The organism is Cytophagales bacterium (assembly GCA_033344775.1).
Taxonomy (GTDB): domain Bacteria; phylum Bacteroidota; class Bacteroidia; order Cytophagales; family Cyclobacteriaceae; genus JAWPMT01.
This window is the reverse complement of record JAWPMT010000007.1, coordinates 519,041-576,711: the sequence shown is the minus strand read 5'-3', so window position 1 is coordinate 576,711 and position 57,671 is coordinate 519,041. Positions and strand designations below refer to the sequence as shown.

The 57,671-nt window shown below is 42.6% G+C and carries 49 protein-coding genes and 12 tRNA genes (2 of these 61 running past the window's edge); 29 read left to right on the top strand and 32 right to left on the bottom strand.

Going from position 1 to position 57,671, the window contains the following annotated elements; translation table 11 throughout:
* Positions 1-235, top strand: the final stretch of a protein-coding gene (locus tag R8G66_34500; GenBank protein ID MDW3197528.1) for a C25 family cysteine peptidase. Its footprint begins 4,745 nt before the window's first position; the window shows 235 of its 4,980 coding nt (coding positions 4,746-4,980); the start codon falls outside the window, past its left edge; the stop codon is at positions 233-235.
* Positions 232-837 carry a phosphatase PAP2 family protein gene (locus R8G66_34495; GenBank protein MDW3197527.1) on the top strand — a complete coding sequence of 202 codons (606 nt, stop codon included), beginning with the start codon at positions 232-234 and terminating at the stop codon, positions 835-837. The genes R8G66_34500 and R8G66_34495 overlap by 4 nt, the downstream gene beginning before the upstream one ends.
* A 231-nt stretch (positions 838-1,068) precedes the next feature.
* On the opposite strand, the gene R8G66_34490 is transcribed toward R8G66_34495, so the two are convergent.
* The gene (locus tag R8G66_34490) at positions 1,069-1,848 is read right to left on the bottom strand and encodes a hypothetical protein (protein MDW3197526.1); all 780 of its coding nucleotides are present in this window, start codon (positions 1,846-1,848) and stop codon (positions 1,069-1,071) included.
* 273 nt (positions 1,849-2,121) lie between these two features.
* On the opposite strand from R8G66_34490, the gene R8G66_34485 reads away from it, so the two are divergent.
* Positions 2,122-2,379, top strand: coding sequence for a hypothetical protein (locus R8G66_34485; GenBank protein ID MDW3197525.1), 258 nt, complete (start codon positions 2,122-2,124; stop codon positions 2,377-2,379).
* Between the two features lie 7 nt (positions 2,380-2,386).
* Entirely contained in the window at positions 2,387-2,569 is a 183-nt protein-coding gene (locus R8G66_34480; GenBank protein ID MDW3197524.1) for a PspC domain-containing protein, read from the top strand.
* Positions 2,570-2,717: 148 nt separating this feature from the next.
* Here the strand turns inward: R8G66_34480 and R8G66_34475 are convergent, their stop codons facing one another.
* The 4 genes from R8G66_34475 to accD all read right to left on the bottom strand — a co-directional run bounded on the left by R8G66_34475 (position 2,718) and on the right by accD (position 8,147).
* Positions 2,718-4,310 (bottom strand): S8 family peptidase, encoded by a 1,593-nt coding sequence (locus R8G66_34475; GenBank protein ID MDW3197523.1) that lies wholly within the window; start codon positions 4,308-4,310, stop codon positions 2,718-2,720.
* A 93-nt stretch (positions 4,311-4,403) separates the two neighbouring features.
* Positions 4,404-5,564 (bottom strand): formimidoylglutamase, encoded by a 1,161-nt coding sequence (locus tag R8G66_34470; GenBank protein ID MDW3197522.1) that lies wholly within the window; start codon positions 5,562-5,564, stop codon positions 4,404-4,406.
* A gap of 328 nt (positions 5,565-5,892) precedes the next feature.
* Positions 5,893-7,191, bottom strand: a complete 1,299-nt coding sequence (nqrF, locus tag R8G66_34465; protein ID MDW3197521.1) for an NADH:ubiquinone reductase (Na(+)-transporting) subunit F — start codon at positions 7,189-7,191, stop codon at positions 5,893-5,895.
* A gap of 116 nt (positions 7,192-7,307) precedes the next feature.
* Positions 7,308-8,147, bottom strand: coding sequence for an acetyl-CoA carboxylase, carboxyltransferase subunit beta (accD, locus tag R8G66_34460; protein ID MDW3197520.1), 840 nt, complete (start codon positions 8,145-8,147; stop codon positions 7,308-7,310).
* A 200-nt stretch (positions 8,148-8,347) separates the two neighbouring features.
* On the opposite strand from accD, the gene R8G66_34455 reads away from it, so the two are divergent.
* From R8G66_34455 to R8G66_34425, 7 genes are all read left to right on the top strand, one after another.
* On the top strand, positions 8,348-8,674 hold the full coding sequence (locus R8G66_34455) for a metalloregulator ArsR/SmtB family transcription factor (GenBank protein MDW3197519.1): 327 nt from the start codon (positions 8,348-8,350) through the stop codon (positions 8,672-8,674).
* Positions 8,671-9,120, top strand: a complete 450-nt coding sequence (locus R8G66_34450) for an SRPBCC domain-containing protein (protein MDW3197518.1) — start codon at positions 8,671-8,673, stop codon at positions 9,118-9,120. The genes R8G66_34455 and R8G66_34450 overlap by 4 nt, the downstream gene beginning before the upstream one ends.
* Before the next feature lie 60 nt (positions 9,121-9,180).
* A complete protein-coding gene (locus R8G66_34445; protein MDW3197517.1) occupies positions 9,181-9,492 on the top strand; it encodes a hypothetical protein in 312 nt (103 codons plus the stop codon).
* A gap of 249 nt (positions 9,493-9,741) precedes the next feature.
* Positions 9,742-12,117, top strand: a complete 2,376-nt coding sequence (locus R8G66_34440) for an MMPL family transporter (GenBank protein MDW3197516.1) — start codon at positions 9,742-9,744, stop codon at positions 12,115-12,117.
* A gap of 24 nt (positions 12,118-12,141) precedes the next feature.
* The gene (gene ileS, locus R8G66_34435) at positions 12,142-15,501 is read left to right on the top strand and encodes an isoleucine--tRNA ligase (protein ID MDW3197515.1); all 3,360 of its coding nucleotides are present in this window, start codon (positions 12,142-12,144) and stop codon (positions 15,499-15,501) included.
* Between the two features lie 21 nt (positions 15,502-15,522).
* On the top strand, positions 15,523-16,188 hold the full coding sequence (locus tag R8G66_34430; protein ID MDW3197514.1) for a lipoprotein signal peptidase: 666 nt from the start codon (positions 15,523-15,525) through the stop codon (positions 16,186-16,188).
* On the top strand, positions 16,181-17,083 hold the full coding sequence (locus tag R8G66_34425; GenBank protein ID MDW3197513.1) for a DMT family transporter: 903 nt from the start codon (positions 16,181-16,183) through the stop codon (positions 17,081-17,083). The genes R8G66_34430 and R8G66_34425 overlap by 8 nt, the downstream gene beginning before the upstream one ends.
* Positions 17,084-17,467: 384 nt before the next feature.
* Here R8G66_34425 and R8G66_34420 read toward each other — a convergent pair whose 3' ends face one another.
* From R8G66_34420 to R8G66_34390, 7 genes are all read right to left on the bottom strand, one after another.
* Positions 17,468-19,594 (bottom strand): carboxypeptidase-like regulatory domain-containing protein, encoded by a 2,127-nt coding sequence (locus tag R8G66_34420; protein ID MDW3197512.1) that lies wholly within the window; start codon positions 19,592-19,594, stop codon positions 17,468-17,470.
* Positions 19,594-20,322, bottom strand: a complete 729-nt coding sequence (locus tag R8G66_34415; GenBank protein ID MDW3197511.1) for a tetratricopeptide repeat protein — start codon at positions 20,320-20,322, stop codon at positions 19,594-19,596. The genes R8G66_34420 and R8G66_34415 overlap by 1 nt, the downstream gene beginning before the upstream one ends.
* Positions 20,323-20,365: 43 nt before the next feature.
* Positions 20,366-20,653 (bottom strand): transcriptional regulator, encoded by a 288-nt coding sequence (locus R8G66_34410; GenBank protein ID MDW3197510.1) that lies wholly within the window; start codon positions 20,651-20,653, stop codon positions 20,366-20,368.
* A gap of 1 nt (position 20,654) precedes the next feature.
* The gene (locus R8G66_34405; GenBank protein MDW3197509.1) at positions 20,655-21,227 is read right to left on the bottom strand and encodes a hypothetical protein; all 573 of its coding nucleotides are present in this window, start codon (positions 21,225-21,227) and stop codon (positions 20,655-20,657) included.
* Between the two features lie 102 nt (positions 21,228-21,329).
* Positions 21,330-23,888, bottom strand: a complete 2,559-nt coding sequence (locus R8G66_34400; GenBank protein MDW3197508.1) for an ATP-dependent Clp protease ATP-binding subunit — start codon at positions 23,886-23,888, stop codon at positions 21,330-21,332.
* A 110-nt stretch (positions 23,889-23,998) separates the two neighbouring features.
* Complete coding sequence (locus R8G66_34395) at positions 23,999-24,628, bottom strand: WbqC family protein (GenBank protein MDW3197507.1); 630 nt, start codon at positions 24,626-24,628, stop codon at positions 23,999-24,001.
* Entirely contained in the window at positions 24,628-25,254 is a 627-nt protein-coding gene (locus tag R8G66_34390; GenBank protein ID MDW3197506.1) for an L-threonylcarbamoyladenylate synthase, read from the bottom strand. The genes R8G66_34395 and R8G66_34390 overlap by 1 nt, the downstream gene beginning before the upstream one ends.
* Before the next feature lie 72 nt (positions 25,255-25,326).
* Between R8G66_34390 and mltG the strand changes: the two genes are divergently transcribed.
* Genes mltG through R8G66_34370 form a run of 4 tightly spaced genes read left to right on the top strand, consistent with a single transcriptional unit; the run spans position 25,327 to position 27,889 of the window.
* Complete coding sequence (mltG, locus tag R8G66_34385; protein MDW3197505.1) at positions 25,327-26,361, top strand: endolytic transglycosylase MltG; 1,035 nt, start codon at positions 25,327-25,329, stop codon at positions 26,359-26,361.
* On the top strand, positions 26,361-26,768 hold the full coding sequence (locus tag R8G66_34380) for a thioesterase family protein (GenBank protein ID MDW3197504.1): 408 nt from the start codon (positions 26,361-26,363) through the stop codon (positions 26,766-26,768). Before mltG ends, R8G66_34380 begins: the two co-directional genes overlap by 1 nt.
* A complete protein-coding gene (locus R8G66_34375) occupies positions 26,761-27,393 on the top strand; it encodes an acetoacetate decarboxylase family protein (GenBank protein MDW3197503.1) in 633 nt (210 codons plus the stop codon). The genes R8G66_34380 and R8G66_34375 overlap by 8 nt, the downstream gene beginning before the upstream one ends.
* 10 nt (positions 27,394-27,403) lie before the next feature.
* Positions 27,404-27,889 carry a phosphoglycerate mutase family protein gene (locus tag R8G66_34370; GenBank protein MDW3197502.1) on the top strand — a complete coding sequence of 162 codons (486 nt, stop codon included), beginning with the start codon at positions 27,404-27,406 and terminating at the stop codon, positions 27,887-27,889.
* A 107-nt stretch (positions 27,890-27,996) separates the two neighbouring features.
* Here R8G66_34370 and R8G66_34365 read toward each other — a convergent pair whose 3' ends face one another.
* Both R8G66_34365 and R8G66_34360 read right to left on the bottom strand, forming a co-directional pair.
* Positions 27,997-28,287 carry a YciI family protein gene (locus R8G66_34365; protein ID MDW3197501.1) on the bottom strand — a complete coding sequence of 97 codons (291 nt, stop codon included), beginning with the start codon at positions 28,285-28,287 and terminating at the stop codon, positions 27,997-27,999.
* Between the two features lie 249 nt (positions 28,288-28,536).
* Positions 28,537-30,348 carry an acyl-CoA dehydrogenase gene (locus R8G66_34360; protein ID MDW3197500.1) on the bottom strand — a complete coding sequence of 604 codons (1,812 nt, stop codon included), beginning with the start codon at positions 30,346-30,348 and terminating at the stop codon, positions 28,537-28,539.
* 262 nt (positions 30,349-30,610) lie between these two features.
* On the opposite strand from R8G66_34360, the gene R8G66_34355 reads away from it, so the two are divergent.
* From R8G66_34355 to R8G66_34345, 3 genes are all read left to right on the top strand, one after another.
* The gene (locus R8G66_34355; GenBank protein MDW3197499.1) at positions 30,611-31,420 is read left to right on the top strand and encodes a patatin-like phospholipase family protein; all 810 of its coding nucleotides are present in this window, start codon (positions 30,611-30,613) and stop codon (positions 31,418-31,420) included.
* An 86-nt stretch (positions 31,421-31,506) separates the two neighbouring features.
* A complete protein-coding gene (locus R8G66_34350) occupies positions 31,507-32,649 on the top strand; it encodes a hypothetical protein (protein ID MDW3197498.1) in 1,143 nt (380 codons plus the stop codon).
* 223 nt (positions 32,650-32,872) lie between these two features.
* Entirely contained in the window at positions 32,873-33,391 is a 519-nt protein-coding gene (locus R8G66_34345) for an RNA polymerase sigma factor (GenBank protein MDW3197497.1), read from the top strand.
* A gap of 181 nt (positions 33,392-33,572) precedes the next feature.
* Here the strand turns inward: R8G66_34345 and R8G66_34340 are convergent, their stop codons facing one another.
* From R8G66_34340 to R8G66_34330, 3 genes are all read right to left on the bottom strand, one after another.
* Entirely contained in the window at positions 33,573-34,397 is an 825-nt protein-coding gene (locus R8G66_34340) for a hypothetical protein (GenBank protein ID MDW3197496.1), read from the bottom strand.
* A gap of 179 nt (positions 34,398-34,576) precedes the next feature.
* Entirely contained in the window at positions 34,577-35,581 is a 1,005-nt protein-coding gene (locus R8G66_34335; protein MDW3197495.1) for a VCBS repeat-containing protein, read from the bottom strand.
* Positions 35,582-35,861: 280 nt separating this feature from the next.
* Positions 35,862-36,998 carry a putative porin gene (locus R8G66_34330; GenBank protein ID MDW3197494.1) on the bottom strand — a complete coding sequence of 379 codons (1,137 nt, stop codon included), beginning with the start codon at positions 36,996-36,998 and terminating at the stop codon, positions 35,862-35,864.
* A 220-nt stretch (positions 36,999-37,218) separates the two neighbouring features.
* Here R8G66_34330 and R8G66_34325 point away from each other — a divergent pair, with 220 nt between their 5' ends.
* The 5 genes from R8G66_34325 (at position 37,219) to R8G66_34305 (ending at position 42,623) form a co-directional block, all read left to right on the top strand.
* Positions 37,219-38,547 carry a phosphatidylserine decarboxylase gene (locus tag R8G66_34325; protein MDW3197493.1) on the top strand — a complete coding sequence of 443 codons (1,329 nt, stop codon included), beginning with the start codon at positions 37,219-37,221 and terminating at the stop codon, positions 38,545-38,547.
* 348 nt (positions 38,548-38,895) lie between these two features.
* Positions 38,896-39,267: a response regulator gene (locus R8G66_34320; GenBank protein MDW3197492.1), complete on the top strand. Its 372-nt coding sequence runs from the start codon at positions 38,896-38,898 to the stop codon at positions 39,265-39,267.
* Positions 39,268-39,272: 5 nt separating this feature from the next.
* Positions 39,273-40,016: a SpoIIE family protein phosphatase gene (locus tag R8G66_34315; protein MDW3197491.1), complete on the top strand. Its 744-nt coding sequence runs from the start codon at positions 39,273-39,275 to the stop codon at positions 40,014-40,016.
* 109 nt (positions 40,017-40,125) lie between these two features.
* Positions 40,126-40,731, top strand: a complete 606-nt coding sequence (locus R8G66_34310; GenBank protein ID MDW3197490.1) for an NAD(P)H-dependent oxidoreductase — start codon at positions 40,126-40,128, stop codon at positions 40,729-40,731.
* A complete protein-coding gene (locus tag R8G66_34305) occupies positions 40,728-42,623 on the top strand; it encodes a monovalent cation:proton antiporter-2 (CPA2) family protein (GenBank protein ID MDW3197489.1) in 1,896 nt (631 codons plus the stop codon). The genes R8G66_34310 and R8G66_34305 overlap by 4 nt, the downstream gene beginning before the upstream one ends.
* A gap of 70 nt (positions 42,624-42,693) precedes the next feature.
* On the opposite strand, the gene R8G66_34300 is transcribed toward R8G66_34305, so the two are convergent.
* A complete protein-coding gene (locus tag R8G66_34300; protein ID MDW3197488.1) occupies positions 42,694-45,561 on the bottom strand; it encodes a triple tyrosine motif-containing protein in 2,868 nt (955 codons plus the stop codon).
* Positions 45,562-46,047: 486 nt separating this feature from the next.
* On the opposite strand from R8G66_34300, the gene R8G66_34295 reads away from it, so the two are divergent.
* Positions 46,048-48,852, top strand: coding sequence for a carbohydrate-binding protein (locus tag R8G66_34295; protein MDW3197487.1), 2,805 nt, complete (start codon positions 46,048-46,050; stop codon positions 48,850-48,852).
* Positions 48,853-49,217: 365 nt separating this feature from the next.
* Here the strand turns inward: R8G66_34295 and R8G66_34290 are convergent, their stop codons facing one another.
* A complete protein-coding gene (locus R8G66_34290) occupies positions 49,218-51,779 on the bottom strand; it encodes a DEAD/DEAH box helicase (GenBank protein ID MDW3197486.1) in 2,562 nt (853 codons plus the stop codon).
* A 2-nt stretch (positions 51,780-51,781) separates the two neighbouring features.
* Entirely contained in the window at positions 51,782-52,699 is a 918-nt protein-coding gene (locus R8G66_34285) for a DUF1837 domain-containing protein (GenBank protein ID MDW3197485.1), read from the bottom strand.
* Between the two features lie 251 nt (positions 52,700-52,950).
* Here R8G66_34285 and R8G66_34280 point away from each other — a divergent pair, with 251 nt between their 5' ends.
* On the top strand, positions 52,951-53,829 hold the full coding sequence (locus R8G66_34280) for a DUF3883 domain-containing protein (GenBank protein ID MDW3197484.1): 879 nt from the start codon (positions 52,951-52,953) through the stop codon (positions 53,827-53,829).
* A gap of 37 nt (positions 53,830-53,866) precedes the next feature.
* Here the strand turns inward: R8G66_34280 and R8G66_34275 are convergent.
* The 12 genes from R8G66_34275 to R8G66_34220 form a co-directional block, all read right to left on the bottom strand.
* A tRNA-Cys gene (locus tag R8G66_34275) sits at positions 53,867-53,938 on the bottom strand.
* A 4-nt stretch (positions 53,939-53,942) separates the two neighbouring features.
* Positions 53,943-54,015, bottom strand: a tRNA-Ile gene (locus R8G66_34270).
* Between the two features lie 11 nt (positions 54,016-54,026).
* Positions 54,027-54,100 (bottom strand) — tRNA-Leu (locus R8G66_34265).
* Between the two features lie 5 nt (positions 54,101-54,105).
* Positions 54,106-54,180, bottom strand: a tRNA-Leu gene (locus tag R8G66_34260).
* A gap of 3 nt (positions 54,181-54,183) precedes the next feature.
* Positions 54,184-54,257: transfer RNA gene (locus tag R8G66_34255), tRNA-Leu, on the bottom strand.
* A gap of 10 nt (positions 54,258-54,267) precedes the next feature.
* Positions 54,268-54,340 (bottom strand) — tRNA-Gln (locus R8G66_34250).
* 16 nt (positions 54,341-54,356) lie between these two features.
* Positions 54,357-54,429, bottom strand: a tRNA-Arg gene (locus R8G66_34245).
* A 4-nt stretch (positions 54,430-54,433) separates the two neighbouring features.
* A tRNA-His gene (locus R8G66_34240) sits at positions 54,434-54,506 on the bottom strand.
* 6 nt (positions 54,507-54,512) lie between these two features.
* Positions 54,513-54,586: transfer RNA gene (locus tag R8G66_34235), tRNA-Glu, on the bottom strand.
* A gap of 10 nt (positions 54,587-54,596) precedes the next feature.
* Positions 54,597-54,669: transfer RNA gene (locus tag R8G66_34230), tRNA-Pro, on the bottom strand.
* 6 nt (positions 54,670-54,675) lie between these two features.
* Positions 54,676-54,750 (bottom strand) — tRNA-Asp (locus tag R8G66_34225).
* 6 nt (positions 54,751-54,756) lie between these two features.
* A tRNA-Phe gene (locus tag R8G66_34220) sits at positions 54,757-54,829 on the bottom strand.
* Positions 54,830-55,781: 952 nt separating this feature from the next.
* On the opposite strand from R8G66_34220, the gene R8G66_34215 reads away from it, so the two are divergent.
* The 4 genes from R8G66_34215 to R8G66_34200 form a co-directional block, all read left to right on the top strand.
* Positions 55,782-56,606: an RteC domain-containing protein gene (locus R8G66_34215; protein ID MDW3197483.1), complete on the top strand. Its 825-nt coding sequence runs from the start codon at positions 55,782-55,784 to the stop codon at positions 56,604-56,606.
* An 87-nt stretch (positions 56,607-56,693) separates the two neighbouring features.
* Positions 56,694-56,969 (top strand): helix-turn-helix domain-containing protein, encoded by a 276-nt coding sequence (locus tag R8G66_34210; GenBank protein ID MDW3197482.1) that lies wholly within the window; start codon positions 56,694-56,696, stop codon positions 56,967-56,969.
* Positions 56,970-56,999: 30 nt separating this feature from the next.
* Entirely contained in the window at positions 57,000-57,389 is a 390-nt protein-coding gene (locus R8G66_34205; GenBank protein MDW3197481.1) for a hypothetical protein, read from the top strand.
* Positions 57,358-57,671 carry the 5' end (the start) of an ATPase gene (locus R8G66_34200; protein MDW3197480.1) on the top strand. The gene runs 334 nt beyond the window's last position, so the window shows 314 of its 648 coding nt (coding positions 1-314); the start codon lies at positions 57,358-57,360; its stop codon lies beyond the right edge, outside the window. The genes R8G66_34205 and R8G66_34200 overlap by 32 nt, the downstream gene beginning before the upstream one ends.

Below are 57,671 nucleotides of genomic sequence, written 5' to 3'. Positions count from 1 at the left end.
GACAGGCCGAGTGGTACGGGAAATCTTGCAGGATGAGATTGGGCCCATCCGTGTAGGGAATAATATCACACAATATGCCTGGGATGGTCGTGACGAGTATGGCAATCTATTGGCTAATGGCGTGTATTTCTATCGAGTGATCACCAATGCGAATGGTCAGGCCATCGAAAGGAGAAGCACTATCGCAGACCGGGCTTTCAAGGATGGCTATGGAAAGCTCTACATTCTGAGATGAGTTTTAAAAAAGATCCATTCTTTCTTATTTACGGCCTGTTGTTGGTCGTGGGTACAATCATCTATTTTTTCGGAGACCATGGTGATACGGTTCTATGGGCCAATCGGCTACACACCCCAGCCACAGATGTCCTATTTAAATGGCTTACCTACCTCGGAGACGGTATCTTTTTCGGTATTGCGACTTTACTCCTATTGATTCGTAATTGGAGAACAGGCTTGGTCGTATTGGGCATGGGACTGACGCAAACACTGGTTTCGGCCATTTTTAAAAGGGTCATTTTCAGAGGGGAACCAAGACCCAAGACTTTTTTTTCCGAATTTGAAGGTATCAATCTGCATTTCGTCGAAGGAGTGAAAGTACACGCGTATAATTCCTTCCCATCAGGGCATACATTAACTGCTTTTGCCTTGGCCACCTTCATGGCAGGTTACCTGAAGGATACGAAAATGACCATGCTCTTTCTAGTGCTCGCTACTTTGGCTGGTTTTTCCAGAGTTTACCTGGCCCAGCATTTTCTCATTGATGTGTGTGTGGGTTCGTTTCTTGGAGTAGTGATAGGGTATGTCTTCCATAGGTTGAATGAGAGCATATCAACCTAAAACAATGGAAAAGATTTTACTCACTCAAAAGGTCAATTAGATACATCAAATCACCGTCAACAAATAAAAAAATATCCGTCATTCCTGGCTTAGACCAGGAATCTCAAATTCATTTAGTACTTCTAAGCATGAGATTCCCGCCTGCGCGGGAATGACGTTGACGGTTAACGAATGAAATATTCAGAATAATGGACTCTCTGAGAGAACTTCAAAGAATTGCAAGTGTTAAGATCACCTCACCTCATAGTTATCGTACCAAAACTGCGCGCGTAAGTATTCAATGTTTCTGGAGCTATCTGTTCGGTAACTCTTCCGATGCTTGTGGAATTTGATCGATGTGGACTGGTCAAACTCCAGATTTCTGATCAAGGCATAAGTAGGTGCATGATACACCATCGCTCCAAGAAAATTGGTATTCTCTGCATCGAAGTAGTACCACCATAGATCATCGGTAGAATGATTTTCATTTTCATCCGAGCTGTAGCGTGCTTCTATGGCATGTGCCTGAAACCCCTCAAAGTTCGTAGTGCCTTCATAGGTAAGCTTTACCCCCTCGTCAAGTAATTTGAAAGGCATGCCCAAAACATAGATAGCACTCATAACCGATTGGCTTAATGCTTCCTCATTGGCTTCCTGCAAGGTATCGTTCACAAATTTCTTAGTGGCCTGACTCGTGTATTGTAGGAAATGTCGATCCCCATCCCTCTCCCAGGAAATATCCGCTTCAAATTCCGGAGACATTCGATAGATATGCTGTTGAATAACATTGCTTTCTTCCGAACCATCGCTTAGATATAAAACAGAATGCTTTTGATACCTGATCTCTTTTAAATCCCTCCACACATCAATGGTCCCCGAAACATCGATCGCCTCCTTTAAGATCGCTCTTATTTTTTCATCAGCGATATGTGCATAGGGATCTGTTTTGGGAGGATTAGCAGGAGCTTCCTGCTTTGCTTGCGTGCAGGCTGCCAAAATCGATAGGAATAATATTCGGAAGACATTCTTCATAGGTCAGGGATTTGCGATCACGAATGTAACGATTCATCGGCATTGCATCACCTTGTTAAAAACCTTCCATCAATTTTCACGTATATGACTGTATTCATTCCCCGATACAACCTGGTTTTTCCTACAACTGGGTATGAAAATCGGACAATTCAGCTTGATTTATTGTTCGATAAACGGACAAACATCTCATCTTCACTTCAGAAACTGATTGATTTCAGGCCAAAAAAGCATATTTCAGTGTTTTGGCACGATGATTGCAGTACCCTATACGGAATGAACACCGAGAAACCTAACATAAACGTAAACCTGAGAAGAACACTGCTCATTATCCTGGGCATTGTTGTTGCTTTTTTGCTCAGCTTTGGTTCTCGTGTGATCGCCCTGAACCCACAGGACATCAATACTCCTGACAGATTAGTCACTGATAAGGGGGCCTCCAACGAGCCTGCCATCTCCTGGAACTTGACCGAGAAGGTTTCCGATGATCTTACTTCATTATTTTTGAGTAAGTTATCTCAGATCAAAAAATAATTCTTTTATGAGCAGAAGACTTACCAGATCACGTGAAAAGGTGATCGCGGGTGTTTGTGGTGGTATTGCTGAATACCTTGACCTTGATCCTACATTGGTTCGAATTGCCTATTTGGTGCTGTCCGTTGCCGGGTTTGGTTCAGGGCTGCTTGTTTACCTGGTGCTGTGGTTCATCATGCCACAATCGTAGGCATAAGGAGCATAGAATTCTTCACTATTAGTAATTATCGAGCTAATGAATCAATTCCATTTTACTGGAGCGCGCCTCCCCTAAAGGGTATAAAATTGATTCTCGCCCTGCTCGTCAAGACATGTCTTTTGGGAATTTTAATGTAGCATTAATCCTTGCGAGCGATATACTCTTGGGATTGTGACTTTTCACTGGCCAGTTTCATGGCCTGATATAGACTGACAATTCCTCCCGTCCCTGAAAGCTTACGGAATTTGGTCTTCTTACTTCGCTTGTCTTGTCCTGGGTAACGTACCTTCAATTTACCATACGGCTGCACGGACTCCATGATAATTGCTCTAACCTGCACAGCCGTTAATTCTGGAAAGTAAGCCCGTAGTGTAGCTGCAACGCCAGCAACCACAGGTGCCGCCATGCTCGTACCACTATTGACTTCATATTGATCATCAGGAACCGTAGAATAAATATCTACGCCAGGAGCAAATACCTCTACTTCCATTTTACCGTAATTGCTAAAATCTGCTAACAAAAGATCATTAGGGATTTGATCCGAAGCACCTACTTCTATCCAGTTGGCAGCCTTCTCTCCTGAATTATAAGTACGGATTGGAAAATGCGTCGCTTCATCGATATTGACACTGGCATTTCCGGCCGCATGCACAATCAGTACATCGTTCTCAGCAGCAAACTGGATCGCTTTATCTACGGCTTCTTTATGAGGTGAGTAACCTTTCCCGAAGCTCATATTGATCACTTGAGCACGATTCTCAACCGCGTAAAGAATGGCATTCGCTACATCCTTATCGTATTCATCACCATCAGGCACGGCCCGCAAGGCCATCAATGCAACGTCATTGGCAACACCATCGATACCAATCCCATTGTCACGTACCGCACCAATGATCCCCGCCACATGAGTGCCATGATCCGCATGTCCTCCAAAAACATCGTTATTTCCATATCCCTTTTCGTAAGGATCTTTAGGGTCATCACCGATAATATCTCTAGGATCATAATCGATATTGAAGTGATAATGGTGTCGAGTATAGAAGTACTCACGATATTCCTGATATTCTTCATCCACAAATCCATTATCCAATAATTTGATCATCAAATCTCGGGCACTTACCACGTGTTCTTCTCCGCTTTCCAACGATTCCAGCATTTCTTTGGTCCAGGGGCCTTTGCCAATGGCCTGCCCCAGGATCATTTTGATCTGAGTCAGTGTCTGATCAAATCCTGAAATGGCATCCAGTTCCTCTTTGGCTTTATTTGATTTTTTTAGAATAGAAGCTTTCATCTTCTTCATCTTGGCAAATTCCTCCTCATCTGCACCTGTCAATTGCGTGGTGTCCTTCGAAGCAAATTTTTCGCGTAAAGCGCGGAAGTGACGCACTTCTCCATAAGTCTCAGCAATCACATTGGCGCCATTGGGTCCTCCAAGAAAATTCCACCCGTGGATATCATCGATGTATCCATTGTTATCATCGTCTATGCCATTTCCAGGAATCTCATCTTCATTCACCCAAATGTTGTCTTTGAGATCCGGATGCTCAATATCTATCCCTGAGTCAATGACCGCAACAATGACCTTTTTTCTAGCATTATCACCAAAAGTTTCATAAGCGCGATTTACACTCACACCAAGTGCACCATCTGCTTTTAGATCTTTATTGTACCAATCGGAATTTTGGCCAAAGGAGGAAACGGCCAGGATCAAGCCCAGGAGGGAAATTTGCAATCTCTTTGAAAACACTTCTTCTACTATTCTAAATGCAACTAGCCTTCTAAAATAAGGCAATTACCTGTTCTCAACGTGGGAATAGTGATTTTATTAGCTAAGTCTTGCATAAGCGGCTAACCAGCGTGACGGAATCTCTCCATTCATCGCACTTTGGTAATCCGAATAGCTACACGGGATCATTTTGTTCTTCAGAAAAACGGATTTTTCCTGTGCCGAATCTGGCACTTCCATCCACCATTTCTCGCTCCGCTTACTCTTGAAAAAACGAATAGTTGAAGGCTCTCCACCAAGATCTACTTCATAGATCATGTAATTGTCCAGCTGGAACAGCTTGTCTTCCACACGGTTGTAATAGCCTTCGATGAAATACCAAATCATGGTTGCCAGAACAAAGGCTGTAGTGCCTCGTTCATCATCGCGATCCACGTCATATTCATGAAACCCTATTGACGTCAATTTATCATTGAGGCCTGCATACCAACAAAGCTGACATGCATCCTCTCCACTCAAGCCATATGGTCCTGAGTTCGTGGCTCCGGAAGCAAACTGTTGATTGATGGCTGAAATATCAAAGGAAAGCAGGTCGGCATCCCGAATCAAGGGTTCCATCTCTTCGAGTTTTTCTTTCACCATACCGATACGAATGGCTTCAAAGTACAATGATTCCATCAAAGCAAACTTGTCTTCTCCGACCAGAAAGCTTTGATGACCTAAGTGAAGTAACTGAAACAAATAGTTGGGGTCGTGCTTGATGATGGTGTCCAGGTGCTGTCCTGATGCATCATTGGCTTCTCCAATATTGATGGCATTGTCCACCACCATCAAATTGACCATTCGCTCCATGTTTTCATAAGCCTGGTACTGCCCGATCAACATGTCATGAGTTCCACCAATCAGGACAGGAACAATTTCTTGTTCCATCAACATGAAACAAACTTCCTTCAATCGCAAATAAGTATCCTCCAGTGTAGGACCATTACGCACATTACCCAGGTCGGCAATGCGATAACCGCCAGCCCCCTTTTGTAAGGTGTACAGCTTTTTTCGAATGGCATCTGCCGCTTCTCCGAGTCCGGAAGCATTGCGTTCACTCCCTCGGGTTTCCATGATCCCAATCAAAGCAATGTTGATACCTTCCAGGTCTGGTATTTGCTCGAAATAGGTATAAATGGACTGCCCAAAATTTGGTTCTTCTATCGTCAGGCGATGAATGTCATTGGAGATGGGATCAAGGAATAAAGACAGGTCCATGTGTTAATTTATTGAAACGCTATTACGTAGATCAACAAGATATCGAAGATACTCTTTAGAGTATCTCCTGTCCAGGACATATGACTAGGATTTCCTATGACATTAAATTAAGATTCGTCACTGCGAAGAATTGAAGCAATCTGCTATTCGAATTTACTTCGAAAGTCCATTTGAGATTGCCGCTTCGGCGGTCCGATCACAGGGCTCGCAATGACGGTCCCTTCCCTTAATTTAATGACATAGGCAGGAATTATGTCTTGGAATTCTCTAGAACACAAAAAAAGGGAAAACTTTCATTTTCCCTTTATGCTTTAAGCGAAGGTTTTAATTAGCCTCCGAAATCGTCAAATCTGATATTCTCATCCGGGATACCGTAATCTTCTCCCATCTTCTGCACCGCTTTGTTCATCAAAGGAGGTCCGCAGAAGTAAAGCTCGATATCTTCAGGAGCATCATGCTTCTCCAGGTACTCGTCAATTACAGCCTGGTGTACGAATCCTAAGAAGCCATCACCTTCGGCATCATCAACATCTTTCTTTACTTTCCAGTTGTCTTCTTCCAAAGGCTCTGAAAGTACGATGAAGAATTTGAAGTTCGGAAAGTTTCTTTCCAATTCGTAGAAGTGCTCCAAATAGAACAACTCTCTTCTCGAACGACCACCATACCAGTAAGTTACTTTTCTACCGGTCTTCAACGTCTTGAACAGATGATAAAGATGAGAACGCATTGGCGCCATACCTGCTCCACCACCTACATACAGCATTTCTGCTTCGGAAGGATTGATAAAGAATTCACCGTAAGGTCCTGAAATAGTTACTTTATCGCCAGGCTTCAGTCCGAAGATATAAGAAGAAGCAATACCCGGATTTACCTTCATCCAGCTATTGTTCGCTCTGTCCCATGGTGGGGTAGCGATACGAACGTTGAGCATAATTTCACGTCCTTCTGCAGGATATGAAGCCATAGAATAGGCACGCTCAATGGATTCGTCGTTCTTCATTTTCAGATCCCAAAGACCGAAGCTGTCCCATTCCTTCTGGAATTTATCGGCTTCATCGTGCTCTTCAGGGTGTGCAGTGATGTCCATGTCTTTAAAGTCTACCTCACATTTAGGTACTTCAATCTGGATGTAACCACCAGCCTGGTAGTCCATCTCTTCAGGAATCTCAACTACAAATTCTTTGATGAATGAAGCCACGTTGTAGTTTCTCACTACGGTCGCTTCCCATTTCTTGATTCCGAAGATCTCTTCAGGAATCTCAATTTCCATATCTTCTTTCACCTTCACCTGGCAAGAAAGACGCACATTGCTTTTCTGCTCAGTTCGGTTCAGGTGACCTACCTCTGTGGGCAGTACATCTCCACCACCTTTTTCGATGGTGCATTTGCACATGGCACAAGTACCTCCTCCACCGCAAGCGGAAGGAAGGAAAATTTTCTGCGCACTTAGCGTAGAAAGCAGTGTAGAACCCGCGGTTGTAACAATGGGGTTCTCTTTATCGCCATTCACCACAATACTCACAGGTCCGGATTGCACCAGCTTCGACTGGGCAACAAGAAGAATTAGGACCAACAACAGGATAACAACTGTGAAGGCGATGATCGACGTGACTATAATTGGGGACATATCAATCCTTTTGAAATTTCAAGTGCAAATATATAATCCAAGTCTTGAATCAACCCTCCGAACTCGGAGTGTTTTCTGTGATTCTCAAAGATGGTAACAAATGCTGTGATAAAAGGTTACTGCAGTAGCTTAAGAAGTGCCGTAAGACGTGTTTTCAATTGTCGGCGATCTACAATAAAATCCAGGAATCCGTGATCTTGCACAAACTCCGCACTCTGAAATCCTTTTGGCAAGTCTTTTCCGATGGTTTCACGGATCACACGAGGACCAGCAAAACCGATGAGCGCCCCTGGTTCGGCAATATTGAAGTCACCCAGCATGGCGAAAGAAGCAGTAACCCCTCCCGTCGTAGGATCCGTCAATAGAGAAATATATGGCAAACCAGCACGTTCCAGCAGACTCAATCGGCCAGAAATCTTGCCCATTTGCATCAACGAAAAACCGGCTTCCATCATTCTCGCCCCCCCTGACTTAGAGATCATAAGAAAAGGCGTCTTGTTTTTGAGTGCATTATCTACTGCCCTGGCGATCTTTTCTCCTACTACTGCCCCCATAGAACCTCCTATAAAAGAGAAGTCCATACAAGCAATCGTCAAGTCAAGACCATTCATTTTACCTTGAGCAGTTCGAACAGCATCTTTTAATTCCGTCTTCTTCTGAGAAGCAGCAATTCGGTCCGGATATTTTTTAGTATCGACAAAATTGAGTGGATCCGCAGATTGCAGATCCTCATTCAATTCCGTGAATTGGTTGTCGTCGAAAAGTATTTCGAAATATTCTTTAGAGCCGATTCTTACATGGTAATCATCCTCAGGAGACACATAGGCATTGCTGCGTAGCTCTCGCATGTGAACGATCGTTCCTTTGGGGGTCTTGTACCAAAGTCCGTCAGGAACTTCTTTTTTCTGGGTTGTGGGGGTGTTTATTCCCCGATCTTGTCTGTTAAACCAAGCCATAAATGCAATTCTGATTACAGAAGAGCGCAAAAGTAAATCATATTCGCCCTACTTCGCCAAGTTTTGGGAAATCTTGAAGTCAAGACTCGTCTATTCGGACTGAGCAAATACCAGCAATCACTTGCGATAAAGTCAAAGAAAAGTTTGCGTAACCAAATAGTTACACTTATAATTGTAACCATACGGTTACATAAAAAGAGATGAGGAGAGATGTATTTCAGGCAATTGCCGATCCGGTGAGAAGGGGAATCATTGATTTATTAGCTGAATCACCCCATACAGTGAATGAAGTTGCGGAAAAGTTTGATATCAGTCGACCTGCCATATCCAAGCACTTGAAAATTCTGAATGAGTGTGGACTGGTGCAGACCGTTCAAAAAGGAAGGGCCAGACATTGTGTGATCATTCCCGCCGAACTGAGCAAAGTAGCCGATTGGGTGACCCAACACCGCCAGCTTTGGGAACAGAGGCTGGACACATTCGAAGCATACTTAGAAGAATTAAAAAATAAACGCGAAAACTCATGACAGATATTGAAAAACGCACGATCACTATTGAAAGATTGTTCGACGCTCCAATTGCATTGGTTTGGGAAGCCTGGACCCAATCCGAGCACATCGCCAACTGGTGGGGACCTCCCGGCATGCAAATGGACATTGAGAAACATGAATTTAAAGTCGGTGGAGATTGGGAATACATCATGCGCATGCCGGACGGCAATCCATTCAAATCATTTGGCACCTATTCCCGAATCGAGGCACCTACACTTTTGGAAACTACCGCCAATTTCATTCCAATGACCGAAGGTGTGACCCTGGTTGTCGAATTGAAGGAAGACGGGGATCAAACGGCAATGACCTTCAAAGTCATTCATCCCACAGAGGAATACGCCAAAGCACAGGAAGAAATGGGCATCTACAATGGATGGGGCTCTGTGTTTACTCGCTTGAATGAATATTTCAAAACCATCTGAGTCATCTACAACACACTATGATTAGCTTTATTCAGCGTAACAACTGAATAAAGCTTTTCAATGGAAATCAACGCGAAACAAAATCCCCACCGCAACTATTGGATAGCAGCTATTGCCATCACCTTGATTCCTGAAGTGATTTATCTGATCGTGAATGGCTTGGGTGACTCAGATACAGTGGCTTATTGGATTGGATATCGCATCGGGATCGCTTCAGTATATTTCATAGGGATTGCCTTGATTTCAGGAGGTTTCTTCCTCGGCACCTTCTTTTGTATGAGAAATTGGGATTTTATGCGATTCTTAAAAATGCTTATCTTATTCTCGATCATATACGTCATCATTTCACTATACTACAGGTTTGTTTCCTGACTTCCCATTTCGAAAAGAAATCCTGTCTTTCGCTGATCTTCTTGAGGTGTATTTGTGTTAGGATACTAGAATTGACCTAACAATGCTTTTAATGTTTGGCAAAAATCCTGTTCAGGTATTCCAAGTGGATATTCTTATTAACTTTGCGCACTGTTTTTCAAGAATTTAACAGAACGAAGAACAACAGACTAGTTAGAAAGACGTAACAGGGATTAGATCGATAAAATTTAGGTCAGGAGACCAGCTCTCATGTGGTATAAACTAGCAAACTTCATTCTAAAATACCGCCTTCTTCTCATCATCGGTGTGGCCATCATCACGGGGTTCATGGGTTACCATGCCCAATTCACCAAGATGTCCTATGAGATGATCAGTATCGTACCGGACGATGATCCTGATGCTGTTTATTTCCAGCAATTCAAAGATCAATTTGGACAGGATGGCAACATCATGGCCATCGGATTCAAAGACAGCTCGATCTATGAACTGGATAACTTCCGCCGATTAGGGTACATGATCGAGGAGTTAGGCAAGCTGAATGGCGTGACCGAAGTACTTGGCCTCCCCAACATGAAAAGCCTCGCCAAGAATACGGCGGAAAGAAAATTTGATTTCAAGGAAGTATTCCCGGATCAAATCGATTCTCAGGAACAGTTGGATAGTTTGCTGAAAGTAGCTGCTTCACTCAAATTCTATAGTGGTCAATTACTCAATCCGGACAATGGCGCTACACTCGTAGTGGTATCCCTGGACAAAGAGATCATCAATAAGGAAGATCGAAATGTACTGATCTACGACGTAGAACGAACGGGTCTGGAATTCGAGGCTTCAACGGGGATCGATGTACACGTGGCTGGTTTACCTTACGTACGCACGACGAACATGACCCGGATCAAAGGCGAGCTCAATCAGTTCCTGATCTTGTCTGTCATCATCACAGCACTCATCTTATTCTTCTTTTTCCGATCCATGAAAGCCGTGATCATTCCTTTGGTCATCATTGGTGCGGTGATCCTCTGGGTGATCGGTTCCATTCATTTATTCGGATATAACATTACGGCGCTCACCGGATTGATCCCATCTATCATTGTGGTCATCGGCATCCCTAACAGTGTATACCTCCTGAATAAGTATCACCATGAATTTGCCAAACATGGCGATCATCACAAGGCACTTCGGGCAATCATCCGAAAGATAGGGATCATTACACTGATCACGAACTTCACAACTGCCATAGGATTCCTGGTATTGATCTCCACCCAGATCCCGATACTGATGGAGTTCGGCATCATCGCTGGATTGAACATCATTGCGACATTCATTGTCAGCATCATCCTATTGCCTGGGATATTCTCTTATGTGAAGCCTCCGTCACAAAGACATTTGAAACACATGCAGTTTCCGATCCTGAATCGGACGCTCAGTGGACTGATTCGACTGGCCAAAACCAAACGTCCCGCGATTTTCGTCAGCACATTCGTGATTGTGGTGATTTCCTGTTTTGGCCTGACAAAAATCAAAGCCTTGTCCTATTTGGTAGATGACCTTCCGGACACCAGTCAGGTATTGCAGGACTTGCGATTCTTCGAAAGCAATTTCAATGGGATCATGCCACTCGAACTGGTAGTTGATACCGGCACAAAAAATGGCGTGAAAAACCTGCGATATCTGAATAAGATCGGAGAGTTGGAAACGTTCCTCGATTCGATCGAATACATTTCTCAGCCAATTTCAGTGGTCAGCTTCATCAAGGCGGCCAAGCAGGCTTATTACAATAATGTGCCTGCTTTTTATGACCTGCCCACCAATCGTGAGCGTGGATTGTTGCTGCGTTACCTCGAGGGCAATGAAGAACAAGAAGAATTGTCCCGCTCGTTTGTAGATTCTACAGGCCAGATCATTCGAGTCTCATTGAAAGTCGTGGACATTGGGTCTACCAAAATGGATTCTTTGGTCAATGAAGTGATTCGCCCAAGGATCAGTGAGATCTTTGAGGGCGGGAAACTGCAAGCAGATATTACCGGCACGACCTTCTTATTCATCAAGGGCAATCGTTTCCTGATTGAAAACCTGATCACTTCGATGATCATTGCCTTTTTCATCATTGCCTTGATCATGGCAGTCTTGTTCCGAAAAGGAAAAATGATCGTGATCTCACTGATCCCAAATATTATTCCGCTGTTGATGACCGGGGCCATCATGGGCTACTTTGGCATTCCGCTTAAGCCCAGTACCGCATTGGTGTTCAGTATTGCGTTTGGCATCTCTGTGGACGACAGCATTCACTTTCTTGCCAAGTACCGACAAGAAATGGCCATTAATGGCAACCATGTTATTAAAGCAGTAGAAACCAGCATCCGGGAAACTGGAGCAAGTATGATCTACACATCGATCATTTTGTTCTTTGGATTTGTGATCTTCTCTTTTTCGCAATTTGGTGGTACGATCGCACTCGGCAAATTGACTTCCATTACGTTGTTAATTGCCATGTTGACCAATGTCATCGTACTCCCTGCGCTTTTGTTACAGTTTGATAAAGGCAGCGAAAGCAAGGAACAATCCATCCCATTCAGTGAAAATGGCCAGGACCCCAGCCATTCCACAGCTACCACAATAAAAAACTAACCATAGCATTCTTCAAATTCTAAAATGGCCAAGTATCCGGAATACAAACAGGTTGATTACCCAGGCATAGCGAAAGAAGTGCTCTCTTTCTGGGAGGAAAATAAGGTGTTCGAAAAATCGATCTCCGAAAGAGAAGGAGCAGAAACCTTCACCTTTTTCGAAGGACCTCCTTCAGCAAATGGCACCCCGGGTATTCACCACGTAATGGCACGAACGGTAAAAGACCTTTTTTGTCGCTATAAGACCCAAAGCGGTTTTCAGGTGAAGCGAAAAGGGGGATGGGACACGCACGGCCTCCCGGTTGAATTGCAAGTGGAAAAAGAATTGGGCATTAAAAAAGATGATATCGGGAAAAAGATCTCGATTGAAGACTACAATGCCAAATGCCGTGAGGCAGTGATGAAATACAAGGACCAATGGGATGACCTGACCCGCAAAATGGGATATTGGGTAGACCTGGATAATCCTTACATCACATTCGAACGAGACTACATGGAATCCGTATGGACCTTATTGAAAAGACTTTTCGATAAAGGACTCCTTTATAAAGGGTATACCGTACAACCCTATTCTCCTGCTGCAGGAACCGGACTAAGCTCTGCGGAGCTGAACATGCCTGGCACCTACAAGCAATTGAAAGACACGTCAATTGTGGCACAGTTCAAAGTGAAAAAGGATGAGCGTTCAGCTTTTCTTTTCGAGGAAGTAGGAGAAGATGTACGTATCCTGGCCTGGACCACTACGCCCTGGACTTTACCGTCCAATTGTGCACTTGCCGTCGGAGAAAAAATTGATTACGTCAAAGTAAAAACTTACAATCCATATACCTTCTTGCCGATTTCTGTCGTATTGGCCAAAGATCTGGTAGGCAACTTCTTCAATAAGAAAGCAGCCGATTTGAATCTGTCCGATTATAAAGAAGGAGACAAACTCATCCCGTTCGAGGTTGGCACATCTTTCAAGGGCACCCAAATCCTTGAAACCCGATATGAGCAGTTAATGCCATACGTCACCAATGAGGATTTGGAAAAGAACGCTTTCCGCGTGATCCCTGGAGATTTCGTTTCTACGGCAGATGGTACGGGCGTTGTTCACACAGCCTCTGTATTTGGTGCGGATGACTTTAGAGTGACCCAACAAGCAGGTGTTCCTTCTGTGATGGTTATCGACGAAAATGGACAGGAGGCTCCTTTGGTTGATAAGCAAGGCAAATTCGTCGATGAAGTTACAGACTTTGCGGGACGATTTGTCAAGGAAGAGTATTATGACGAGGCTACCAGGAACGCACCTGACTTTAAGCCCACGGATGTATTGATCGCGATTCTATTGAAAGAATCGAACAAGGCTTTCAAAGTTGAGAAGTACGAGCACTCCTACCCCCATTGCTGGCGTACGGACAAACCCGTATTGTACTATCCGTTGGATAGCTGGTTTGTAAAAACTACCGCACTGAAAGATCGATTGGTGGAGCTTAACAAAACAATCAACTGGAAACCTGAAGCGACAGGAACAGGCCGATTTGGTAACTGGCTCGAGAATCTGGTGGACTGGAACCTGAGTCGATCACGATATTGGGGTACGCCATTACCAATCTGGGTTTCGGAAGACAAAAAAGAATTGAAATGCATCGGCAGCATGGCCGAGCTGAAAGAGGAAGTGAACAAAGCCATCGAAGCAGGTTTTATGACAGAACCTATATCTGATGATTTTGATTTGCACCGACCTTATGTAGATGATATCACGCTAGTTTCCGATAGTGGACAGCCATTGAAGCGAGAATCGGACCTGGTCGATGTTTGGTTTGATTCAGGGGCCATGCCTTATGCACAATGGCACTATCCCTATGAAAATGATGACATCTTCAAAGCCAGTTTCCCGGCAGATTTCATCGCCGAGGGCGTAGACCAGACTCGAGGTTGGTTCTTTACTCTGCACGTAATTGCTACCTTACTTTTTGATGGCGTGGCTTTCAAAAATGTGATTGCAAATGGGCTTGTCCTTGACAAGGAAGGCAACAAAATGTCCAAGAGTAAAGGCAATGCGGTCAATCCATTTGATACACTGGATAAATACGGACCGGACGCTACACGCTGGTACATGATCAGTAATGCGAACCCTTGGGATAACTTGAAATTTGACCTGGATGGTGTTTTGGAAGTGCAACGCAAACTATTTGGCACCCTTGCTAATACCTACAGTTTCTTTGCACTGTATGCCAACATTGACGGATTCGATTTCAGCAATGATCCTCTTCCATTAAAAGAAAGAACCGAAAGTGATCGATGGATCCTTAGCCGATTGAATAGCATGATCGGTGAAGTAAATCGCTCCTTTGAAGAGTATGAGCCAACTCGTGCTGCCAGAGCAATCCAGAATTTCGTTACGGATGAATTGAGTAACTGGTATGTTCGTCTGAATCGCAAACGTTTCTGGGTTGGGTCTTACAATCAGGACAAAGAAGCGGCCTATCAGACGCTTTATACCTGTTTGAAAACCATCTCCAAATTGATGGCACCTATTGCGCCATTTTATGCGGAGCGTTTATATGCAGACCTCAATCAATCTTCCCAAAAAGAAGACAGTGTTTCTGTTCACCTGACGAACTTCCCACAGGCAGACGCTTCTGTGATTGATGAGGAACTGGAGAAACGCATGAAACTGGCGCAGACGGCCTCTTCGCTGGTGCACTCTTTGCGTAGAAAAGAAAAGATCAAGGTACGTCAGCCGTTGACCAAAATTATGATCCCTGTGCTATCTCAGGCAGAGCAAGATCGATTGGAAAAGGTGGAGGAATTGATCATTTCTGAAACGAACGTAAAAACTGTAGAGTACCTGAACGATACTTCAGGGATTCTCGTAAAAAAGATCAAGCCTAATTTTAGGGCCCTGGGTGCTACTTTTGGACCGAAAATGAAACTGCTGGTTCCTCAGATCAATGGTCTGGATCAGGATCAGATTAAGGTTTTTGAATCCGAAGGTAGTTATCAGTTCGACCTGGAAGGAGAATCGGTGAGCCTATCTCTGGAACAAGTTGAGATCAGTTCCGAGGATATTCCGGGCTGGCTGGTGGCTTCCGAAAACGGACTGACCGTAGCACTGGACATCACCCTGACCGATGACCTGAAGAAAGAAGGGTTGGCAAGAGATGTTGTCAACAGGGTTCAAAACCTGCGAAAAGACAAGGGACTTGAGGTTCAAGATAAAATAGAGATTAACTTCGATAGTTCAATTCAAATGATGGTCGAAGCGGTAGAGGTGCATCGCGAGTACATTCAACGCGAAACACAGGCCTTGAAACTAGAGTATCAGAACGGATTGAATAACGGCGAGGTACTGGATATTGATGGTACAGACCTGAAAATACAACTGGAAGTGGTTCAGTAGCCTCGAAAAAGACATATAAGAATGAGCGACAAGAAAATTAGTGTACTTCCTTTTTATCTGATCAGCTTACTGGTGATTGCGATCGATCAGGGATCGAAAATGTTGGTCTATTTCAACATGGAACGCGGTTCTGCTGGACAGATCAAGATCTTTGGTGACTGGTTCAAACTCCATTACCTGACCAATCCAGGCATGGCTTTTGGCATGGAATTGCCTTTTGAAAACAGTAAGATCATTCTGACTTTGTTTCGGGTATTGGCCATGGTTGCAATTGGGTATTATTTGTACCTGATGACCAAAAAGGAAACTTCGAAAGGACTTTTGATCTGTATCGCACTGATTCTTGGCGGCGCCATTGGCAACCTGATTGATAGTATTTTCTATGGTGTCCTACTAGACAATCACCGATTTGATTCACCTACACCCTGGTTCCACGGTGAAGTGATTGATATGTTCTACATCGATATTTGGGAAGGCCAACTTCCGGGCTGGATCCCGTTTTTTGGAGATAAATGGATGGCACTCTGGCCTGTGTTCAATGTAGCTGATGCGTCTATTTTCGTTGGGATTACGATTATCCTAATTTGGCAACGCTCATTCTTCAAAGAAGAAGAAAAGCCTCAGTCAGAATCATTAGAGAACGAAGCCATAAGCGGAGAAGGTTCTCCATCCATCTCTGGTGAATAAAAGACTTCTCCCGGTAGCAATCGGGATTATTGGTATTCTTTTCTTTTCGACCAAAGCCGTATTTGTCAAGCTGGCTTATGCCTATGGTATTGCTTCGGTACCATTGCTGACGCTCCGAATGGTCTTTTCTCTGCCTTTCTATATCGCCACGCTGGCGTTCATGGGAGGCAAATCCAACAATACGACAAGAAAAGACCTGTTATGGATCTTCTTGTTCGGATTTCTCGGCTACTATCTGGCCAGTTTTCTCGACTTCCAGGGGCTCAAGTACATCAAAGCCAGTGTCGAACGTTTGATCCTGTTCATCTATCCGTCGTTGGTCTTGCTGCTTTCTGCTTTATTCCTTAAGCAAAAGGCAACCAAAATTCAGGTCATTGCACTGGCCATATCCTACATTGGCATCCTATTCGTGTTTGTGCCGGAGGTCGAAGCGGATTCCTCTTCGAATACTTTACTGGGTGGCGTGCTGGTCTTTTTAAGTGGTTTGAGTTACGCAAGCTACATCGTCGGGAGTGGCTGGTTAATTCCTAAGCTTGGTGCCACTCGATTCACCACGTATTGTATGCTTGTCTCCTGTTCATTGGTTATTCTGCACTTCTTTTTGCAGGGCGGTACATGGGATGAGATAATTAACTATCCTTACCAGGTTTATGTTATTACCCTACTGATGGCCGTCATCTCCACGGTGGTGCCTTCATATTTCGTTTCCATAGCCATCAAAGGGCTTGGTGCCAATCAATTTGCCATCTTCGGAAGTCTTGGGCCTGTATCCACAATTGTATTGGCTTATTTCTTTTTGGAGGAAACACTTTCGACTACACAATTCATCGGGGGTCTGGTCGTAGTTGCTGGGGTAATGGCTGCCGAGAAGTTCAAGTCGGCGAAGGGTTCTTGAACACGTAGAATTGATAGGCTGTTCACAAGACATCATTTAACCGAGAACTGTTAAAAAACGTCATTCTCGAAAAATGTGCTCTATCATTATCATTAAAGGACATTTTGTCCCGGCCGGGAGCGGCGGGATTCTCAAGAGTGTGTCAAAGAGATTCCCCGGACTGGGCGTCAGCTATTTTCTGACCATATGCAGAATTTTAGGCCAGAAAATTCTGGAATGACGCACTTAGGGACGTTTCTTAGGTTGAGCTCCGGCAAATACAATTTAAAACACAAATCATCTCCCTTTTCAATGCACTTAATTCAGGTCTATATTCTTATCAATCAGCTATTCCCCACGAGAGTGACCTGAACTGAAGAGCATTGAAGCCCCTAGCAGAAGGCATCACAAGAAATTGAAAATCACCCCAAAGTAGATCGTGCGACGATTGAAAAGTTGATCTGATATGGCAGTGTAATCTCTGTTGTAGGCAATTTCTCGCACATTTTGGAAGTCCACCACATTGCTGACATTTCCAAAAGCGATGATCGTCAGATCTTCGGAGAGTGGAAACAACCTGGAAACATTGAGGTCAATCAATCGGTATGGTGTCAAATGGTCCCGCTCACTTATACCTGCATACTGTGGCTCGTACGCATTCAGATTCTCATCAAAAGTTGCAGCAATCACTGGCTGGTATCGCGTTCCGGGTCGGAATATCCATCGAGAGCCTAGTGTCCAGTGCTCCAAAAAGGCCCACTCTAAACCACCTTTAATGAAGTAATTCATGTCAAAATTCCCAGCGTAAGTTGTTTCTTCTGTCCGTACCGTCGCATCGATGAAAGTATAAGAAGCATTATAAGAAAACTTGGAACCGACTTTCGAATCAATGCTCACTTCTAATCCATGCGTGGTAATGTCTTGCCCTTCCAACTGACTGTCTTTCGTGAATATGGAAATCGCCAATAGATTTGACCCTCGCTTGCGTTGCACATCAATAGATGCCTGTGTCGTTTTGATCAGCATGGTAGCTGGATCAATGGATTGTGGCAACACGAACTTATGGAACGTACCATAAGCGGCCTTCACGACCCATCGATTGTTGACTTGATAATTAACATTGGTCTGTCGGCTCCAAAATGACTTTTGCCCACTCAATGGAATGTTCTTTCTTAAGGCGCTACCAATCACTAAGCGGTCTGTGATATCTCGTTTGAGATACACATAGGCATCCAACACCTCTCTTCGATTATTGACTTGTGAAAAAGAAACCGGATGTTCGGGACCGAAAGCATATCCGTAGGTCGATACCATTCCTTCAAAATCGGAGTGACGTGAATCGAAAGCCACACCTGCCTTGATGCCTAGCTTCTCCCCTTCATATTGGTAATTGCCTCCAAGAAAAATATCCTGATTTTGTATGGCAATGTCCGTGTTACTGAAATCAAAATCGATGGTTGAATGGCTGAATCCTGTATTCAACGCCAACGTCGTTCGTTCCAATCGATGCGTCAGGTTCGCAATAGACAGGTTGCGTCGCTTTCTCTGGCGAAACAAACCATTGAAGGTCGGCGAGGTAAAGTTGAAATCATACCCTTCGACCAGTGTGTAATTGAACAACTTCAATTGGGTTCGGTCCTGCAATTGATTGACGTAATGTAAACCTAAATCCACGGAATTAAATTTGAGGATATCTTTCAGAGCCGTCTGATTCAAGTTGCGAAAAAGACCAGACGACTGGTAGTTGCCATAAATAGTGATCCCCTGTTTATCGTTAATGCGTTGCCGAATACTACCACCGGAACTAGCTAAAGTAAGTGCCAATTGTCGCTGGTTCTCTTCAGGAATACCATCTTCCGTTTGCATCGCAATCAATCCGGATGAAGTATTTCCGAATTCAAGTGGTGGATTTCCTGGGAAGACCTGTACACTTTTCAATAAATCAGTGTTGAAGAAGCTTAAGGTTCCAAGTCCATTCAATTGCGAGAATCGGACAAAATCATACACCGGAACCTGATTCAGGAAGACGCCAGTTTCGGCCGGACTACTTCCCCGAAAACTCACATTGGCGGTTTCGTCCAGGGTAGTCGCGCTGGCCAGTGAGTTAACGGCTAACAGTGCATCAGCTTTAGAGCTGGGATTTTTATATATCTCTAGCTTGCTGATTTTCTTGATGCTGAATTCCTCCGCAATCAGGTTCTCCGCAGAAACCACCACTGCATCGATCATCTGTTGAGAGGGAACCAAAGCAACAACTTTTTCTTTTTGCAGTTGAGTCACCGCGATCACCAATTCTTCATACCCAATGAAAGAGATAAGCAAGGAATCCGTAGGTTTTACTGCTTCAACCGGGATGCTAAAAGCCCCCTTGATGTTGGTAATGGACCCTTTGCTCCAATCCGACAAGAGGTAGACATGCGCTCCAATCAAAGGTTGCTGGTCATCTACGCCCTGTACGGTCCCGGAAATGGTCTGCTGCGCACAAACCACTACCGAGGTGATCAAGAAAGTAAAAATCAGTAAGGATCGCATTATTTCGAAACTTGAGGAAGTAAGACGTAATTCACCCAGTTGAAATCTTTTTCGATTTCCAGGCTTGCGAGATAGGTTTCCTTGGCTTTATCTTTCTTATTAATGGCCTGATAAGCCTGACCTAACCATGCATAGGTATCGAGAAACATCCAGTCATTATCACTACCTTCCTGATTCTTGTAAAGCAATACTGCCTTTTCATAAGCCTTTACTGCCTCTTCTTTGTCTCCACCCCATGTCTCAGGCGTAAACAGTTTGCTGTTCCCATACAGCTTCTGAACAATGGGTGAGTTTGGATTTTCTTCCATCGCATCCTCGATAGTACTGTTGCTCTTTGGTCCGAGAAACATACCTTTCCAGGGTGAATAGGCGATTTTGAAACCGTAAATTCCTGACTGTATGGCTTTACAGTCTGCAACCCGAAAATCCTGATCGATCAATTCATCCAGGTGATCCATAGCATCATCAACATATTGATCAAAGAAGTCTTCATCCTGATCCTTCATGGTCGCACTCATGCCACCATACATCGTCATAGCCAGATCAAATCGTGCTTCATTGGATTTACTTGACTCATATTGTTGTTGTGCCTGAGCAATGCTTCGCTCCCAGAGCTGCATCGATCCACTTAAATAAGCTGCATACGTACTGTTTTGGATAGGTTGCTGAAAGGAACTGGCCATAATGATCAATACCAGGCCAAGAAAGAGTTTACTTAAATTTTTCATGATATAAATTAGTTTATATTATAAACTGAATTGGTAAAATTTTTTATTTGATGTATTGCTGCAAAGCTTTGACGTAGGCTTCAAATGCCTCCACGCCTTTTTTGGTCACTTTACAAGTAGTCAATGGCCGTTTGCCTTTGAATGACTTTTCGATCTCAATGTAGCCGACTGTGGAAAGCTTGTCCAGTTGTACACTTAGATTTCCGGCAGTCGCTTCTGTCTTTTCTTTTAGAAAGGTGAAATCCGCAGATTCTACACTGATTAAAACAGACATCACAGCCAATCGTAATTGCGAATGCAAAAGGGGATCAAGTGCTTTGAACTGACTCATGTTATTCTCCTTTTTTGAGCAGGTATCCGGGAATAAGATATCCGACGCACATGCCAATGCCAGCAATCAAGTATTGAAATTCAATAGGCACCAGGAAAGCGACTACCGCACACAATGCCAGTGCCAGCCCTCCGAATATCAATGGACGAAATCGCAGCACTTCGCCCGTCACATAAGTGCCAACTGCTGAGAACAGTAGAATAACAGGAGTTGTTTGATAATTCAAATTTGACATGAAGACCAGTACCATAATGATACATGCGAAAATAGCCCACCACAGTTTACCATAGATGCGGTCAAAGGAACTTGGCACAACAGTACGCTTCCCAGCTTTTCGAATGGAATAAATGATCGTGATGATCACTGCGGGAATGACTAATAACCAGACGATATAGGGATGGTTATAATCAGTGAACTTCATGAGGCCAAAGTGTCCAAAATCAGCTAGCGCAATGAAACTACCCCACAACAAAAAATAGAAACTTCCGCCTCGAGCAAAATTCGATTTGGCTTTGCCAATCATCCCTGTGATGATCTGCAAACTTTCTTCCGGTGAAATGTTTTGTTCGTCCATAATACAAGGTGTTTATTCACCTATACGGAGCAAATATAAATTAGTTTACATTATAAACTAATTCATCAAAGAAAAAGCCGCTAGAAAGCAGCTTTTCATTCATTATTTATCTTCTTCGCCCTTGTTTTCTTTCGCGGGCTTACTTTTTCGCTTCTTTACTTTTAGTGTCAGCACATCGGATTTTCCATCCCAATCTGCCACGATCGTATCCCCTTCTTGCGCTTCTCCTTTGAGAATTTCCTCTGCAACAGGATCTTCCAGGTATTTCTGAATGGCTCTGTTAAGAGGTCGGGCACCAAACTGTGGATCGTATCCTTTGTCCGACAAGAAATCCTTTGCCTTCGTAGACAAATCGATTTCGTATCCAAGCTCAACAATTCGCTGGAACAGTTTGTCCAAAGAAATATCGATGATCTTGTGAATGTCATCTCGCTCGAGGCTGTTAAACACAATCACATCATCCAATCTGTTCAGGAATTCAGGACTGAATGCCTTCTTCAATGCATTTTGAATGGTGGACTTCATCAACTCATCCATGTTGTCCTTTTTCGCTTGTGTCGCGAATCCGATCCCTGCTCCGAAATCTTTCAGGTCCCTTACACCAATATTGGAAGTCATGATGATGATCGTATTTCGGAAATCCACTCTACGGCCTAATCCATCGGTGAGGATACCATCATCTAAAACTTGTAGCAAGATGTTGAAGACATCCGGGTGCGCTTTTTCGATCTCATCCAGGAGTACAACTGAGTAAGGCTTTCTTCTTACCTTCTCCGTAAGCTGACCACCTTCTTCGTACCCAACATAACCGGGAGGCGCTCCTACCAATCGGCTGACAGAGAATTTCTCCATGTACTCACTCATATCGATTCGGATGAGTGATTCATCTTTATCAAACAAGTAGCTTGCCAACACCTTCGCCATTTCCGTCTTACCAACACCAGTAGGTCCCAGGAATACGAATGTTCCGATAGGTTTCTTAGGATCTTTCAATCCCACACGTGTACGCTGGATTGCTTTGGTCAGCTTCTCAACCGCTTCACCCTGACCAATGACTTTGTCTCCCAGCTCCTGCTTCATATTGAGCAGCTTGTCACTCTCATTCTGAGCGATTCGCTTGGTCGGGATACCAGTCATCATTGCGATCACTTCAGCAACGCTTTCTTCGTTTACCTCGTATCGCTTGGTCTTGGTTTCATCTTCCCAACGGGCCTTCTCTTCTTCGAGATTGGCCAGGAGTTTCTTTTCTTTATCTCTAAGCTGAGCAGCCTCTTCGTACTTCTGACTTTTGACTACTCTGTTTTTCTCTTTCTTAACTTCCTCAATCTGCTCCTCCAGTGAGATCACTTTTTCTGGAACATTGATGTTGTTGATATGTACCCGGGCACCTGCTTCATCCAAAACATCGATCGCCTTATCTGGCAAGAATCGATCACTGATGTAACGATCAGACAACTGTACACAAGCTTCTACCGCCTCTTTCGTGTAGTTCACGTGGTGATGACTCTCGTACTTGTCTTTGATGTTATCCAGGATCTGAATGGTTTCTTCCGGAGTAGTTGCATCTACCATCACCATCTGGAAACGACGTGCAAGGGCGCCATCTTTCTCGATATATTGACGATACTCATCCAGGGTAGTCGCACCGATGCATTGGATTTCTCCGCGGGCCAGTGCAGGCTTGAACATATTGGAAGCATCCAGTGAACCAGAAGCACCACCAGCTCCCACAATGGTATGAAGCTCGTCGATGAATAGGATGACATCTGTATTCTTCTCGATCTCGTTCATCACTGCCTTCATACGCTCCTCGAACTGGCCACGGTATTTTGTGCCAGCCACTAAGGAAGCCAAATCCAGCGTAACCACACGCTTACCAAAAAGCACGCGGGATACTTTCTTCTGCACGATTCTCAAGGCAAGACCTTCCGCAATGGCAGTTTTACCTACACCAGGTTCACCAATAAGGATCGGATTGTTCTTTTTACGACGGCTCAGGATCTGGGCTACACGCTCAATTTCTTTTTCTCTGCCAACGATCGGATCGAGTTTATCGTCCTCAGCTAGCTTAGTCAGGTCTCTACCGAAGTTGTCAAGCACCGGAGTTCGGCTCTTTTCATTTCCTTTAGAAGACTCACCTCTTCCTGAGCTAGAAGATCCGCCACCAAACATACGTCCGGAATCTTCATCCTGATCGTCTGTATCAGATGTTGCCATTGGATTCTCAGTCTGGTACTCCAGTAATTCTTTCACCACATCGTATGCTACTTCAAATTTGTCTAGTATTTGAGTCGCCAGATTGTCTTCGTCTCTCAAGATCGATAGTAATAAATGCTCTGTCCCTATAAGTTGGCTTTTGAAGATCTTAGCTTCCAGGTAAGTGATCTTTAGCACTTTTTCCGATTGCCTTGTCAATGGAATGTTCGCAAGGTTCTTTACGTTGCTGGTTGCCGTTCCCTTCGTTGCTTGCTCGATAGATGTTCGGAGTTCCTCCAAAGAAACACCAAGCTTCTTCAACAATCCCACAGCCACGCCTTCGCCTTCACGGATCATCCCCAACAATAAATGTTCTGTGCCAATATAGTCATGTCCCAGGCGCAAGGCTTCTTCCCTGCTCAAAGAAATAACTTCTTTGACCCTGTTCGAAAATTTAGCTTCCATAAATATGATTTATAGGATCGCACCGATCCTTTTATAAAATTATACCTTATTTGAATCAAATCCCCATCTCCTCTTGATTAAAACGCAACGAGTTTCAGATTTGTTCGGCCTTAAACTTTTGATTTCCTAAGAATCGAAACGGACTCGTCGCCCATTGAGAAGAGGAGGTCTAATACCGACAGGCAAGGGACAAATTCTTTGCCAAAGTTCTGAAAATATTCTTCAGGTTTATAAATACTTCGCTGAGTGTAAGGTTTCTTGGGGTGAATTAGTCCTCTGAAGTCCCGAATGGGAGAATTTGGCATTTTTTCGTACGTCACTGTTAGATCAATGGACCTGTCAATATGTAAGCACTTCAGACATAATGTCACAGTCGCCTGGCATAAATCAACTAAAAAAGTAGGACGCTGTTCCAGAATCGTTTGCAATTCGGGACCATAATATTCAAAATAAGCCGCTTTGCCATAGGCCGAATAAATGGCTCCCCAATGATCTTTGATCCAGCTTTGGGCATAATCAATACGAACGTCTTTCATCGACATGTGATTGCGATAGCTGACCGGAACAACCAGATTTTGGGGTCCATTAGAAGTCAAAATAGTGGTTCGATTTCGAAAAGTCTGTTTCAAAAAATGCTCCTCAACTTCCCAGGTAATGGCATCCGTCTCATCAATGAGCAGGTAGTATTCCAATGAACCGAAGTAGTGTGGTTCAATCAATAAGGAATTAGCTGATTCCATCAGAAAAGGTCTTCAAAATCTCCCAGGCCTTCCCGTACTAGTTCAGGTTCCCCACTGGTACAATCCACCACTGTACTCGCCTCGATATTTCCATATCCGCCATCGATCACTATGTCAACCAACTGATCAAATTTCTCATGGATCAACTCGGGATCAGTAGAATATTCCAGAATTTCATCCTCATCGTGAATACTCGTGGTAATGATTGGGTTACCCAATTCCCTAACAATCTCTCTTGGAATGTTATTATCTGGCACCCGGATCCCGACCGTCTTTTTATTTGCATTCAGGATCTTCGGCACTTTCGTCGACGCTTCTAACAAGAATGTGTAAGGGCCCGGCAATCCTTTCTTCATGATCTTGAAAATGGGTGTGGTAACCCTGCGTGTGTATTCCGAAAGGTGACTCAGGTCATAACAAATAAAGGATAAATTTAGGTTCTTGCCCTTGATCCCTTTGATCTGCTTGACCCGGTCCAGTGCTTTTTGATTGAAAATATCGCAGCCTAAACCATAGACGGTATCCGTGGGATAGATGATAACCCCTCCTTTGGAAAGGACATCCACCACCGTGGCAATTTTCCGCGGGTCCGGATTTTCAGGATATATTTTCAGCAATTCCGCCATTGACACAAAGGAAAGGCAACCCAACCACTTGTTCGTGATTGTTGCCTCGCGAAATTACTATTTTTGCCGCCTATGAAACGAAAGAAGTTTGTTGCAGTTTTTATGATCGTGGGTACGATCATGGCTTCGTCCTTTGCTTTCTATTTCTATCAGATGCTATTCACCCCCAACATTCTGGTAGAACGTAATGATGAACTATTTGCCATCGCACCGGGGGCAACTTTCGATAAAGTGCAGGACGACTTATACGATCTTGGGATTGTGAATGACCTGGTTTCATTCAGTTTTCTGGCTAAACTTCGGGATTATGACGATTATGTAAAACCTGGTCTATACAAGCTTCGAAAAGACATGTCGAATCTGCAGGCGATCAATCTGCTACGTTCAGGTGCCCAGGAACCTGTTCGAGTGACGTTTACCGTCGCCCGAAAAATTGAGGAGCTCCCCGGAAAACTCGCGCCTTACGTCTATTTTTCAGAAGAAGACCTGGCTAAGGTCATGCTTTCGGAATCTGTTGCTGAAAACTATGGATTCACTTCCGAAGAATTCATTGCTATGTTTATTCCCAACACCTATGAGGTCTACTGGACCATTACTCCGGAACAATTTCTTGATCGCATGAAGAAGGAATACGACCGGTTTTGGAATGCTGAACGCGTGGCAAAAGCAGAAGCACTCGGACTGACGCCAAAAGAAGTGGCCACATTGGCTTCAATCGTAGAATCAGAAATCAGTTTCATCGATGAGGCCCCCAAGGTAGCCGGCATGTATCTGAATCGATTGAAGTTAGACATGTTGCTACAAGCAGACCCAACATTAAAATTTGCACTCGGGGATTTCGCCATCCGGAGAGTATTGAATAAAGACAAGGAAGTTGATTCTCCTTATAACACGTACAAGTATGCCGGATTGCCTCCTGGGCCCATCAGTTTACCATCTATTCCCGGACTAAATGCGGTACTCAACGCGGAAGATCACGATTACCTCTATTTGTGCGCAAAAGCTGATTTTAGTGGTTATCATGCTTTTGCTACTAACCTTACACAACATAACAAAAATGCGAGAGAGCTACATCGCGCATTGAACAAGGCAAAAATTTATAGATAATGTACCAGCACGAAGTTCAGATACGGGTAAGATATGCGGATACAGACCAAATGGGTTATGTATACTACGGTAACTATGCCGCTTATTATGAAGTAGCACGTGTAGAATCTTTCCGAAGCCTCGGTTATGCTTACAAAAACCTTGAAGAAGCTGGTGTGATGATGCCGGTACTGGAATTGAAAACCAAGTACAAACTTCCTGCAAAGTACGACGACCTGTTGACGGTAAAAGTGACCATTCCGGAAATGCCAAGGGTGAAGATTCTGTATCAGTACGAAATCTACAATGAAGCGGGTGAACATCTCAATTCAGGAGAAACCACACTGGCTTTCATTCAAATGGCTTCCGGCAGACCGACACGCATCCCAGAAGTCATGAAGAACTTGTTGAGCCCTTATTTTGAATGAGTCTGCAGCCATAGTACCCGCTCCCTGGCAGCTGAAAGGTGAAGGCATCATTTTAATGTACACTTCGCTGAGAAAGCAATTTGAAAAGACGGATTTTTTCCTTCCTTATTCTTTAAAAAGCAATTTCTCTGGTGGCTTGGGATATGTCATGTTGGTGAACTACACCGAAAGCCCAGTAGGTCCTTATAAAGAATTATTGGTTATCCCGGGAAAGTGTAAAACGCCACATGGGCCTAAACAAACCATCTCCAAAATTTATGTGGACTCTGCAGCAAGCCTGAAAAGCGGGCGTGCCAATTGGGGCATACCAAAAGAATTGGCGCAGTTTGATTGGTCTAAGGACCACAAAGGGACAAGTGTACAGGTCAAAAAAGAAGATGAAGTTTTCTTTGACATTACGGTCAAAAATAAGCCAATCAAATTTCCATTAACCACGGCCATTCTTCCAATCCGATTGTATCAGGAATTGAACGACACCACGTATCAGGTCAATCCCTCAGGTCGGGGTATCGGACAATTGGCCAAAGCTTCTATTAACCTTATCAATCCTGATTTTTTCCCAGACGTTCGCGGTGCCAAGTGCCTGGCCGTTTCTGTGAATCCATTTTGGATGAAGTTTCCTTAAAATAATTACCATGAGAGCATTCTTATTTTCATTAATCTTCACCTGCTTCTTATTTCCAACAATTGCTCAAGATGCAACCACCATCTTTCTGGTTCGTCATGCGGAGAAAGTAGACAGTAGCCGAGATCCGGAATTGAGTCTACAAGGAAAAGCACGTGCCGTTCGATTGATGGAATTACTGTCTGAAACAGGGATTGACCGTATCTATTCTACGGATTACATCCGAACCCGAGACACAGCTAAGCCTTTAGCAGAAAAGCTGGACTTGTTCATAGAATCCTATCGGCCCTTTGAAGAGCAGTTAGTAGAGACTTTGACTCAAAAACTGGATGGCAAACAAATACTAGTCGTCGGACACAGTAATACCATTCCCGATCTGGTCAATAAATTGATTGATGAAGAAGTCTACCAGCAACTAGCCGATGATGCTTATTCGAATTTGTTTGTGGTGACGCTTATTGACGGGAAGGCTACACATTATGTATTGACGTTTTAGTGTCTAAGAGCTGTTCTTAAATCCCCCGCCTTCCAGGCGCCTCTACGCGAGCCTCCCCTTTGAAAAAGAGTGGATTACTCCCAAAAAAAGTTGTAGATAAAGCGGACTTAAGATTGCTGAAGAAAACTCAAATCCTCAGATGTCTTTCTGGGGATGAATTCGATCACTTCGTAATCTGCGATTCCATTGATCTTGAACGGGTCATTAGCTATTGCTGCCCAGACTTTATCTCTATTTCCCATATTGGACAGTATGACCCCACCATTTCTGGGAATTTTAGGTCCAGAGGCGAGGAAGTTTCCTAGTTCATATTGCTCGTCCAGGTATTGAACATGTGCTTCCAGGTATTGGTCTACCTGGTCCAATGGGACTTTATATGTCAGATTGATAATGAACATAGATGTCTTATTTCGTGCAAAAAAATAGCTTCAGATTTGATGCCGTGGATAACCCTCTATTCAAAAAAGTATCTTTTGATCTGTCAGATTGAGCTTGTCGAAATCGATGTGAACAATTCTATGAACTCCTTTAATTAGACATTTTTACACAAATCGTCGAAGAGATACCGGTATTTTTTCAGCTTCCTTCGGAATTTAAACCGAAAAAAACCGGCATGACGATTTTCGGAACTTCGATTATAAATTATGCTACAAATACTCCACAGGAGCGGCTTCTAACGTCAGGTCTTGCTGATCCTGAATGATCTTAGCAATACCCCGGGTTCTGCCCATTTCATACTTGTAAAAGAATTTCATGGTGTGGACCTTACCTTCATAGAAGGACTCGGCATATTTACCGTTTCCAGTGACCAGTGCTTCCTTGGATTTCGAAGCAATCTTCAGCCACTGCCAGCCAATGATGATCGTGCTGAACATGTCCATGAACAACGTTGCATCGGCCAGGAATCTCTGGTGATCCCCTTTCATCGCATGCGGCATCAAGGCACCAATCACCTCTTGAACCAATCCCATGTTCATCATGAGTGTCTGGCCATATGGCTTCAATTCATCATATTTCTCAGCTTCCGCTACGGTGGCCTGGATCTCTTTACCAAGATCCTTCAATATCTCACCATTTTTCAGCATGACTTTACGCCCTAGCAAGTCCAGTGATTGGATGCCAGTAGTGCCTTCATACAGGGAAATAATCCGTACATCTCTGTAATACTGCTGAAGAATGAAGTCTGTGGTAAAACCATACCCGCCCAGGATCTGTAGTCCATTATCTATTGCTTCTTTTCCTTTTTCCGCAGGATAGGTTTTGACGATTGGCGTCAACAACTCCAATAGCAATTTATACCGCTCTTTATCCGCCGGGTCCTGAATGGTACTTTCCTGATCCAGGTAGTGACTGGCTTCCGTCATGAGGCTAATGCTTCCTTCTATGATAGACTTCTGAAGCAACAACATTCGCTTCACGTCCGGGTGATTGATGATCAGCGTTTGCTCTTCTTCCACATTCTTAGATCCGTCCGATCCTAATCGTCGGCCCTGAGGGCGCTCTTTGGCATATTCCAATGAAGCAAAGTAAGCCGCCGAAGCAATTGCCGTACCCATTCTTCCTGTGGCGATTCGGGCTTCATTCATCATCTGGAACATGTACTTCAAACCTTTGTTAGGTTCTCCTACCAACCATCCGATGGAATCCCCACCATCACTGAATCCAAGATGCGTGGTACAATATCCTTTTTGGCCCATTTTATTGAACTCTCCTAAGGTAGCTACATGGTTGTATTCCAAACCTCCTGCTTCTATCCGACTTCTTGGCACGACAAACAGAGATATCCCTTTGGTTCCCGCAGGTGCCCCTTTGATCCTTGCCAATACCAGATGAATGAAGTTGTCTGCGAACTGATGATCTCCTGAAGAGATGAATATTTTCTGGCCATCAATTTTGTAAGTTCCGTCTTCTCGGGGCTCGGCTGAAGTGATGATATCTGAAAGCGAACTGCCTGCCTGTGGCTCCGTCAAGCACATGGTACCACCCCACTTCATGTCCAGCATGTTCTGCACATACGTGTCGTTCAGTTTTTGATCCCCAAAAGCAATGATCAAGTGTGCCGCACCTGCTGTCAACCCAAAATAACCCGGGATATGATTATTGGCGGCCTCCATGATCAAGTAAGCTGCATTTACGATAGACGCGGGTAATTGCAATCCGCCTGCTTCAGCATCAAACCCAGCACCGATCATACCCATCTCACCAACCATTTTCAGTACCTTCTCAAACTGCGGGTGGATATGAATTCTGCCATCTTTATACACCGCAGGCTGTTCATCCATTTCTCGGATGTACGGGAACATTTCCTTGTCCGAAAGATCTTTGATCGAATCCAACAAAAGGTCTATCGCCTCTTTGTCGTACGCATTGAACCGCTCATTCGTCAACAATCCATCAACTTCATGCACATCATAGAGCAGAAATCGCAGGGTATCCATGTCAATGTATTGATTCGCCATCTTACTTATGTTTTATTGGGTTAATTCTCTGGTTAACAGCTCAATGAAATACTGAATGTGCTGTCACAACAATTTTATAAATGTAAGGTAGAAATTGCATATAGAAGCCATAAAGGCAGAAAAAAGTATGCATGCATACGATATTTAGCAGTCTAAACACATCAGAAAAGACTTATTTCAAGGCATGAAATTCCTACTTCTTCTCTTGGCGAATAACCGATGGTTTGCTTAGATTCCGTTCTGAAAAATTGAAATAACTGGTGTGAGTAAACAAGGAATTAAGGCGCGTTTAGGGCGATGGTTAGGAATGGAAACTCCCAGGACAGGCATTGCCTTGGGCGGTGGTGGTGCGAAAGGATTTATTCACCTCGGCGTGATCAAAGCATTGTATGAAGAGGGCGTTCGAATCGATGAAATTGCCGGTACCAGTGCAGGAGCTATTGCCGGTGCGCTCATTGCTAGTGGAAAAGATCCAATCACCGCACATGAGATCCTGAAAACACGGGACTTCTTCGGGTATTCGAAATTCAACATTCCTAGGGTTGGCTTATTTGGATTGGATGGGTTGACAAACCTCATTGAAACCGAAATTGAAGCCCAAACATTTGATGAACTGGAGATCCCATTTTATGCTTCCGCTACCAATCTCCATACCGGTAAAATCGAATACCTGAATGAAGGATCATTAGCAAGAGCAGTTACTGCATCATCAAGCATTCCATTTCTTTTCAAACCGATGCACATCAATGGTTCGATCTATTCCGATGGAGGCATCATCGATAATTTGCCCATCACACCTTTACAGAAAACTTGTAACCGGATCATTGCCGTCAACATCAGCCCAATCGAGGAGAAGGAAAAGCTGAACAGTATTTTCACCATCGCTGTTCGCACCTTTGAAATCACCGTCAATGCCAGGGCCGTGGCTAATAAACACAAATGTTCCCTTTTCATTGAGCCAGAAGGGATCGGAAATTATGACCTGTTTGACATCAAGAAAGCTGATGAGCTATTTAATCTAGGTTATGAGCATACGAAGCAACTACTTGCTTCGAAAAAGAAATCCGGCTGATATTTAGAAATACCGGCTCACGTAACTTCATACCTTTAGACGAAGAAAAAGCCGATCTTTACACTACTTATATTGAATTGAGTTAAATGAAGGGATCGTCAAGTCCATCAGTTTTTCAACGAAGGGGGCTCTTAGTTTGGAAGAGTTTAGCTGCTAAATGTTTCCTTTTAGGGATTTTCGGATTGCTGTCTTGTCAACCTGAGGGGTCCCAGCAAACATCCAGGACTACCCAAGAACAAGCAATAATAGCCACACCTGACAGCATTGCTTCGGATCAGGAAATGGAAGCATTAAAAAAGTCCTATGAAAGAAAAATAGATTCTCTGCTCAACCTACAGAAAAATGCGGATGCCGAACTTCAGGATAAAGTAGCAATATTGACAAAAGAAGCGGAAGCCTTAGCCGCTTACAACCAAAACCTGGATCGTCAGGTGGGTAAACAAGCCAATGATATCCAGAGGCTCCAGGACAGCTTGCAGGCAGTGCTTGATCAGAAAAATGAAACCTTTGAGGTTCCTTTCAATGCCGTAGCACTCACGGAAGAATCGTTGGACTCATTGGTCGAATCCACAGCACCAACAATACCTTCTCTCTCATTTGGTGCACTTGAATCAGATGACGAAAATGTCGCCTTTTCCAAAGAAATTGATTCATTGGCACGTGAAGTTGATAAGAGTAAAAGCCAGGCAGCCCTTCAAGACAAACGCCTCGATGGCATCCTCTCCAATTTGGCCATTGCCGTGGAACCGAAAAGTCAAAAGTCCGGCAAAGGATACGAAGACGTGATCATCAACACCTTGTTGTCTACGGTTTCGGACGACACTTTGATTGTCAACCAATATAACCGGGGATTCTACACCAAGCAAGACTTGAATGCCATGGTGGGTGATTACAAGATCAGAAAGACCGCAAAGACCACCGCAGGAGAGCTGATACTTTATCGGCGAAAGAAAAAGCAGGATCAACAGTCGGCAGTTATTTATCTGAATGGAAAATCATATCGTTTTTCCAGAAATCAGATTGATACGATTCAAGTGAATAATGTATTTGAAGTGCAGGTTTGTGATGCCAATGATCGATGTGAGTTCATGGCATTCAGCAGTCAAATGAACAACTATGTAGAAGTGTCACTTTCTAAAAACACCGATACTACGGAGGTGAAAGCTGTCAATCAGGTATTGGGTGAATTCTATGCCCGGCAGGTTGCTTCGGCGAGAAAGGAGAAATAATCTTCGACAGGCTCAGTTTTCTGATCATCTCAATTCAGAGTAATCAATCTCAACTCCACAAATATTTTTAAAATCCCACTGACGTGATTTAAAATCGAACTCAGGTTTGAACGCTCTATTCAGATAGAAAACCATTCATCAATATTTTTCGTTTATAACTTTCAATACTTTTTGAAAGTTCGAATACATTTATATATTTGCTGCGTAATAAAATGATTTAGATATGTCTGAAGTAGAATTTGGCACCGCAATACAGAACTATGAAAAGCCTTTGTTTGGCTTTGCCATGAAGCTCACTAAAGACGACAGTGATGCGAAGGATTTGATGCAGGAAACTTATGTGAAGGCTTACACCAATAAGGATAAGTTTCGTGAGGGTACTAATCTGAATGCCTGGTTATTTACCATCATGAAGAATTCATTCATCACACAGTACCAGAAAACCAAGCGTAGACAGACTTATGTGGACAATTCAGAAGATCTACATCTATTAAATACCATCACCTCAAGCAATGAAGGGGCAAGAAATCTAAGTTTGAATGAGTTGGAGTCACGCGTTGACAAACTGGATGAAAAGCACAAACATCCCTTTCTGATGTACATCAAAGGGTTTAAATATCAAGAAATAGCTGAGAAGCTAAACATTCCACTGGGCACAGTGAAAAACAGGATTCATGTTGCACGTTACGAACTGCAGGAATATGTGATGAGGGTTAGAGGCGACAGATTCCACATGAATTAAGATAGCTGTGTTTTAGATTTGGTTAGGACAGGCAATCATGGAAATGGTTGCCTTTTTTGTTGTTGACGTTACCAAGTCAATGATTAGACTCTGCAGAGGCATTCACCCAATAGATCAGTTCATTTCATTAAGCTCGCATAAGATTACGATCTTGTAGCTTGGCCAATTATCTTTTATACTCCTAGGGTTCTGCTTTTTCTATCACGGAAAATTTAAAGTTATCAATAAAGATTTCGACATCAAATTCGGTTGGGTTAGCCGTAGCACCGATTTGTAGTCTTTCATATAAAACCGGCTCTTGCAATTCAAAATTAATCCCAACTGTCGCTGCATCCTCCCTAAAAATGTCCGCATTCGGCATATTCATCCCATTAGCATGAATCGCCTCTTGTCCATTGATATGCAGTATATTTACTCCATCGTCGTTTGGCGAAAGTTTTAGTTCCCAAACAAGATTTACCCATTCATTTCGAGGAAAAACAACATTTGATTGCGTTAAAGTAGAACCCAATATCTTACCTCGTTCAATTGATAGAAAATCATTTCCTTTCATCATCAACCTTATGCCTGGACATTGATTATCGGGGACAGTGGGATCCCAACACGAACAACATTCCAAATCGATTAACAGCAGATTTTCAAGGTCGAATTCAGATGCAATGTAAAAATCTGCCTCTATTCTCACCGTTGAATTTTCAGATGCTTCAAATCCAAATTTTTCAATGCCCATTTTGGATAAAATGTCTTCAGTTGCTTCTGCAAATACTCGGAGTGAATGCTGTCCATCTGAGACGATGCTTTGATTAATTTCAATGAGATTCCTCTCACCTACTTGTTGAATGCTACTCCAACGATTACCATCGCTTGAGAATAATTGTTGTAAATCATTATTGGTAACCTCAAACCCATCTTCAAATTGAAAGATCAACTTATCCGGCACAGTTGAAGAATCATCAGAAGTGCACGAGCAAAGCGCTATTATCAATACAAATGCTAGCTTTTTCATACTTGACCAACCATTTAAATCCTTACCTATACCTACCAAAACGATCGAATGCCGAAAATCATATTAAGAGATCATAGATAAATTCAATCATACGCATAGATCATTTTTTCTGAAATAGGACGATCTTTAGCTCACTTCTTTCATGCTTTCACAATCGATATCTAACATCATTTTATTAGTTATTCATACCGATTAAAGTAATAGACATTCTTTTCGTCAGAGTTGCTTTCCAGAATGTCAGGTTTTCCATCTCCATTCAAGTCCGCACTTTGGATGTCATAGGTATTCCATTCCTTATCACTCAACTGGATACTTTCCCAAACTCCATTCTCTTTCCTGATAAATACACGATTGGGCTGCCCAGCATTTCCGATCAATATATCCTGGAATCCATCTCCATTTAAGTCCTCCGTATCTACAGCAAAAGATCGGTCTTCCTGGGGGTCAAAAACTTCCTTTCGAGTAAAGCTTAATTCCGGATCACCATAGTAGATGAGGTTTGTTGCCCGAATATTGGCGACTACCACATCCAAAAAACCATCTTTGTCCATATCGGTAACAGCCACCGAACGGGTATGATCATTCCCACTTCCATAGGGGATTCGCTCCGAGTAGTTCAGTTTCCCATCATTGAGATAAATGAAGTTTTGTTGCCCATCACGATTGGCCAGGACCAGGTCCTGATCTCCATCTTTATCCATATCCGCCACTTCCACATCGATCGTAGAATCCTCTGTTGACCCAAAACCAATAGTTTGCTCAAAATGGCCTTGACCATCATTAAGACAAATTTCATTTTCACGGCCTCTGTTGGTAATGAGGATATCCATGTCACCGTCTCCGTCTATATCAGCGGTCACGATATTTCGGGTCGGTGCATACGCTTGTCCGAAGGATGGTCCTCGCTGAAACCTCCCTGACCCATCATTCAAAAAGATGTAATTGGGTGCCATGTCATTCCCAACTGCAATGTCCAAATCTCCATCCCCATCAAAATCTGCCAGCTCGGTGGAGTAACTGGTCTCCTGCTCATCCCCCAGATTCCTGGAAACCGTGAAAACACCTCTCCCATTATTGATAAAAATACGATTTTGCCCGGGCCAGTGGCGGCCATTGGCTATAACAATATCCTGATCCCCATCCTGATCAATATCACCGATATCCGCAGAAGCTGTTCGCTCCATGTGGGTACCAAGAATCAATCGGCCATTGTTGAAAAAATAGTCAGATTGGGCGTAAACGTATAGGCAAATGAATAAGGCAGGTAAACAGCATATGGATTTTTTCGTAAACACAGGAATAAAGATAAGAATCATTCCCCTTTACCATCAAAGTAATTCAGCGCGGCTTTATCAACCTACTATATACAGCAAAAACGAATAAAATGGCTAACGTCCTAAGCTTCCACATACAACCTGGCACTGAATAGTAAAACAATTAATCTGAAAGATCAGCACCATCTCATCAAAACCTGATGTCAATATCAAAACGAACTCGCTGGCCGTTTTCGGTAAATTCACCCATCGGAACGAGTTGTCGAACCAGGTAGTATTTCGCTTTCAGCGTGATTTTATCCTGAATATTCGTACCCAAAGTCACTTCAATCCCTTCCAAATTAGTAAGTCTGCCGTCGGGTGAATCATAGGCCGAGTAGTCCCAACGAGCCCAGTCATTTTGTGCCATGAAATCCACGGCGGCATAACGCTGCAGATAGGCGTATGTGAGTTGAAATAACCAGTCTCCTTTTGACGAAAGTTGGCCATAACTCAAACTCATTGTGACTCCCTTGCCCTGATCTTGTAGCGCTGGTGGTATAGAGTCATTGGTCTGATAGTTCTCCAGATTGTAATACATGTCAGTGGCTAATTTGATCAGTGGGTCGTTCACCAATTTGACATACCCTCCAACGCTGAATATTGAATAATCAAGAAAAAAGGTTTCAGCACCATCAGGTATGTTTTGAATGTTACGGAAAAGGTAAAAAGTAGGCCAGATGGCCACCCTATCCTGAAAATATTGAGTCGCAACCTGAACGCCCTGGAAATAGGAGTCAGAATTAAAGGAACCACCGCGGGTATTGAGAATGAAGTGTCCTGCGTTGACCTGTAATAGGTCCATCCAATTCGCCCCAGGCCTGAAGGACTTGTTGATATGCACGCCTTCGGGAAATACATTGTCACTCCAAAAGAGTTCGTTTTGTTTCCTGAACGGAAAGGTGTTTTTACCTAGCCATATTTTAAAGGATTTCAGCTCAGTATGAAAAAAGGCCTTTTCCAAAGCGATGGGCAATGTGCCAAATTCTTTGAACCCATCGCCCAGGGTCAATTGTGGATCTTGCTGCTTTCTGGGATCACCCGTCCGTATCCTTAAGCCAACCCAGGTGTGAGAATCATGTCGGTATTCCAAACCAATTCTCGCCCGGCACCTTAATCTCGAACGGTTCCGTCTGTAGGTCCCATCTGACTTACGAGAATCCCAGTCCTCTTCAATACGAAATCTAAAATCGCTATTGAATTGGAACTTCTCTGGAATGGAATCCGATTGTGCCAAAACATTGCTCGAAATGAGCATCAAGCCAACTAGCAAATGGTATTGATTCAATGGTTGTAAGGTTCACTCTTATCGGTCGGAATTTAAAAAAAATGAGCTGAGCCGTATCTACGCATTGATATGACATAAATCATGCTTGATGGTGATAACGATCGTCATTGGAAAACTGACCTTACTGCAATTGCGGTAGCAATTAGATTCCTTCAATGTGGGTACTACCCTAACTCATTAGGTCGATAGGTTTACAGCACAATTAAAACCAATAGTAAACATGGCAGAAGCATCGACAAAATCATTGACCATTTCCGAAGAAGGCAACTATCCGGTAGTTCAAGAACTCAAAGACATTTTGGATAAGGACTCCACCATGAAAGCGGATCTTCTGCGATCATTGAAAAAGGCAGTCTCGAAAGCTAAAATGGACTTGAACCCTGAATTATTTAAGGCAGTCAATGCGCAATTTAATGAGCACGGATGGCCTACCACCATCGACGATTACTACGTGTACCTTAACATGTATGTAAAACTGACTCCAGATGAAAAAAGAAGTAAGGAGTATCCCGGCGGCTGGACCAGTGATGGTACGAAAAATGGCTATAATCAAAAGGTATATGACTTATTGTGTCAGTTCTACTGGTTAGTAGATCAGCCGTATAAGGGAAAAACCATGCAGGACAATCCCAAATTCTCCGATTGGCTGAAGAAATTTGCCCATGCCTGGGGCGAGTATTTGGATACGAAGGAATCTCTTACTCCTGAGACACTCGCCACATTTGCCAATGACAAAGTGGTGATTGACGGGGAAAAAGTATCGGTCTATAATTACCCTTTGTACAAAGACAATGAAAAGACCTGGACAACTTTCAACCAGTTTTTCTACCGGGAATTCAATCATGCAGCACCGGATACGGGGATTACGCCTCTACGGCCCATCGCTGAACCCAATAACAATCAAACCATCACGGCCCCTGCGGATTGTACGTTCAAGATGAATTATCACATCGATCAAGCAGGTAACGTACTTGATACTGAGAAAAATCCTGCTAATCCCAAACTCAAGCATACCCACACCATTGGTAACATCAACGATTTATTGGATGGAAGTGAATACGCTGAAGCATTTTATGGAGGAACTTTTATCCACTACTTTCTGAACCCATTCGACTATCACCGATTTCATACCCCTGTATTTGGAGAGGTAGTAGATTTTAAAGCCATTCAAACCAATGTTTTCCTGAATGTAGAACTGTCTAAAGACGGTCAATTCAATGCCCCCGATGGAGCTGAAAATGGCTATGAATTCAATCAGGCAAGGGGCTTAATCATGGTAGATGCACCCAATTTGGGAAAAGTAGCGGTACTTCCTATTGGTATGGCACAGGTTTCCGGCGTGCATATGGATACCGATCGCATCAAAAAAGGCGACATGGTGGTAAAAGGTCAGGAATTCGGAAAATTCAAATTCGGAGGATCCGACATCATCGTCTTGCTTCCTAAGGCACCAGACTTTTATCTGTTCAAGAAAGACCCGGGTCACAATGCAATTCACTTTCAATATGGCCAAACCATCGCCTATTGGAACGAGAAGAATGAACAATAACACCTGAGAGCAAGGGCGGATTGCTGATAGTCTGCCCTTTATTTTTCTCCTGACCAGATCAATGATCCAGCCTATCCAGTGTCAAAACCAACAGATTTTTTACAAACTCTTAGCTAAAGGAAATCTTCTTATCTGCTTTCAACACATCCAAACCAAGAAGTGAATTGCTCCGATTGTGCAACTCTTCACTGTAAAAAGGCCAAAACACCTCTTACAACTTCTTTTTTGTGGATAATATAAACATGAGGTACCTCGACGTAATCATTTGCCTTTATCGCTTCAATCACATAACTTTCTGAAAAACGATTGCTTAACAAAAGAGCCTGAAAGTTCGTTGGATAAACCGTCATGAATACCGTACTCATCGTTGACGACTCAATATACAGTCGATCTACGATCCGAAATGTTTTGAGTGGTGCTGGTTACACCATTATAGGTGAAGCCAATCAAGGAGAAACAGCCATAGACATGGCTTCGCAATTGATGCCCGATTTGATTACACTTGATAATGTTATGCCCGATATGATGGGTTTCGACGTACTCAAGGCTTTAAAAGCTTCAAAAGTCCGATCAAAAGTCATTTTTGTGAGTGCAGTAGGTCAACAAACAGTCATTAACAAAGCGTTGCAAATGGGTGCGGTAGACTATCTGGCCAAACCTTTCACCGATGAAAAATTGTTAGAAGTGGTAGACAGGCATATGAAAACTGCCAAAAAATAACGGTCATGATCACAAATGCCGCCAAAGAGAACTATTTCCAACTATTCCCGGAGGAGCTGCTTGCCAGTATCCTGGATGCTTTTGTGATCAACCAACCGATGATAGGAGAAGTTGGTGGCGATGGATTTTGGGTGCATCAGACTCCTGAACATCTATTCGTAATTGTGTTTGATTGTATGGGCCACGGTTATGGTGCCAGCATGATGACCCGTATATACACCCATGCATTAGAACACACGATCAACGAACTCGGACTGACTGATCCCAGTGAAATCCTTTCGGCCATCCACGAGCAGATAAAAGCGCAATTTCAAGAAAAACCGAAGCGATCCATTGGTTCCGGAGCAGATATGGGGGTCTTACGGATCAGTAAAACCAGTCGTTCATTGGTTTTTGCCGGTGCGAAAACGGACCTGATCTGCGTGACCAAAGGTAGTTGTGAAGTCTTGAAGGCCGACCGTTTGCAACTTGGCGAATTGTTCGATTATACCAGAAATTACACAAATCATTCACTCAACCTTGGAGAAACCGATTCGGTCAATATTTATATGTCCAGTGATGGGTTTGCGGATATGATCGGAGGCCCGGACTCCAAGAGATTTGGCAGTAAAAATGTCAAACAACTACTGGAAAAAATCGCATCTCTCCCAATGACATCTCAAAAAGAGGAGATCACCGGCACACTGAAGTCCTGGCTTGGTGACGATGAACCTGTGGATGACATGTTGGTTGTTGGGTTAAGGATTTGAAACCCTAGTCTTCCACTGAATTAAGTTTTACAAGTCAAGCTTTTCATACTGACCCTAAATCACAAGAAATGAGTTTGCCCATCAATGATTTGTAGCAGAACTTTAACCTGTGAAAAAGATTCTCATTCTATTTGCTCATCCTCGCTATGAGGCGTCACTTGCCAATCAAGCTTTAATCAACGGCATCTCATCATTGGAAGGTGTAACCCTACATGATCTGTATGAACAATATCCGGATTTCAATGTGAATGTCAGTTTTGAAAAAGAATTGTTGTTGCAACATGACATCATTATCTGGCAACACCCATTTTATTGGTACAGCTGTCCACCTTTGTTGAAACAATGGATAGATATGGTCTTGGAATTCGGATGGGCTTATGGTAGTGGAGGAAATGCACTGGAAGGAAAGCAAGTTTTTAATGCACTAACGACGGGTGGAACGCGAGATGTCTATTGCAAAGACGGGCGAAATCACTATACCATCAGAGAGTTTTTGAGGCCTTTTGAACAGACGGCAAGACTTTGCGGAATGGAGTATCTGCCACCATTTGCCATGATGGGCACACATCGACTTTCGAATGACATTCTAGAAAAAGATGTTCAGTTGTATCGAGGCTTACTTCAGTCTTTGATGAACCAGGCGGTTGTGGTACCCGACGGAGACAATTGCCAGTTTCTAAATGATCTACCCATCCTTCAAAATGATCAATCATGAGTGGTGATTTCTTATTTCAAGCAGTGATCTATCTATGCGCGGCAGTAGTCTGCGTACCTATTGCCAAAAAGTTTGGACTCAGTTCCGTACTTGGATATCTACTGGCCGGAATCATCATTGGACCCTACCTGCTGGGATTTATTGGAGAGGAAGGCGAAGACATCCTTCATTTCGCCGAGTTTGGTGTGGTGATGATGCTCTTCCTAATCGGTCTGGAAATCGAACCCAAAGCCTTTTGGAGTATGCGAAAAACCATTCTTGGGTTAGGAGGTGCTCAAGTAGCGATAACCGTTTTATTATGCTTTGGGCTATTAACCGGATTAGGCTATTCATGGCAATCTTCCTTAAGCATATCCATGGCTTTGGCCCTTTCCTCCACAGCCATTGTGCTGCAAACACTAAAAGAGAAGAACCTGATGGATACGGTTTACGGGGCATCTTCTTTTTCCATCTTACTTTTTCAAGACATCATCGTGATCCCCATGTTGGCGATAGTTCCTCTATTGGGTTCAGTTCACGATACAGTAACAAGTGATGGTCACGACAGTGGACATGTCTCGCTATTAAATGAATTACCCATTGGCCTGCAAACAGTTTTCGTTTTATTATCCGTGGTGTTGGTGGTATTGGCCGGAAGGTACTTGTTTGTGCCCGTCCTTCGGGTAGTGGCCAAAACCAGATTACGCGAACTCTTTTCTGCTTCCGCCTTGCTTATCGTCATGGCCATCGCTTATTTGATGGAGTTAGTGGGGCTAAGCCCGGCATTAGGTGCTTTTTTAGGAGGAGTGGTATTGGCAACCAGTGAGTTTAAACATGAATTGGAGAGTAATCTGGAACCTTTTAAAGGGCTCCTTTTAGGCTTGTTCTTCATCGCCGTAGGTGCTTCCATCAATTTCACCATGATCATCGACAACCCTACGGAAGTTACCCTGATGGTGTTGGGGGTGGTTTTTATCAAGGGAATCGTACTCTATCTGGTGGCCTCCATTTTCAAAATCCAGATCGATCAAAAACTCCTCATCGCCATTGGATTAGCTCAGGTGGGCGAGTTCGCTTTTGTATTATTGTCTTTTGCAAGCCAATTTGAGATTCTGTCTCAAAATCAATTGGATCTCTTTCTGGTAGTTACGGCTATTTCAATGACGCTGGCCCCTTTCTTATCTATCTTTAATGAGCGTTTCATTCTCCCTAAAATTGGAACTAAAGAGTCCGTGGACAAGCCCATGGATACCATCGATAAGCAACAAAAAGTGATCCTGGTAGGTTTTGGTCATTTTGGTAGTACCGTTGGAAGGTTCCTACGCGCCAACAGCGTGCATTGCACCATTTTGGATCATGATTCAAACCGGGTGGACCTACTGAGAAAGCTTGGATTCGAAGTGTACTACGGCGATGCCACACGCGAAGACTTGTTGGAATCGGCTGGTGCTCACGACGCTGATTTATTGATATCAGCTATTGATGACCCTGAGGCTACCCTAACGATGATAGAAATGTTGAAGCACAACTTTCCAAATCTGGAATTGATGGTACGTGCCAAGAGCAGAGTGGATGCCTATCAATTGCTCAACGCAGGCGTAAATCGCATCTATCGCGAATCTCTGGACACCTCCGTGCGATTGGGTGCCGATGCCTTGCAATTTCTGGGGCATCGTAAGTATACCGCACATCGTCAGGCTCAGAATTTCAAAAAATACGATGAGAATAGCTTAAGGAGGTTGGCCGACAAAGTACTTAACAGCGATGAATACATTTTCAAGGCCCGAGAAGAAATCGCACAACAAGAAGCATTGCTGCAAGAAGACCTCAAACGTGGCGAATTGGCTGATGTAGACACCTCCTGGGACAGTGAAACGTTGCGTGATAGTATCAAAAAAGGGGCAAAAATTTAAGTGAAATTTGTCGGAACAGACATTAGGTTAATGAAGCACAACATCCATATCATCCGATAATTTCGTCGGTTTAAACTTCCAAAATGAAGTCATTGAGGTTGGCACCCTGATCCAATCCTAGCTTTTTGCGAATTCTGTACCGACCCTTCTCAACACCACGTATGGAATTGTTCGTCAGGGTAGCGATTTCTTTGGAAGAAAGTTTCATCCGCACATAGGCACAAAGTTTCAGATCAGTAGAGGTCAGGTCCGGGTATCGTGCTTTGATCCTTTCAAGAAAATCCCCATGTACATTATTGAAATACACCTTGAAGTTGTCCCAGTCCTTGTCAAGGGTCAAATCTCCTTCAATATCCCGAATGAGCTTCTTCAACAAGGCCTGAGCGGAAGTATTGACTTTTTCAGATATAGAGGAGAGCTGGTTTCGAAGGTCTTTCAACAGGACATTTTTATGTGCAATTTGCATGGCATAGGAGGCTAATTCTGTATGTTGTTTTGCCATTTCGGCACGCAACTTTTCATTTTTCAGTTGGATCATCAACTTCTCATCCGCTTCTTTTTTTCGATTAAATTCATCTTGTTTTTTTTCCAGCAAAAGCTCTTTTTCTTGTCTCAACCTTATTTCTTGTTTGCTAAATTCCAACTTCACTTTTTTGACCACCAGAAATAAGCAAACCAGGATAAATACCGTATAAACGCCTTTTGCGATTGGGGAACGATACCAGGGTGTTAAGATGACGAAAGCGTATTGCGCTTCCTCACCAAATATTTCGTAAACAGATTTTGCCCTTACCCGAAACGTGTAATTCCCCGGTGGAATATTGGTGTATTCCTTCCGTGTTTTGCTACTCCAGGCAGACCAGGCCTGATCAAAGCCCTCCATATAATACTGGTACTGGGTTTCTTCCTGACCTTGAAAAATAGGCGTGACGTATTCAAAGGAAAGAGCATGCGTTTGGAAAGGAATTCTGGTGATTTCTTGTTCCGTGTGCACACCAGAGTCTGATGATGAAAGAATGTCCCCCCCGGCATATAACAAACTATCTCTTTCCCCAGTGACACTCCTCACCTCTCGGATCAGTGTTGTTACTGGAAAGGTAAGCTCATCACCAAAGCGCGGGTCATAATGTATAAAGCCTTTGGAAGTTCCGATAATGACATGATTGGAATCAATTTCCTGCGTGTGCTCAAATCCACCAATAAATCCTGCATCAGCCTTTTTGAAAAAAGTGTTTTTTGATGTGAAAGTACCATCATCATTCATGGACAATTTGTAATAACGGTCGTCCTGCAGATAGGTCAGGAAGCCATACTGATCCACTTTGAGCTGGGAAATCTGATGGTTCAATCCAATGACCTCATTCAAGGCAGCATCAGGGAAGAATGCTTCCTTCTTTTTATCCCATTTATAAATACCCTCGGTTGCTGAAAAGATTAATTCAGCTCCTAAATTGTAGAGGTACACATTGGATGGGTAACTGCTATCTTTAGCGTCATAAAATTTTAGGTTTTGAACCTGGGTCATATCATCATTCAAATCAAAATGATAGATGCCCTTGTAGGGGTGAGAAACCCAGAATGAACCATCAACATCCTGGGCCACGATTCTTGATGATTCATAGAAACCCTCTACCTGATTGACCAGGCACAGGCCATCTTGGCAAAGCTTATAGATAAGAAGACTATTATAAGTCCCCTGAATGTAAAACCCTGGCTTATTCTTGATCCGTACAAATTTCCAACCCCCTGGAAAATCGGAGATTTGTCTGGCTTCATCATCTTTAACAATGAAAGTCCCCTCATTATGCCCACAGATGAGATGCCCTCCTAGTGTATCAACATTCCAGACCTGGCCTTCGGTGTTCCTCACCATTTTAAAATCAGGACTCCTGCCATTCTTATCTTTTTTCAATGGCCAATCCTGATACATAAGGCCCCGGTTTGTGCCAATGTAAAGTTTACCATCGTACACTACTGAGGTGTAGACACTGGATTTCATCCCAAGGTTTTCGTGATAGACACTGATAGGAGAATTCAATTCTATGTATTCGATACCCAGATTAGTCCCTATCCAAAAATTACCATGGGCATCAAGAAATGAACAGAGGATCGTATTGTTGTTCAGTCCTATATCTTCATTGAGCAGCTGAACAATTGCGCCATGATGATCGATGATGATTAGGCCGTTTTGTACCGTTCCAAAGGCGTAATAATTTTCAGCAATTTGATAAGCATTGGAGACCTGATATTGTCTGATAAATTCAGCTCCCGGGACCTCCCACTTAGTCAGGTTTTCATCACTTAGCAAGAATAAATCACCTGCATGAGCAACCACCAACGAGGTGTCTTTACTAAACGGCATAATATATCGAACCTGGATTGGTCCTGAATTTCCAGAAAGATCCACTTCCGTAACAATGTTGCTCTGCCACTTCAATAGCCTGCCAGCTTTCTCCTGAAAATAGATTTGATCCTCGAGGTGAAACGATCCGGTTATGATCTCATCCGGTTCAATTCCACTGATTTTATCGTTATCAAGAATTAATAAGCTTCTAACTGTCTGAAATACGATCTGCTCTCCTACCTGATAGATCTTCCAAACATCGGCATAACCTTTCATTTGCTCCGGAACCTGATCAGCCAAAGAGTGATATGTCAACATACCCGTGACGTTTGGCAATAAATAACCGAACTCTTCAAACCCTCCCAAATAGATCTTGCCATCAGATGCAGCCAAAACTGACCTCACTACTGAATTATTCGGAAGTGTGAACCGATTCCAGTTCTTACCATCAAACTCAAGCAAGCCTCCACTTCCAGCAAAGTACATGACCCCTCTCCTGTCTTGTGCAATGTCCCAGGTTTGTGTGATTGGTTTAAAATCCTCCTGGCTGTAGCTGATAGTCGCTGGAACTGCTTCAATTTTAACCTGCGACATAGAATCTAACGACAGGTAAATTAAACACATGAGAAAGCATAAAGCGACGCGTATTTTGGATTGCTGCAAAAAGACGATCGCAACACAATTGGCATTATTCGACCAGCAATGAGGCGTAGACGTGATCATCGGCTTTTGCCTGGGGTAAGGTGTATGCATCTTATCTTCCAAAATACCATTTTTTCACCACTATTGATAACCGTTTGTCCGGCAAGATGGTAGCAGTCCTTGGTCGATCATGGTTTTATGTTATCTGTTTTTCAAGCTTGAAGCTGGTCACTGTATACTACGTGATCCGGGCTATAATAAGACTTAAGTGCTTTAATAAAGGAGTATCACAAAAAGGAGTATTTTAATCGGGGTGCTTCTCAAAAAGTAGTAGTTGTGTCGGGGCAAAAAGCTTGCTTTCAGGGTCATATAGGAAATAATATTGTGTGCTGACTTGAGAAAGTCGGGTATTTTTTTAATCGAATTAACCCTACGAAAATGAAAATAAAGCGCTACTTACCCCTCATAACGCTGGTAGCAATAATGACCTTTGCCCCAAAAGCAACATCCCAGCAATTGGTATGGTCCGAAGACTTTAACTATACAGGCTTACCTGACAGTTCAGACTGGTACTATGATGTAGGTGGACATGGATGGGGCAACAATGAGCTTCAGTATTACACCTCCGAACGGGCCGAGAATACGAGAGTCGAAAATGGTAAACTTATCATACAGGCGCACCAAGAAAACTATGAAGGGAGTACATTCACTTCCGGGAGACTATTATCAAAAGGAACATGGTTATACGGACGATTTGAAGTTCGGGCCAAGCTACCCTATGCTGTGGGGACCTGGCCTGCAATCTGGATGCTACCTACTGATTGGGCCTATGGAGGCTGGCCTGGCAGTGGCGAAATAGACATTATGGAGCATGTGGGATTTGATTTCGGTAATGTTCACGCTTCTACCCACTCCGAGAATTACAATTTTAAGACAGGAGGTAATCCAACAGGTTCTATTTATGCTTCAGATGTGTCGAGTAACTTCCATACTTACGCATGCGAATGGCATCCGGATCGAATCGACTTTTTCTTTGACGATCAACTTTATTTCACTTCCTACAATGACGGTACCGGATGGCAGTCCTGGCCTTTTGACAAAGACTTTCACTTTGTCCTGAACATTGCTGTTGGAGGTGATTGGGGAGGCGTTAATGGAATAGACTATGGCGCATTTCCGCAACAGATGGAAATCGATTATATACGGGTCTATGACCTGGGATATGCAACCAATGATACGGTAGCCCCTAATGTTGCTACTAACCTTTCTGCCACCACAGGCCCAAGATTTGGCACCCTGTCCTGGGACCATGCCACAGACAATGTTGGTGTCGAGGATTATATCATTTACCTGGACGGTCAGGCCATAGACACGACTGCAACTAGTTCAATATCCGTCAATAACTTGACAGAAGCCACGAATTATCAATTTTCGGTACAAACCAGAGATGTAGCAAGTAATCTCTCAGCTATTTCGCCGGCCATTGGTTTCACAACAAGTGTCATAGTTCCTCAAACCATACCCGGCAGGATCGAGGCAGAGTCATTTGTGGACTTCTCCGGCATACAATTAGAAGATTGTACGGACCCGAATTCAGGTAATGCAAACGATCAGAATGTCGGCTGGGTGGACGATGGTGACTGGATGGAATATCACCTGGATGTACCTACCACAGGTGAGTATCACATGTACCTAAGGGTGGCCTCAGCTGATCCCGAAGCAGGCGCTTTACAAATCCTCGATGAAAATGATCTGCTGCTTGCCACTGTTGACGTTCAGGCAACAGGAGGATGGCAAACCTGGGAAACCATCAGTTTACCACTTACGCTCGGTACAGGAGAAAAAACCCTCAAGTTAGTCGCGGTAACGGGCGGATTTAACCTCAATTGGTTTGAGTTGAACACTATACCTATAGGATTCAACGTACAGATTGAGGCGGAAGATTACATTGATATGTTAGGCGTGCAAACCGAATCGACCACCGATGCCGGAGGCGGACAGAATGTAGGATGGCTAGATAATGGTGACTGGATGAGCTACAACATCAACCTTCCAGCAAGTGGAACTTACCTGATAGAATACCGGGTTGCGAGTGCGGCTGCAACAGGACAGTTGGTACTCAGCCAGAATTCGACTGATATTGAGGTGACAGATGTGCCAAACACTGGAGGATGGCAGAATTGGACGACTGTTTCCACGACCGCAGAATTGGATAATTCCAATTCCAGCTATGTTATATATGTAAACAGTGGACCATTTAACATCAATTGGTTTCGAATCACTTATCAAGCGCCCGATTTTGAAGCGCCCTCACCGGTTAGTAATCTCATTGCGAACGCATCCACAACCTCTGTCCAATTGAATTGGGACGCTGCCACGGACAATGTAGGTGTAACAGGATATGAAATATTTGTGGATGGAATTTTTGAAGCGTCTACTTCTGCATTGAGCTTCGAAGTGACAGGCTTATCTTCATCCACGACGTATGAGTTTGACCTGTTTGCCCTGGATGCTGCTAACAATAAGTCAGTAGTATCAAGTACCACAGCTATGACTTCCGCGATGACCCATTATATCGAAGCAGAATCTTACGCTTCGATGTGGGGAGTAGGAGTAGAAAGTACCACAGACATCAATGGAGGACAAAATGTAGGGTGGATTGACAATGGAGATTGGATGTCCTATAATGTCAATATTCCGGTATCAGGCACCTACGAAATCCAATATCGAATCGCTAGTCCTAACAGTACGGGTCAAATCATTTTCAGTCAGAATTCCTCCGACCTGCAAACTACGAACGTACCCAATACTGGCTGGTGGCAAAACTGGCAAACCATTAGCACAACGGTTGACCTGCAAGCTGGTCCACAAAATTATGCGCTGTATGCCTCGAGCGGAGGATTCAATATCAATTGGTGGAGCTTTGAACTGATCAATTCGGCTACTGGTAGCAGGGCTGCGTCCAATCAGGTGAAAAGTAGCATTCAGGAAACCCCAATTGAGGAACAATCACGGTTTTTGATATATCCAAACCCAGTAGCGGATCAATTGCAAATCCAACACACTGGACAGAACGCAGATACGTATGTATCCATTCTCAATTTGGCAGGCCAGTTACAAATGAAGCCTACCCTGATCTCTGGACATACCAATATTGATGTGAGCCGTCTAAAGCCAGGAATTTACTTCATTCACCTAAGAGAAAATGACACAGTACAGATCAAGAGAATGATCAAGCATTAGAACCAGCTAAACCAGCTCATCGATCCATATAGCCGGGGAAGCCAATTCTCCGGCTATTTCATGATGATTGCCCCCAAGATTAACCAGAAAACTTTCCGGTTCAGTCAGGCAAAACGACCTGCAGCTTTAGGAAAATACAGAGGAGGAGGGACTGCAACTTTGCTTATAAATACCTGTATATCAAATAATTAAAAACTTTTCTATATTTCGTTAACCTACCTGTTAACCGAACCTTTTAATACGGTTTGCATTCGAACCCTAACCCCTCTAAAATCGCCGTATTCATAGATTTTGAAATTGGTATAAATGGTATGCAGAGGAGTCTAATAATTAGCTGTAATATTTAATTGACACTCAATATACAATCACAAAACCTTTAACACCTCTTCATATGTAATATCCTCTTTATCCAACTGTGACAGAAGTTGAGCTTTATTGATCGTCATGATTTTGCTATCTTCTATCGTAAGACAATTCTTATGATTATTATTTATTTGCTGGGCTGCATGCCGAGAGAGACCTAGATTTTGCAATGCAATTACTATCCTATCTCTAGTTCCATACTCAAGAAGTAAAGCCCAATTCTCACCGGCATTTTCTTCACCTAGGATATTTTTTAAGAGCATGTGGTAATGATTGAAATACTTTTCAAATTGAAATCTTAAGACTTTTTCAATGTTTTCAATTATATCGCTGATTATCTCATTTACATGACTTTTATCACCAGGATTGAATGGTCCGACGTTTTGATGATTGACATAAAAAGTTGAGTTTGTCTTTTGAAAGTCTATCGCTTGATTAATTATTTGATTTAAAGTTTGGCCAGATATCCATTGAATCATCAATAACGCGAAGTAGCGCAATGATTTTCTGTTATTAATTCCATTTTCAAATTCTGCCCAATTATACATTTCATAAAATGTATCCAATATTTCCAGAATAGTGGAATAGGAGAGCGTATATATATTAGGCAGTTTAATCGTACTTTGATTAGAATTCAACAAATAATTATACGCACGATCTTGAACTCCTACATCAATTGATTGATTAGAGTATAATATTGAAACGGGCACCTGAACACTCCTAGATTTTTCCTTTGCCAACTCAATAATTTTCTCCTCATTATCTCTAATCAACTTATCAATGAGTGGACTTCTATACTTTTCTGAAATCTGCATGGTATCAATGGATATGATATTAGCAATGTATTTCAGAATATCCTGTTCCGTTTTTGTCCCTTTAATTGACTCATTCTGTAAAAGGCTCTCAATCTTAGTTATGTTACGTTCAGTATTACTTGATACTGATGGCTCGATTTCAATTTTTGGACGTGAAAACAAGCTAGTGTCCTTCCATAGTTTTTCATCATCCCTTATGCAATATATATTTCCGAAAAGCTCTTTTGTTAAACGTCCAGCGCGACCTACAAGATTCCAGAAATCAATTGGTTTAAACTTTGAAAGCCCATTCTTATTTGAAAGAATAAACAAGTTCTTGGAAGGCAAATTGACACCTTCCAACAGAGTAGAGGTACAAAAAAGAAATTTAATTTTTCCTTGACGGAAAAGATCTTCAATGATATTCCTGATTATTTGAGGAAGATTACCATAATGGTAAGCCACGCCATATTCAAGAAATTCAGCCAGATAATAATCTTTGTGAACATAGGATTTTATTTTTCGAATAGCAGTTCTTACCTCTTTGTCATTTGTGAGTTTTTGTTTTTGCATCTCACAGAATTGCCGGGCTCTCTCAATCGTTTGAGTCCTAGAATTACAATAAACCAAATTGCTAAACTCCGATGATAAGAATTGAATAACCCCATAGATATTCTTAAATGACGATAGAAAGTTATTTTCTATGACGTGTTCTTCACCATCTATATACTGAGCGACCCTGGAGGCTATGTAATCAATGAAAAATAAATTCTGAGCAACAGGTGATTCTTGCGTTTTGAAATGATTATTTCCCGAGTCCTTATTAAATAAATTCAATAAAGCCTCAGGATTTTCAACATTAGGGGATGCGAAATATAGTTTTGAACCAGGGTACCTTCTTAACGTTTTTTCAACAGCCGTATAAGTAGTTATACTTCTGATATCTTTCTCTGAAGCTATCTTGTGGGCCTCATCTACAAAAAGAAAACCGATCTCTGGATTCTCTTTCTGAGATAAGTAACTGATCAACCTTTCAGGAGTTAAGATTAATATATAATTCGAAGCAATTTTATCTGAAAGCTCTTCAACGTTCGAGTTTGAGAATAAACGATAATTGTTTTTCTCGATTTCACTCCCTATTTCATTACGTAACTCAATAATAAATTGATTTATTAAAGCACGGGTAGGGACCATAATCACCATGTTCTCTTTAGGCTTATTATTCAAAGCCTCTTTAATGAAAATCTTTATAATGAAAGATTTTCCCATGGATGTCGGGCCAGAGAAACTAAAATAATTCGATGATTGCAGGCTCTCAAATAATTGGTATTGAACATCTGTGAAGGAAATATCCAACCTTCCAGGAATCCTTTGAATATTCTTTTTTAGATTAAAGTCGACTCTTCTTTCTATTGGAAGCGATGTGGATGTATCCGATTGTGATTTTATGAAACTTAGAGCAGGGAAGTTTCCAATTTTTGAAAGAACCGCCTCAGAATAAATTCGGTAAATGTTATTATTTCCAAATTCTTGGCTCAAGCTACTTATTATCTGATATGATTTATTTCTAGCCACAGAATCATCTGAATTAGAAAGTATATCTGCAAACCTTAAAAGGTCAGTAAGTTCTTTCTTAGTCAAATTCCCATTTTGATGCGATCTATGTTGAAGTGGCCTGCTAGATAAAGAAGAACTTTTAACAAATAGATCATTGAAGTATTTGCTACTAAGTACATCTTCTTTTAGTCTGTCAATTATTGTAGTTGTCATGGTTATTTGTTGATCAGCTCATTAATCATCTGGACGCGAGTGGAACCTATGTTCGAGATAGGTAATAAGTAGATATAAATCGGATATCCCCTGAAAGCTTCTTTATCAATTTGAACGTTAATTAGCTTAATGCACTCCATCACAGTTTCGACTACTCTCTCCCTAACCTCTTTCCGGTATTCAGAATTCGACAGGTTCCTAAATTCGTTATCGTCAATTTGAAAGCCAATGAACATACCAAATGCTTTATCCATATTGAACTGATCTTCTGAAGCATTTGGAATTATTATGCTTTTCAATATTTGATATTGTTCATCATCAACAGATTCCTTAATCAATTGACTATTTAATAGGCCTATTTCAAAACCAAAGTCTTTAAAAGATTTATCAATTAAATCCTTTATTGATCCAAATGCCTTTCTGATACCGGCATCTAAATCACTATATAACTTTGATTCACCAAAAATCAATTGATAGTCATTAGCAGCTACATTTTTGATATGAATTCCATCTGATCCCTTTACATTATCATTAGCCGAGGTTTTTATTTCCAGTTTTGAAATTATTTTCGGCGCATTTAGATGAGACTCAAGAAAGCAATAGAGTAATATTTCCCCAAGTTCCCCTTCTTTATTGTCAGGATCTTCATCAATAATAGCCCGGCTATTTCTTAATTTTTGAACGGCCTCTTTAAATTTTCTGCCACCTAGACCACCAATCTCTTCTTGTGTTCTTCTTGAAAGAGCGTATGTAATTATGATATCGTATAAACTGTCTTGAAGTCTATCAAAATCGAATTTATTATTTGAAATTATTGGAATGAAAAGATTCAAAGAATTACCCGATTCCAATTTATGATCATCCAATTCATGATAGAACAGCTCTAAGAATTTATCATCTATTTCACATTTTGGCAGCAATGGTTATTGTTTTCAAAGTTCAATGCTTACAAATAAGTATATTCTAATTAACTTTTCAAATACCCCATTTGCGAATTTCTTAACAAGGAAAAGGGCTGGAATTCAGAGATTCGCGACGCAGAAAAACTAATGGTACGTGAAGATTCAATAATCGTACGCCAAACTACATTTTGAATTCGTCAAGCAAATAACTGTTTTGGATAAGAAAGGTATTCCCAAACAAAAAATAAATATCTATTCAATGAATTAAATTGAATTCGTATGTAAAAAGCCTTACGTTTAGCAAGGTCAAAGTGAATAGCTGGGGAAAAATAGAATTAGAATTGATCGTCTCATGTTACTTTGAGATGATGAGCTTGGAGCTTAAAGGCCAACCCTTTACCAAAGCATCTTATCGAAAACGGCTACTTCCACTCCTCAACAATAGATCAGAAGGCTCTATTGAATTCAAATTTCAAAATATTAGTGCGGTACTGATCAAACTGGGCCAGCTCTATATCAAAGGATATTTACCCAGGTTCAATTATCAAAAGGCACTTGAAACACAAGTCATTAAGCATATAACGCTTACCCCTGAAATAGAACTCCTCTTTCAAGCATTTGTTGAAAAACGAATTGAACCTATTCAAAACATTGATTTCTCGAAAGTACTGGTAGAAGCTCCTTCTCCAAATACAAATATTGCCGCAGAACCAGAAGTAGCGTATGGCAGAATTCCAATTAAGAGGAACTACCTAGAACTTGAGCAAAAGAATACGTCGCTTGGCCTCCAAGGTGAGGAATTCGTATTTGATTATGAGAAATGGCAATTGAAAAAGTCCTCTTCTGGAAAGTTAGCGAACTCCGTTCGTTGGGTATCCAAAGAGGAAGGTGACGGACTTGGGTTTGACATTCTCTCCAGGAACCCTGATGGGACTGATAAGTACATCGAAGTTAAAACCACGAAGCTGGGCAAAGAAACTCCGTTCTACTTTACAAGGAATGAACTGTCTTTCTCCGAAGAAAACGCCAGTAACTATCACCTGTATCGTCTATTTGACTTTGAGAAGAAAGCGAAGCTTTTCCAGAAACAAGGAGGACTTAGTATGATTTGTCACATGACACCAGTATCCTATAAAGGGTACTTCTAATACTTGAATTTACTTTTCCTTATGTAGTGTTATAATGAGAGCGAGGCGGGAATCGAACCCGCGGATAGTGATTTTGCAGACCACCGCCTTACCACTTGGCTACTCGCTCTTAGTCGGCCCGCCGGGGATTGAACCCGGAACCTTTACCTTATAAGAGTACTGCTCTAACCTTTGAGCTACAGGCCATCGTTGTTTTGTACGCCTACTGGGATTCGAACCCAGAAAACACAGATTTTAAGTCTGTGGTGTATACCAATTCCACCATAGGCGCTTTTGTACGGAAGAAAGGAGTCGAACCTTCAAACACCTCATTCTGAATGAGGCGGCTTTGCCTAATTTGCCTACTTCCGCATGTACCCTGTGAGGGACTCGAACCCCCAAGATCCTGAGTCTAAGTCAGGCGCGTATACCAATTCCACCAACAGGGTATCTAATAAGATGGCCTTCCAGGACTCGAACCTGAACCATTTGAGTCAAAGTCAAATATGCTTACCGATTACACCAAAGACCATTATTCAATACATGTGTAGGAATGGTAAGACTCGAACTCACATCTTTGGGATCGAACTCCAATATTCTATCCAATTGAACTACATTCCTATTTGGGTGTCTCCGGGACTCGAACCCTGGACTCCTCCTTCACAAAGAGGCATTTTACCAGTTAAACTAAAGACACCATATCGTACTCCGTACGGGACTCGAACCCGTGTTTCTCGAGGGAAAGTCGAGTGTCCTAGGCCAGCTAGACGAACGGAGCATCAAATAAGTCTGAGGAGTAGGATTCGAACCTACGACCCCCTGCTTCCAAAGCAGGTAAACAACCAACCGTTATCTCCCCAGATATAGCAGTACTGACGGGACTCGAACCCGCAACCACCCGAGAGACAGTCGGGCACTCTAAACCAATTGAGTTACAGTACTATTTCGTGGAACAGACAGGAATTGAACCTGTATCTCTGGGACTTCAATCCAGCGCATTGACCACATCTGCCACTGCTCCATACAAACAAAAAAAGCATCCCGTGTTAGTGGGATGCTTCCTTATTTTGACTTGATATATCTTTATCTAGATCATGTCATATTCACATCCCTTAATACACGGTCTTGTTCCAACTCAAGATCAAGTCGAAACTGATCCCGCGGTTGACAAAAGAGGTCTATATGTATGTGTATTAAGTTCATTTTCTTTCTGTGTTTGTGTTGTTTATCAACGGTGCAAATGTGATAAGGGTTTCCGAAAAAACCAAGAAATATTTTTAATTAAATAATTGATTATCAGTTAGTTAACTACCAAATAGGCAATAGGATTCCACCCCACTCACGGCGGGTTTTTTATGATTACCACAACTGCCTGTCTCTCAATTGTTTGCTCATTCAGATCCTATCGCTATGCTTTTCTAAGCTTCAAACATTTTTTTCAAAATTTGACATAAAAAAAGCGTCCGACTTTCGTGGGACGCTTCTGCTTTTTGATGTTTTATCTATGTTCTTTGACTATAAATTCCAGTTTTCACAAAGCATACGCGTCCCGTCCCTTGGTTCCAAGGGCAGAAATTGACGAAAATCGTCGAGACATATATGCTGTAAGTGTTTGTTCATTTCATCGCAAAAGTAATGAATTCAATTAACGCGCAAATGACAACATAATGTACGCAGCACACCGAGATTTGATACAAACATGTATTTCTAAGATCATCCAGCAACAAATTCCCCCTCACCTACATTGAGTTACTTACAACAACTAATCCCGTTAAAGTGCAATTTCTTTTGGCGAAATTTGCAAAGGAAAAACACATACTTTTCGAAACCTTTTGTTCGTTTATGAGTCTGTACTAGTCATTAAGAGCTTCGGAATTCTCACTATTTGGGCCTTTTCTACACCACCCCTACGGAGAAGGTTATAAGTATCGTACAATCGATACGAATGCATAACAACGAACAAATGTTAACAAATGGAACAACTTTATCGCGATCTTGTGAATCGCTTAGAAATCGAAATCGAACAATTCAATCCTGCGGAAGCTGAATCAATACAATCCGTATTAAAGAACATCCAAACTTGCCTTAGACTGAGAGACGAACTCAAGAATCTGTATTTGAAATCCGACCATAATGAAGAAGAACAAATAACATTCTTCAAGACGATTAAACCTAAATTCATCTCAGAGCTGCAATTCCAAAGATATGTACAGCACTACCTCCAGAATAAACCTTTCGGCTATCCCAAGCTAACAAAGGCCTTTATTGAAGATCAAATTGAAAGAAACAGCTTGATCTTTCGAGAATACCCAGAGCTGTACAAATACAAACAAATGAATTCCGAAAGCTCCGATAAGGTATTCTTTACTCATAGGCCTTATGATTCAAACATTCATAATCATTTAGAGTTGCCTCCTGATCCAGCATTCAGTTCTCCTGCCGATACAACCCTATCAATCCTATTGGCCACAGAGAAATTTCAGTCCTTTTTAAATCGAGAGCAGGCGGCCTTAAAAAATGGCAAGTTGTCACCACCTTGTCAATTCCCAAAACCTTTAGAATGGGAGGGTACGAAAATTGAAATAATGGAAAATATATATGGTTTGGCAAGTCACCCGAACATGAAAAGTGATGTAAAAGTCGTCGCAGAATGGTTTGGACTGATGCTCGGAATAGATTTGACCAAAATTTACAGAGGATTTCACTCAATAAAGCAAAGGAAAGAGCCAGCTACCTTCCTGGAAGAGATGAAAATTGCCCTTATCAGGAGAATTAATGAAGAAAATGAAAAAAATTAGTGACAAGGTGGTGACAAGTTGTCAATAAAAGTTATTTCCACCTTACATATTTGGGCCATTGAAAACAAAAACAAATAAACGTTTCTTATGGCTACAGAAATCATCACTAAAGAGGATCTCCGTGAATTCAAAACAGAACTATTGGGAGATTTACAAACTTTGATCCAAGACAATGACGGAGGATCAAATAGGAAATGGCTAAAATCCTCAGAGGTGCGTAAGATGCTGAAAATATCAGCTGGATCACTACAAAACCTCAGAGTAAATGGCCACCTACCTTACACCAAGGTGCAAGGGATCATCTTCTATGAATACCAGGACATCATAGATATGATCGATAACAACAAGTACAATAACGCCTGATCAAGTGTGACCATCACGTGAGCAAATCACATGGATGTAAACTTTATCAGTCACTTCAATGGCTTAATGGCTAAAGTACAGGAGGATGACAGGCTCAATGCAAGTCATGTCTCCTTGTACTTGGCACTTTTCCACTATTGGAACCAAAGCCGATTTAGGAATCCATTATCAGTGGACCGGTCGGAGCTTATGCGGATCTCTAAGATTGGCTCGGCTAATACCTACACAAAGTGCCTGAAAGACCTACATCAGTGGGGATACATTGAATACAAACCCTCACACAATCCATTTAAAGGTAGCATGGTACAGTTCCTATATTTTGGAAAGAACTCCGGCAATAGCCCCTCCAGCAACTCAATGCAACCTAAACGAATAACTAAAGGCGTCAATGAAAACAAGAACTATGGAGAACCGCTCTAACATATTCCCATTCCAAGAATGTCTCTCCGTCCTGGAGCATTCCGGAAAGCGATTCTATGGAGATCACTTTCATATTGTGGAGGAGGATCATGAAGTAATCTTTAAGCTCCTGGTGTATTTCATGAAAGACCAGGACAATGCCGAAAAACTGGGTATCAGCTTCAGAAAAGGCATTCTATTGACCGGACCGGTAGGTTGTGGTAAGACCTCACTTATGAATCTGTTTCGTTTCATTACTGCCGCACATAATCATCATGTCATGGCCTCCTGCAGAAAGGTTTC

Bases quoted from the DNA above. Each gene is read 5' to 3' on its own strand.
- R8G66_34495 (MDW3197527.1), top strand. From the start codon at position 232: ATGAGTTTTAAAAAAGATCCATTCTTTCTTATTTACGGCCTGTTGTTG.
- R8G66_34490 (MDW3197526.1), bottom strand. From the start codon at position 1,848: ATGAAGAATGTCTTCCGAATATTATTCCTATCGATTTTGGCAGCCTGC.
- R8G66_34485 (MDW3197525.1), top strand. From the start codon at position 2,122: ATGAACACCGAGAAACCTAACATAAACGTAAACCTGAGAAGAACACTG.
- R8G66_34480 (MDW3197524.1), top strand. From the start codon at position 2,387: ATGAGCAGAAGACTTACCAGATCACGTGAAAAGGTGATCGCGGGTGTT.
- R8G66_34470 (MDW3197522.1), bottom strand. From the start codon at position 5,564: ATGGACCTGTCTTTATTCCTTGATCCCATCTCCAATGACATTCATCGC.
- nqrF (MDW3197521.1), bottom strand. From the start codon at position 7,191: ATGTCCCCAATTATAGTCACGTCGATCATCGCCTTCACAGTTGTTATC.
- accD (MDW3197520.1), bottom strand. From the start codon at position 8,147: ATGGCTTGGTTTAACAGACAAGATCGGGGAATAAACACCCCCACAACC.
- R8G66_34455 (MDW3197519.1), top strand. From the start codon at position 8,348: ATGAGGAGAGATGTATTTCAGGCAATTGCCGATCCGGTGAGAAGGGGA.
- R8G66_34450 (MDW3197518.1), top strand. From the start codon at position 8,671: ATGACAGATATTGAAAAACGCACGATCACTATTGAAAGATTGTTCGAC.
- R8G66_34445 (MDW3197517.1), top strand. From the start codon at position 9,181: ATGGAAATCAACGCGAAACAAAATCCCCACCGCAACTATTGGATAGCA.
- R8G66_34440 (MDW3197516.1), top strand. From the start codon at position 9,742: ATGTGGTATAAACTAGCAAACTTCATTCTAAAATACCGCCTTCTTCTC.
- ileS (MDW3197515.1), top strand. From the start codon at position 12,142: ATGGCCAAGTATCCGGAATACAAACAGGTTGATTACCCAGGCATAGCG.
- R8G66_34430 (MDW3197514.1), top strand. From the start codon at position 15,523: ATGAGCGACAAGAAAATTAGTGTACTTCCTTTTTATCTGATCAGCTTA.
- R8G66_34420 (MDW3197512.1), bottom strand. From the start codon at position 19,594: ATGCGATCCTTACTGATTTTTACTTTCTTGATCACCTCGGTAGTGGTT.
- R8G66_34415 (MDW3197511.1), bottom strand. From the start codon at position 20,322: ATGAAAAATTTAAGTAAACTCTTTCTTGGCCTGGTATTGATCATTATG.
- R8G66_34410 (MDW3197510.1), bottom strand. From the start codon at position 20,653: ATGAGTCAGTTCAAAGCACTTGATCCCCTTTTGCATTCGCAATTACGA.
- R8G66_34405 (MDW3197509.1), bottom strand. From the start codon at position 21,227: ATGGACGAACAAAACATTTCACCGGAAGAAAGTTTGCAGATCATCACA.
- R8G66_34400 (MDW3197508.1), bottom strand. From the start codon at position 23,888: ATGGAAGCTAAATTTTCGAACAGGGTCAAAGAAGTTATTTCTTTGAGC.
- R8G66_34395 (MDW3197507.1), bottom strand. From the start codon at position 24,628: ATGGAATCAGCTAATTCCTTATTGATTGAACCACACTACTTCGGTTCA.
- R8G66_34390 (MDW3197506.1), bottom strand. From the start codon at position 25,254: ATGGCGGAATTGCTGAAAATATATCCTGAAAATCCGGACCCGCGGAAA.
- mltG (MDW3197505.1), top strand. From the start codon at position 25,327: ATGAAACGAAAGAAGTTTGTTGCAGTTTTTATGATCGTGGGTACGATC.
- R8G66_34380 (MDW3197504.1), top strand. From the start codon at position 26,361: ATGTACCAGCACGAAGTTCAGATACGGGTAAGATATGCGGATACAGAC.
- R8G66_34370 (MDW3197502.1), top strand. From the start codon at position 27,404: ATGAGAGCATTCTTATTTTCATTAATCTTCACCTGCTTCTTATTTCCA.
- R8G66_34365 (MDW3197501.1), bottom strand. From the start codon at position 28,287: ATGTTCATTATCAATCTGACATATAAAGTCCCATTGGACCAGGTAGAC.
- R8G66_34360 (MDW3197500.1), bottom strand. From the start codon at position 30,348: ATGGCGAATCAATACATTGACATGGATACCCTGCGATTTCTGCTCTAT.
- R8G66_34350 (MDW3197498.1), top strand. From the start codon at position 31,507: ATGAAGGGATCGTCAAGTCCATCAGTTTTTCAACGAAGGGGGCTCTTA.
- R8G66_34345 (MDW3197497.1), top strand. From the start codon at position 32,873: ATGTCTGAAGTAGAATTTGGCACCGCAATACAGAACTATGAAAAGCCT.
- R8G66_34340 (MDW3197496.1), bottom strand. From the start codon at position 34,397: ATGAAAAAGCTAGCATTTGTATTGATAATAGCGCTTTGCTCGTGCACT.
- R8G66_34335 (MDW3197495.1), bottom strand. From the start codon at position 35,581: ATGGAGCGAACAGCTTCTGCGGATATCGGTGATATTGATCAGGATGGG.
- R8G66_34325 (MDW3197493.1), top strand. From the start codon at position 37,219: ATGGCAGAAGCATCGACAAAATCATTGACCATTTCCGAAGAAGGCAAC.
- R8G66_34320 (MDW3197492.1), top strand. From the start codon at position 38,896: ATGAATACCGTACTCATCGTTGACGACTCAATATACAGTCGATCTACG.
- R8G66_34315 (MDW3197491.1), top strand. From the start codon at position 39,273: ATGATCACAAATGCCGCCAAAGAGAACTATTTCCAACTATTCCCGGAG.
- R8G66_34305 (MDW3197489.1), top strand. From the start codon at position 40,728: ATGAGTGGTGATTTCTTATTTCAAGCAGTGATCTATCTATGCGCGGCA.
- R8G66_34300 (MDW3197488.1), bottom strand. From the start codon at position 45,561: ATGTCGCAGGTTAAAATTGAAGCAGTTCCAGCGACTATCAGCTACAGC.
- R8G66_34295 (MDW3197487.1), top strand. From the start codon at position 46,048: ATGAAAATAAAGCGCTACTTACCCCTCATAACGCTGGTAGCAATAATG.
- R8G66_34290 (MDW3197486.1), bottom strand. From the start codon at position 51,779: ATGACAACTACAATAATTGACAGACTAAAAGAAGATGTACTTAGTAGC.
- R8G66_34215 (MDW3197483.1), top strand. From the start codon at position 55,782: ATGGAACAACTTTATCGCGATCTTGTGAATCGCTTAGAAATCGAAATC.
- R8G66_34210 (MDW3197482.1), top strand. From the start codon at position 56,694: ATGGCTACAGAAATCATCACTAAAGAGGATCTCCGTGAATTCAAAACA.
- R8G66_34205 (MDW3197481.1), top strand. From the start codon at position 57,000: ATGGATGTAAACTTTATCAGTCACTTCAATGGCTTAATGGCTAAAGTA.